Genomic DNA, 57,424 nt, shown 5'->3' on the forward strand with positions numbered 1-57,424 from the left:
ACATTAAACATATAAAGAGGATAAATCAAGTCCTCCTCAAGTCGATCGATACACGTTGTCCTTCATCTTGTCTTTTACGACAAACATACACAAAAACAGGAGGGAAGCTGAAAGGCACAAATTGAATTTTCTCCATCTCAAATAACTCAGCTAATTGTTTCCTCATATGAAGGGAGTACTGGTATAAAACTAACGTGCCTCCAGGTCGGAGCGCTGTATGGATCTGTGACAGGATGTTTTGTCTCATTTCTCTGGAAAAATTAAAAAAGGGCAGTCCACAAATGATATTATCCAATTGATGTATATGTTCTTGATGCATCTTTTTCACTAAATAGGATGCATTCGAATGGTACATGAATTCAGGATATGTTTTCTTCAGATCATTCCTCATTTTCGGGTCTCTTTCAAATAAAAAAACGGTAGCAGATTGGGGTAATTCAGCTCTCATAAGACGTGTGACTGCCCCTGTTCCTGGCCCTAGCTCAGCAATGGTTCTTACCTCATCCCATCGTACAGACTGGACAATTTTCTTAGCCAAAAATTTGGAGCTGGGGAGGAGACTGCCTACTCGTTTAGGGTTCCTCAGAAATCCTTGCAGGAAAAGAAGTGGTTCGGATGTTTTCATAGCGGTATCCTCCATTATCAATGCTATTGATGTTTCACTGGATGTTAGAAGGCAAGCTTAGTTGGAATATAAATACGTTACGCGTATGTTTTAGTGTTAAAGTCCCCTGATGTAAATCCGCAATGTTTCTCGCAATAGAAAGTCCCAGACCAGATCCTGATTGAATACCTTCGCTATTCCTCGAATAATCCACCTTATAAAAGCGATCAAACAGTCTGTTTTTTTGTTCTATCGTTAGTGGTATGCCTTTATTCTCTACTTCAATGGTAACGTGATTATGCTGCACACTCATTCGAACATGAATCGTGCCCGGTTTAAAGGAATACTTTAGTGCATTCATGAGGAGATTGTCGATAGCTCGAGCGATCTTATCACTATCCAGGGAAACCATGATTGGAGCATTACCGAGTGTTTTTTCAATACGAATCCCATGCTCCTGAGCTAAAGGTTCGAATTCAAACAACAATTGGTCCAATAGCTGACAGAGGTCAATATTTTTCAAATCCAATTGGGTGTTCACTTCGTTAAGACGCGTATATTCAAATAAATCATCGAGTAACTTCTTCAAATGTGTTGCTTTGTTATAGGTATTTTGGATGAAACGATCATACTCTGCTTTGTCTTGAAATGATTCTGATTTGAGAAGCTCAATATAGCCAATTATGCTGGTAAGCGGTGTACGCAGGTCATGTGAGATGCCAGTGATCATGTCCATCTTGGATTGCTCCAATTCACGTTCTTTAGCAATCTGTTGCTTTAACTGTTCTGTCATATGATTGATGTTGGAAGCAACGCGTCCAAGTTCATCTTGTCGATTAACGGGCACCCTGTAATTCAGATTTCCTTCAGATATGATTTGAAGCCCTTGCTCTAATGTAATGAGATCTCTCACAATTTTTCGTGTGGAAAACAAAAAAATTAACGTGAAAATTACGATGAAGATTGGTGTTAGAACGTAAGGAAAAATGTAGAGGAGCGAAGGCCAATTAAATCTTTCACTAATTTTTGCGGCAGCTATGATCAACATATTATTTACACCCACAGAGCCAACAAACGAAATCAATAAACTGATCAACATTTGATATAGGATGTTAATCTGTATCTTTTTTTTAAAATGTGGTAATCGTTTAATCAATTTTATATCCCACTCCCCATACCGTTTTAATGTAATGGGGTTCCCGCGGATTTACTTCCAATTTCTCTCGCAGGTTACGAATATGAACCATCACCGTATTATCTGAATACCCGTAAGGTTCTTTCCATACGGTTTCGTAAATTTTCTCGGAGCTAAATACTTGTCCAGGATGGCTGGCAAGCAACACCAGAATGGAGAACTCCAGTGGTGTAAGCGAAATGTCCTTTTCTTTGAGCTTCACGGAATGTTTATTTGTATCAATGATAAGGTCCTTAATTAAAATAAGTGAGTTGGATTCTGGTTTTCCGATCAGTGTTTGACGTCGTAACTGAGCTTTAACGCGAGCAAGTAACTCTAATGGATTAAACGGTTTGACCATGTAATCATCGGCCCCGGTAGTCAGGCCCGTGATTTTATCAATGTCTTCTTCCTTAGCGGATAACATAATAATGGGAGTGGGTGATACTTCTCTTATTTTGAAGCAGGCTTTGATTCCATCCATAATGGGCATCATGACATCCAGTATTACGAGTTGGACCGATGTTGTTTTGATAATATTTAGCGCTTCCTCACCATTGGCTGCTTCAATGACATGATATCCTTCGTTACGTAAATAGACATGAATGACATCCCGGATATCGGGTTCATCATCAACAACGAGAACGGTATTCATAATTCAACACTCCTTAAAAATTAGGATAACATCAGTGTAAACGATAGTCTGGAATGTTTAAATTGTTTCCTTTTTGCGACAGACATAAACGAACGCAGGTGGGATATTCAAAGGCACTAATTCTATTTTTTCGATGATAAAGTGTTCGGATAATGTTTTTTTCATTTGAAGTGAATATTGAAAGGCGATGAATAATCCTCCAGGTTTGAGTGCCTTATAGATCTGGTCTACCAACGTATTTCTTAATTCAGGTTCAAAGTTGAAAAACGGCAATCCGCTAAAAATGTAATCCAGTTGCTGAACGCCCTCTTGATTCATGGATTCTACCAATCGAGCGGCGTCTGGATAACAGGAGAACTCCGGGTATGCCGTCTGAAGAGTATTCCTCATCGTTTCGTTCATCTCAAACAATAGGACTTTGGTGGAATCGTGTACTTGTTGATGAATATAACGAGTGATCGGACCTGTACCCGATCCAAGCTCGGCGACAGCTTTTGCCTCTAGCCAAGAGGCTTGCTTCACCATTTTGCTGGCGAGAAACCGGGAACTGGGTATGATACTGCCGACATGTTTAGGGCTTTGCAGAAAGCTTTTCAAAAATAAAATGGGTTCATTAGAATTCATATTTGTGGTTCCTCCATATATGTGATGGTATGTTATCAAACCAGTTAGAAATGGAATAATTGCAGCGTAGATAGAATGGGACCGCCGAAGTAAGTTCCTGCTGTAAAATAGGTGATGGTCCATAACAAAGCACTGGAATAGGAGATAAGAGCAAATTTTCTATACTGCACGCCACTGAGTCCCATCACCAAAGGGAGAACATATCGCACGATTGGAATGAACAAACCGATGCACATCGCCCAATTGCCACTCTTATTCAGAATCAGTTCAGCCTTGACGAAGTGTTTATGATGCTGGAATCTGTGTTTTATCTTGGGTCCAAATAACTTCCCTGCAAAATAAGCAAAGGTAATGGCCGTTAATAGTCCTGATAAAATACAGAAGTATGTGATCCATGAATTGATAACTCCTGTGTGACTCAAAATGGCACCGCTGATAATCGTGATCTCATTTGGAATTGGAATTCCGAAAGGCCCTAATGAGAAGGCAAAATAAAAAATCAGATAACCATACTGATGAAGTAGCTCTAAGATCGTATTACTGATCATTGTTTTGCCTCCTCTCTTGTTGATATAGCAATCTTAATGAAAAAAACTAAGGAATTAATGAGCATAAATCTGAAGAAAATCTAAAGAATACATAAGCAAAGCCAAACAACTGCGTTCAAGAGAAAAAGCCTTGCCAACTTACTAGCAAGACTTGAACAGGTAGAACTATTCAGGAGCGGTGATCAAGTGATATGAATTTCTGAATATCAAATAAAGTTTGTCTCAAAAAGGAACATATAAGCGAGTTCGAGTTGATTACCTATATCTTTATCTGCAAGGAAGAGGATGATCAAAGAAGAGCCGAGACGTCATAATGACGACTCAGCTCTTTTTTTATGTCCCAGGGGATCAGACTTCTTTGAATCAGCTTATTGTAGGAAGTAGAACCATCTGAATTTGGTACCAGCAACAAAAAACAAAACAATCCATCCCCATAAAAACAACAAACGTAGAGGTCGTGGAATCAGGAGATATTCTGAGTACAATTTGCTGAAAAGTTTCATTACAGTAGTGACCACCCCTGCTAAGTTACTCCCTTATATCCGCTTTCGAAAGAAAAAGAGACGATAAGATAACCAATATCCCAATAAGTCTGTATACCGTGGCGTAGGCCTCGAGTTAGCTTCTGGCGATTATAAATCCGACGATCGATATAGATAATAGCAAAAGACCAAAGGGGATCTTATAACTCAGATGCGGAACCTCCAATTATATCAAAATTAGGTATATTATATCATGATAAACACCAGATCAATAAATAAATCGAACGATATGATGCTGGCATGCCAATATATAGTGTAAGGAGGAGGGGAATGGATAATGAGTGAACAAGATGAGTACATAGAACTTGTAACGTTAATACGGGCGGGGCATGAAGAAGCATATGGAGAATTATATGAGAAAACAGTGACGAGGATATATCAAACTGTGCGATTTCTCATCAAGGACAAGTCTGATGCGGAGGATGTAGTACAGGAGATTTACATTCAGGCGTATCGATCATTGGCGCGATATGATGCGGAGCGTGCTTTTCGTCCCTGGTTGATGGGGGTGACGATGCGACAGGTTCAGAGTTATCGACGCAAAAGATTGATGCAGTTTCGGTTTGGCAAGCGGATCGAGAAATCTGACGTGGGACTAGAATATGATTTTTCCACTGATCTGGTCAACAAACTGGCAAATCGTCCTCTGCTGGAACAGGTGTGCCGTTTACCGTACAAGCTGCAGCAGGTGGTTACACTTCATTATTTAAATGAATACACGCAAGAGGAGATTGCTGGCATATTGGAAATTCCACTTGGAACCGTAAAATCGCGCATACATGCGGCGCTGGCGAAGTTAAGACAGAAAGAGAAGATGAATCCAAGATTGCGGGGAAAGGTGGAGGATCTGCATGAAACTCGATGAACAGTTGCGAACAGCCTACCAGGAAGAGACCAAAGACTGGTCCGTTCCTGCGAGAATTAAACATAAAATGATGGATAGTATTCGAAATGATTCACACATCAGAAGAAATCGAAAAAAATGGCTGATCACTGGACTATTAGCTGTTGTGCTCATTATACCCACCGGAGCCTACGCAGGATACACCTATCTCGCAGACGGAATATATGGTTCACAGGAGAATATCAAAGCTATGGGGGGAACAGCTGAAGATTATATGAGGTTGGAAGCAAAGCTGCAGACGGCCAAGGCCCATTTCAGCGAAGAAGAATTTGTTCAATATATGGACTTGCTGAAGCAATTAGGGCAAATGGCCGTGAAGTATGCCGATTCTCAGGGCAATATGCATCCAGAGCAGTGGAGTACAGTGGAGCAGGAACGATATAACCTTCTTGTAGCCGAGCTGGAACCGTTTTTCGAGAAGCTGGAAGCTGTGAGTACTGCTTCACAAAAGGATCCTATGAATGAGCAACAATTCTGGACGGAGCAGTTGGCGCGGGCGGAGGAGATGTTAACTAAAGAGGAGTTTACCGAGTTCAAATCTGTGTATGAACAAATGAAGGCGTATGAAGTGATGGTGGTAGACAAGGATGGAAGCATTCATGATGAGCGCTTGTCAGTGGAACAGAAGGATGATTTGAGGCAATTAAGAGAGCGACTTATTCCGTATTTGGAGAAGTTGGGGCTTGATGTGCGGTGAAGCAAGTGAAATCGGTTTGTACGAGAAGAAGCGGAGAAGTGAATTCTTTCGCTTCTTTTTTGTTGCTGTGATCCATTACTTCCTCCCCTGCACCTTCAGCCGATATTGATGTGGTGTAGAGCCTGTGGTAGTACGGAATACTTTGCAAAAGTAGGAGGGGCTGGCCATACCGACACGGTGACCGATTTCGGGAACGGTGAGCGAGGAACGGGTGAGCAACACGCAGGCATGACGAATGCGGGTAGCTTGAGCATAAGCAACAATGGTGGTGCCGGTCGCTTTTTTGAATACATGAGATAGATGGTAGGGGGACAGATGAAGTGTATCTGCGATATGCTCCAAACGAAAAGGCTCCTGGTAATGCTGTTCAATCCATTGCATGATGGCTTCGGCATGAGGGTGAAGAACGTTAGCACTGGACGAAAGTACATCTTGGGAGCAGCTTTGCTGCCCGTCCTGCCACAGATAGCGAAGTTGTGCGAGCAGATCCAATAAAAAGAGGCGTGTATCCTCCTCTATTTCGTGAGGAAGCAGACCTGGATACGTATCTGCATATTGTTCCATTCGTTCAACGAGTGGGGATGTGGCAGCAAGTCGGATGGGCTGAATGGGGGATTGCTCTTCCAGCAGATCCTGTATGAAGTCGTGAGTAACGATAAATTGGGGCCAATGTGCCTTCAGTAGATCAAGTTCAACCATGAGTACATTTCGAATGAAAGGCTGCAGTCTGGATACTTGAATCTGGATGTGGTGCAATTGAAAAGGTCGAAAAATCATGAGCATACCGGGTTCAAGGGAGAAAACCTGACCTTCGGTTATCAACTGCCCATATCCTTCGTGAATATAGGTTATCTCCAGCTGCGAATGAGCATGGAACACTTCGCGAGACGTAGTGTTGGATGTACGACGACAGACCAGATTAAATTGTTCTCCCAGAAAAATGGACTTCATAAATGCCTCCCTAATCATGCGCAAGATAGTTTTATTTTAGCACAAGATGAACGCATAAAAGCGCTTTATTATTGTGTATTGTGAAGGGAATAAGGGAGGTATGCAACGATGTTAAAAGTGGCGATTATCGGAGCAGGTGCAATTAGTGGAGCACATATCTCAGCATATATGTCGTTCCCTGAGCGATGTCAGATTGTTGCTGTGGTCGATATCTACGTGGAAAAAGCACAGAAGCGAATTAATGAATATGGTCTGGAAGGTGCACAAGCTGTCACGGATTACACAGAGTTACTTGCCCAAAACATTGATCTGGTATCAGTCTGTACGCCGCCATATACGCATGCTCCCATTGCGTGTGATTTCATGCAAGCAGGTGCACATGTGTTGGTCGAAAAACCGATGGCTTCTTCCCTGGAGGAAGCGGATCTGATGTTGAGAGCATCGCAAGCAAGTGGCAAGTTGTTATCCGTAGTAGCACAGAATCGTTTTACGACACCAATGATGAAGTTAAAAGGTGTGCTGGACAGTAAACGGATGGGACCGATTGTACATGTGCAGGTTGATTCGTTCTGGTGGCGTGGCCACAATTATTATGATCTGTGGTGGCGCGGGACATGGGAAAAAGAAGGCGGAGGCTGTACCCTTAATCATGCGGTGCATCATATTGATGCCATGCTTTGGATGATGGGACCTCCAGTGGAATTACAGGCCATGATGGCAAATTCGGCACATGATAATGCCGAAGTTGAGGATATATCCATGGCGATGCTTCGCTTCCAGGAAGGGGCGCTTGGCATGATTACCAGTTCCGTCGTACATCATGGAGAGGATCAGCAGTTAATTTTTCAGGGCAAAGAAGCCCGGGTATCTGCACCTTGGAAAGTGGTTGCTTCTACCGCGCGGAATAACGGATTTCCGGAACCGAATCGAGAGTTGGAACACCAGATTCAGAAGATCGCTGACGAATTACCGGATGTTACTCATGTCGGTCACGCTGGGCAAGTTGAGAATGTGTTAAATGCTATTGAGACAGGATCACCCCTTCTGGTGGATGGCCAAAGTGGTCGGAATACACTCGAACTGATTGTGGGTATCTATAAGTCGGCAAGTACGGGAGAAAAGGTTGTTTTTCCACTAGGAGCGGAAGACGCGTTTTACACAAGAGAAGGAATTATGCAACATGCCGTACACTTTTATGAAAAAAAGACGACGGTGGACAACTTCGAGGATACGAGTATTACACTCGGGAGCAAGTTGGATTCGTAGTGTTTTACGTGAAAAAGATGCCCCTCACATAAGTGAGAATGGCATCTTTTTTTGTACTAGGTCGATTACACCTACATCACCATAAAAAATCAATACACTTGGTTTTTCCATCCATGTAACTCGTATTCGCTTCAAGATCATAATCTCCATAGTCAGGGATTGGATCAACAGAAAGAGGGTGCAAATATAGCGCTTTTACAGTTAGCGGATTCACGTCATTTTAGACACTTGGAGAAGATGATGCGCTGGATTGAAGAGCATTTCGAATATGAGGTCAGATTGGGCAAGATGGCGGCAGATGTTCACCTGTCCAAATCGTATGCTTCCCGCATTTTTCATCAAGAGACAGGTAGCAGCATTACGGATTACGTCACAGCTCGAAGGTTGAAGCAGGACTACTTATGCCTTGATATAACAACATTTTCAGTGGAGGAGATTGGCAGACGTGCCAGATTTCTGAACGGATGTATTTCATCCAGTTATTTCCCAAATCTGCCTAAAAGAACCCGCTGTAGTATCGACAATAATTTGAACGGTGCAGTAAGCATTATTTTAGTTTGCAAAATAATAGCGTTATTACGTCTCTATATTTAATTAGTATTCACCGTTCCAATTAAAAAAATCCCGGATGCGGATTGCACTAGCCAGTTGCTAAAAGCGATACTCACCTCCGGGATTGCACATCGGTTACCTTCAAGCTAAATAAACATTAAGGATTCCTCAAACTGTTACAACCACTTATCAGCCCAACGTTCCACGGCGCTTAGCGCTCTCCCAAGTTCCGTTCCTTTTCGTGACAACATATATTCAGTCCGAACTGGACGTTCCGTGACCACATGGCGAACCACAAGGCCTTCTTCCTCCAGTTCCTTCATTCGCTCATTTAACACACGTTTGCTCAAGTCAGGGATATAAGCGTGAATCTCACTGAAGCGTTTGGGTTCCTCCATCAACGCATGGATAATGAGGGCTACCCATTTTCGGCCAATGATCTGATAAGATTGTTCCACTTTTGTACATATTTGCTTGGCATTCTCATCATCGCTCATGATTGTACTCCTTTGGTTTAGTATTGCTTGTAATATCATTAGTATACTTATTGTAACCTACTTGTCCACAGGCCATATGTGTAAAATGTCACATACCAATTGTTCTTAATGTTACCACATAAAGCGTTATCATCAAATAAAAACCCTATAAACACTGGAGTTCACAGGTTCGACACGATTATTGACGAATTGTGACGACAGGTGTAATATGGGTAACGTTAATTCAAATGGTTACAATTTATAACCTAAACACAGGTTGTGGAGAGAAGGAATGTTCCATGGTTGAATTCAGGTGCGTTATATAAACGGAGGCAAGGCGGGGAACACACCCACTTATTCCGTCTTTTGTCATGCTTGGATTTGAACATTTTGCAACATCATATACTATACTGCACAGATCACAGGAGGCACTCCAATGGATGCAATGACATTTGTCCTGTTCGGGGCAACAGGCGATTTAGCCAAACGCAAGATTTACCCTGCATTATATAACTTGTACATGGATCAGAAAATGCCGAAATCCTTCTCCGTTATCGGATTGGGACGACGTGAATTGTCGGATACGGACTTCCAGGCGAATGTTGAAAAGTCACTGCATGAATTCTCACGTCAGACGCCGGAAGAAGCATCTCAGGTTCGTGATTTCATTGGCGCTTTCCGTTATTGTTCTTTAAATAATACGAAGCTTGAAGATTACACCAAACTGTTGGAACTGGTTCAACAGCGTGAACAAGAGCTTAACATTCCCGAAAACCGCATGTTCTACATGTCGGTGGCACCGGAATTCTTTGAGCCAATCGCATTAAACATTCAAGAAAGTGGCCTGGGTAACACCAAAGGCTGGAAGAAATTGATTATCGAAAAACCATTCGGACACGACCTGCAATCAGCTCGTGATTTGAACGAAAAACTGAGCAATACCTTTGCGGAAGAAGAAATCTATCGCATTGACCATTTCCTCGGTAAACCGATGGTTCAAAATATTGAGACGCTCACCTATGCAAATCCGGTGATTCAGGCGTTGTGGTCTAACCGTTATATTGCCAATGTACAGATCACGGCTAGTGAGACGGTGGGTGTTGAAGAACGTGCCGCGTATTACGACCAAAGTGGTGCCCTTCGTGACATGTTCCAAAACCATATGCTTCAGTTGCTGATGATGATTGGTTTGCATTTGCCAAAACGTTGCACACCGGAAGAAATTCAATTCAAAAAGCAGAAAATTGCTGAGGCACTTCGTCCGTTGACAAAAGAAAATATCGCTTCTGAAGTTGTTCGTGCGCAATATGCAGCAGGTGAGCTGCAAGGTTCCTCGGTTGTTGGATATTTGGACGAGCCTGGTATTCCAGCCGGATCTCAGAACGAGACCTATGTTGCTGCAAGACTTTGGATCGATGATCCATTCTGGAGTGAGGTTCCATTTTATATCCGTACAGGTAAACGCCTGGCTGAGAAATCCACCCGAATCGTTGTTGAGTTCAAGGCACCACTGAAGACCGGTCATGAATCCGAAAATACAACGGAACCTAACCTGCTGACGATTGAAATTGGTCCGGGAGAAAGCATCTCGCTTCAATTAAATGCGAAGAATCCATTGAACCATGGTGAAGTGGAACCAATGCATATGACCTTCAACTCAGGTAAACGTAACATCCCTGAAGCTTACGAGAATCTGATCTTTGATGCGATGCGTGGGGATTCCACATTTTTCGCACACTGGAACGAAGTGGAGCTGGCATGGCAATGGGTGCAACCGATTCAGGAAGCATTCGAAGCGGGCAGCGTGCCACTGGATACGTACAGTGCAGGTTCGCATGGACCAGAGTCAGCAGATCGCCTGACAGCAGCAGACGGCTACCGTTGGTGGTAAGTGAAACGAAAGAGTGAGCATAAGAGAACACAAATAGTAAAAACAACTTTACAATCCGTTCTGCTCACAAATAATCATTTGCACAAATCCAAACAAACCTTTCCAAGTTAACAGGATATAGAACGAAATGTTTTATTCCCATAGAGCTGCTTGTACTCTTATGCGAGTTTGGATCGAATGATGCAAAATACTGAGATATACAGTAACTATTACGAATCATACCGTTCCAATTTTGCATAAGTCCTTCCGGTTATTGGCCGGAAGGCCGTGAAAATTTTTGAATATAGATTAGCGGACGCACTGAATTTTTTGCCTAAGTAGCGATGTAGTGTAGGGTACGGAATCGATTCTGTAGAAGCAAAGCGTTCGCCTTTGTATCCAAATTTCATCAATTTAAAGGTTGATGAAAAGAAATTTGGATACAACAGCGATCGAAAGAACGAGCCGTAACCGGAACGGTTGCTGCGAAACGGCAATGTAGTCTGGCGCTCTGCAACAAAATGAAATTTAAACATTGTTCATAACAGGAGGATTTTGAAATGAAACTTGGACTTGTAGGATTAGGAAAAATGGGATTGAACCTGGGTAGAAACCTGATTGATCACAAACACGAAGTGGTTGCTTTTGACCTGAACGCTGAAGCAGTAAATGAAATGAAAGAATATGGCGCTGAAGGCGTATCTTCTTACGCAGAGATGGTGGCTTCACTCGAATCCCCACGTGTATTGTGGATCATGGTTCCCCACAATGTAGTAGACGCTGTATTGGCTGAAGTTAGCCCATTGTTGTCCAAAGGTGACATCATTATTGAAGCGGGTAACTCCCACTACAAAGAATCCATTCGTCGTTACGAAGAGATGAAACCTAAAGGCATTCACTACATGGATGCAGGTACATCTGGCGGTATGGAAGGCGCACGTAATGGAGCATGTTATATGATCGGTGGAGACCCGGAAGCTTGGGCAATCGTTGAACCGGCATTTAATGATACTTCCGTAGAGAACGGCTACCTGTATGCAGGTAAAGCGGGCAGCGGTCACTTCCTCAAAATGGTTCACAATGGTATCGAGTACGGTATGATGGCATCCATCGGTGAAGGTTTTGACGTATTGGAGAAAAGTGGATTTGATTTCGACTTCGAACAAGTGGCTCGCGTATGGAACAACGGTTCCGTTATCCGCTCTTGGTTGATGGAGCTGACAGAACGTGCCTTCTCCAAAGATGCAAACCTCGATGAGATTAAAGGCGTAATGCACTCTTCCGGTGAAGGACGTTGGACGGTAGAAACGGCATTTGACCTTCAAACCGCTACACCGGTTATCGCTTTGTCTTTGCTGATGCGTTACCGTTCCCTGGAGACAGACACGTTCACAGGTAAAGTGGTAGCAGCATTGCGTAATGAATTTGGCGGTCACGCTGTAGAGAAAAATTAATTTTATATATAACTGTTAACATATGATGAACATCGGGTAATGACTTATATCGTGTTTACGAATTCATCAAGTGGAGGTAACATATCATGAAATTTTTCTTGGATACAGGGAATGTGGAAGAAATCAAACGGATCGAACGTCTGGGTCTGGTGGATGGAGTCACGACTAACCCGTCTTTGATTGCCAAAGAAGGTCGCGTATTTAAAGAAGTCATTCAGGAGATCTGTGGCGTTGTTAAAGGCCCGGTCAGTGCTGAAGTCATCGGTCTCAAAGCCGAGGATATGTTGAAGGAAGCTTATGAAATTGCAGAATGGGCACCGAATGTAGTCATTAAATTGCCGATGACCGAAGATGGGCTGTACGCTTGTCATGAGTTGACGCAAAAAGGGATCAAAACCAATGTAACGCTGATTTTCTCCGCAGCACAGGGCCTGATGGCGGCGAAAGCCGGTGCAACCTACATCAGTCCATTCGTTGGTCGCTTGGATGATATTGCGGTGGATGGTATGAAATTGATTCGTGATCTGCGTCTTATTCTGGACATGTATGATCTGCCTTCCGAGATTATCGCAGCAAGCATTCGCAATATCAAACATGTAGAGGATGCAGCCCTTTCGGGTGCGCATATTGCCACCATTCCGGGTTCGCTTCTGCCGACACTTTGGAAACACCCACTGACGGACAGCGGAATTGAACGTTTCCTGAAAGACTGGGAATCTGTTCCGAAATAAAAGGATAGACCTGGCCTGAATCTTTGGGTGGTCTGAACATAAAACCTTTCGCCTTGCAGAGTAATTTGCGGGTGAAAGGTTTTTTTATCTCTGTTTATGTAGTTTCCGATTCGAGGTTAGTTTAACCAATGAGGAGTACTTGTCCCTTTCATGTTGTTGTTACTTTCTGTCCAGTGTCCACGTACTGTCCTTCTTTTTCGGGACAACGGTGCATAAGGTTAACATATAGCCTATAGCTCATCCCGTAGGGGAGGGACACTTCGATGATGAGAAGAAAATGGCGAAGCCGGAGACGCCGTAAGCCGCCAAGCGGCAAACGCAAAATGTGGTTGATCATTTTATTGGTCACCGCGTTTTGTTTGATGCAGGGCTTTGCTTATGTGGATAAAAAGATGAAGCCCCCCATCATGCACTTGGCCAAGATCAGAGTGAAACAGATTGCGACTGAAGCAATCAACAAGGCGATTACAGCACAGGTTGCAGATGGCAAAACCAACGAAGGACTGATTGACTGGAAGACGGATACCGCCGGGAAAGTGTCCGGTTTCATGCTGAACTACAATGAGCATATGCGAATCACCGCAAGTACGATGAATATTGTGCAATCCACGCTGCAGAATGTACACATGTTAAAAGAAAAAATCCCGCTGGGGCAGGCGCTGGGCAGTCCGGTGTTGGCTTCATTTGGCCCGAGTATACCGGTTCGTATTGAGCCCCAAGGAGCTGTCAAAGTGGACCTGAACACCCGTCAACAGAATGCGGGTATTAACATGATTTTGGTGGAAGTGTACATTCACATCATTGCTGAGGTCGCGGTCGTGGTGCCCTTCGACATGGAACCCGAAACGGTTGATACGGAAATTCCGATTTCCTACCTTTTGGTTGTCGGGGATGTGCCAATGTATTATTACGATAATCAGGGCAAGCCAGTGGGCAGTAACGGTAGTAATGCCCCAGCTATTGCGCTGCCATCAGGTCATACGGGTGTATCAAGCGGTAATGGAGTAACTACGAATCCCCCTAGCCAGAATCAGCAACAGACGCCGTCAGACCATTTGCAAGGGAATGAACTTGAAGAAATTGAACCGGATGATCTGCCTGATGTGAATGGGGGATTACAGCTCAATAAGGACGCGCACCCATGATACACACAAATTTGAATTGTAAGCAAAGAAAGGGGCCTCTATTAAAGAGGTCCCTTTTTCGAATACTTATCGTGCATATCCTCGTCTCACTTACTTTTCTTGTTCTTTTGTTTGCGTTCATCTTGTTCCCAATGTTTCAGTTGTGGATAAGGGTCGAACGACCATTCGTGCAGTCCGCTGTCGCGATAGATCCCATAGTGCAGATGTGGAGGGAATTTGCCCTGTGTCCCAGGTTTCCCGTAACCCGAACTGCCAACCCAACCTACGACCTGACCGGGGATCACAACTTCACCGATGCGTGCACTTTTGTCAAAACCCGAAAGGTGGGCGTAATAGTGATAATGATTGTTCAAATCACGGATTCCGATGCGCCAGCCACCAAACGGATTCCAGCCTTTGATTTCCACGACCCCGTAACAGGTACTGCGCACAGGCAGGCCATGCGGAGCGAAAATATCTGTTCCCTCATGAATGCGATAACCGCCCCAGCTTCTTTTTGTCCCCCAGGTACTGCGATAGGAGTAGTTGGTTCCGAGCGGGACCGGAAAGGCATGTCCGAATAGATCCAGATTGTTAAAATGCTCATATAACTTCGCGAATTGCTGTATCCGTTGCACAGCACGGGAGTTGTGATAATATTCCCACAAGGCAATGTTGAAGTCCTCTTGTTTGTTCCCGTAACCTTGAATAACAGAAGCCATGCTGTACAGCACATCCTGATCATTGTTGGCATCCGCTATACCGTCTCCTGAACCATCACGTCCATATCCTTTGAAAAAAAGAATGGATTCCGGATGTTGATCCGTCTCATCGGGATTTAGCCATCCTCTCCAGGCCGGAGGGGTCATGAAGATACCCGTAAGCCGCTCCGGATGCTTGCGATCCTTTGGGTGTGCACGAGTAATCGTTCGTTCATACTGATCAATGGCGGCAAGCCTGTACCAGGGAATCTGAGTCATCTGACCGATGGTTTCATATAAATGGCGACGTGCAGCGAAAATTTCTGCGGGTTTTAACTCGGCAACCTGTGGTTTGGGAGCGGCCTGGGCGGGTTCACCGTAAACTTCAACAGGCAAGAATGGGAGAAGCAGAGTACCTGCAAGTAATGTTTTGATCCAAAAGCGGTACGTGTGCCTGAAGGTCAAGCGTTGTTGCACTGGGATGCAGCCCCTTTCCATTAGAATGATACAAGGTACCCGATGAACCAAGCTAAAGGTTAGCGTTCTTCAAAAGTTCTCATTTTATCCATGTAAGCTCTTGGGGGGGAATCCAATTATACAAATTGTCCATATCGGGCATGAATGCACAAGATGTGACAAATGGGGGTTTTTCCAGCGCTTTCATGGTATAATATGTTCCGAGCAACAGCCTAACTTCAGTAGAAAGAAGGTTTATGCATTGGCTAAACGTGTTAAAGAACCGAAGCCGGATTGGATTCGGATCAAATTGACAACCGGCGATAACTATCAGGAAATGAAATCGATGATGCGTTCCAAAACGCTGCATACGGTATGTGAGGAAGCACGGTGTCCGAATATTTATGAATGCTGGGCCAATCGAACGGCCACTTTTATGATTTTGGGCGACATTTGCACAAGGGCATGCCGTTTTTGCGCGGTGAATACAGGCTTGCCAACGGAGCTTGATTTGCAGGAACCAGAACGTGTGGCGGAAGCAGCAGAGCAGATGAATCTGCAACACTGCGTAATTACAAGTGTAGCCCGTGATGACCTGAAAGATGGTGGAGCTACGATTTTTGCAGAGACCGTGAAGGCCGTAAGACGACGGTTGCCATTGTGCAGCGTTGAAGTACTCATTCCAGACTTTCTGGGCGATCGGGAATCTTTGCAGATTGTAATGGATGCCAAACCGGACATTCTGAATCACAATATTGAGACGGTTGAGCGGTTGTCAGACAAAGTGCGTGCCAAGGCGAAATATAAACGTTCACTGGAATTGCTTGCTCGTGCCAAAGAGATGCAACCTAACATCCCTACGAAATCAAGCATTATGCTTGGTGTAGGTGAGGAATATAATGAAATTTTATCAACAATGGATGATCTTCGTGCGGTGAACTGTGATATTATGACGATTGGTCAATATTTGCAGCCATCGGAGAAACATCTGTATGTTGAAAAGTATTATCCGCCAGAGGAGTTTGCTGCATTGAAACAGGAAGGATTAAAACGTGGGTTCAGCCACGTCGAATCCGGCCCGATGGTACGCAGCTCCTACCATGCGCATGAACAGGTGAAATCGGCTACCAAACATGCTGAACAGGCGGCAACACACGCGTGATGGAGGATACCGGATTGGAAGAAGAAAAAATCACAGAACAGATTCAGGACCAACTTCAGGAGCAGATCCAGGAGCCGGTTCAGGAATCAGTTGTTGAATCAGTTGAGGAAAAGCCCAAAGAACCGGTCATTGTACAGATCGGCGGCAAAAATTATGAAATCGTCCAGAACCACAAAGAGGGCTGGAATCCAGAGGTCTTCCGTGATCGTTACAGTGAAGTGCTGGAGCGTTATGATTATATTATCGGAGACTGGGGTTATAGCCAGTTGAGGTTAAAAGGTTTTTACCGTGATAACCATCCAAAAGCAACGAAGGATTCCACGATTGCCAGTATGGTGGATTATATCAATGAATATTGTAACTTTGGCTGTGCGTACTTTGTACTTCAGAAGAGCAAGGATCAACCTCAAGCCAAAGCAAAAAGCGGTTCCTGAGAAGGACCGCTTTTTTGGTGTGTTTATTTTAGTCAAGAAATGCCGTGCGAACCCGGTTCCAGAATGGATAAGGGCGGAAACGTGCGAAACTGACCTTGTGACTGGATACCTGACAACGGACGGAGATCAGATCCTCCACCATCACATTCACATGATCAATCGTCATCAATAACCGCTGATCCTTGCGGGAGAAAATATCACAATGATGATGCTTGGGCAAAATAACCGGTGAACCAAGTGTACGATAGACCCGGTTATTAATCGATGCAATCTCCGCAATCTGAATCGCCTCGATGGTTGGATGAACCATGGCACCGCCAAGGGCCTTGTTGTATGCCGTGCTGCCTGATGGCGTGGATACACAGATGCCATCCCCACGGAACATCTCAAATGTCACATCGTTAATATCGACCTGGGCTACGACGGTACCGTCTACACCTTTTAACGTAAATTCATTAAGGGCGATGTAAGAGGAATTCCCTGACTTTTTACGAATCTCAAGCTCCAAGAGTGGGTATTGTACAATGCGTGGTTTGAGACGCTCCGGATCTCCCTTGCCACTCATCAGCCTGACTAACTCCGGTAATTCTTCCTTCTTCCAATCGGCGTAAAAGCCGAGATGGCCTGTATGAACCCCAACAAAAGCAATATCCGGAATACGGTCGATGAAATTGTGAAATGCCTGTAGCATCGTACCATCGCCCCCGATGGAGATAACAATCTCCGGCGATTCTGCATCCAGCTTGAACCCTTCTTCCTTCGCCAGCGCATGAAACTGCTGACTGAGATCAATCGATAACTGGTCTCCGCGGTCTTGAACATAGTATCTCAAGATGAAAGCTCCTTTGTGGTCATTATACTACCGATGATAATCAATTCCGCTGAAGAACACAACGTTTGGGCGCATATTCAGTTAAATATAGATGAATCGTTCACTTATTTTTTGGCATGTCGTCTAGGTTTGAGAATGGAACTTAATATCGCAAGAAATAATAACAACACGATGAGGCTTACAAAAACAATCATTCCGGATAAAAAAATCAGTCCCCAGTCCGGTGTATACGTTGATAACGATGGGATGAAACCGGGCTCCATGAGAACGGGTGAAGAGGAACGTCCCATCATGGGTGTCCACAACAGCAGGACCAGCATAGGTGCGATTAGCGCATGGATTGCTCTGGCAAATAGAAATGGACCGTATCTCATGGGTGTGTTGCTAAGAACACTCATAATCTGTGCATGGACGGATAATCCACCCCAGGAGAGAACAAAGGCTGCTGCTGCTACTTTATAGACGAGTGGGATGGATGCCCCGGCACTCCCAGCCTCTTTGTTCCCCAGCGTTACTTCAAACAGCCCACCGACCAAGCTAGGAGATAAGGATGGAGGCAGTCCGCTATGTCGTAACAATTGCTCGGTTATCCCGTATAATCCGCCAAGCCAACCGGTCTGGACAAGTAGCTCCATCATGACCGAGAAGAATACAACCAGCCCTCCTACGATAATAATAAGGCGAAGGGATGAGGAGACTGCCTGGCGCAGCAGTTCACCAAATGCCCGCCCGTCAGCTTTTCTTGCTTCATGCATCGCATAGATGGCCCGGACCAGTCTGTTTCTAGGTATCCCCTCCGTTGGAGATCCAGAAGAACTGTCTGGGTGTGAGCCTTTTGCTGTACCCCCGTGAAAACGCATGAGCATACCCACCAGAAAAGCTGCAGCGTAATGGCTCGCAACCAATACTGGAGCAATGGCGACATTATGGAAGAACCCAACCGATACCGCTCCAATCATGAAGATCGGATCGGATGATGTAGTGAAGGCAACGAGCCGTTCTCCTTCTTCCCGGGTAACCAGCTTTTGTTCCCATAACTGAGCGGTCAGTTTCGCCCCTGTAGGATAACCTGATGCACAGCTCACGGCAAATACAAAACCACCGCTTCCGGGAACACGAAACAATGGACGCATCAGTGGATTCAGCAAGGTACCTAGAAAATGAACAATGCCAAAGCCGAGCAGCAGCTCGGACAGCACCAAAAAAGGAAAAAGGGAGGGAAACAATACGTCCCACCAGATGGACAGTCCGCGTACACCTGCATGCCAGGTTTCCGCTGGATACAAGACCATTAACACACAAAGGGTCAGGAGAGCGAGTGTGACCAGGACATGGGTGAGTCGTTGTGAAGCAGCCATGAATTCTTCTCCTTTATTTTTGGAATGGTCGGTGTGCGGAAGTCTGTGGTGTTATTGCCATCAATATATGAAAAAAAGTGGACAAACAGTACAAAATTATACGTAGAAAGCGTTTGCAAAAGTGGCTGTGTTTTTGAGTGATGTGTGCTAAAATGAGAAAAACGCCTGAACGTCACCTAATTGTCTCCAAGGTGGAATTCAATTCGGATGGAGTGATGATCATGAGTCTTGTCACCGGAATCCTGGTCTGTGCTTTTGTATATGTGATACGTGCCTCGCTGGTACGCTCTGAGGAAGAGGACTGGCGGAGTTATTAATGAAATATCTAGTGCGCCAACCCAAGCGGTTGGCGCTTTTTTTGTGTTACATTTTGAATAAGGTCCTATACACAGATGGCAGGTTACATGTCCTGATGATTTCATGTTATATAGGACTTTTTGGTTTTTTTTGATAGAATGGAGATAAAGGCTTTTGTGGCCTGGATATTGTTACTGTTTTCACAATGTTCACGGAACGTGTAATATATGGCAAAATTCGACATCAGAAAGGGGAATCAGACGAATGAATCCCAGTTTGAGTATTTATGACAATCTTGGCGGTGAGAAAGGTGTTCGCGCATTGGTCGAGGCTTTCTATCCGATCGTTCAGCAGAATGAGCAGCTGGCTCCGCTTTTCCCGGAAGATATTCAGCCGGTCATCGACAAGCAGTATATGTTTTTGTCTCAGTTTTTTGGAGGACCAGGGCTGTTTTCCGAGGCGTTTGGACATCCGATGATGCGTGCCCGTCATATGCATTTTGAAGTGACGGTTGAACGGGCTGAGGCTTGGCTTGCATGTATGGATCAAGCCTTAACACAGATTGGTGTGGAGGAGCCCTTGCATTCGTTTATCCTGCAGCGTTTATCCGGGCCTGCACATCATTTTGTGAATACACCGTAGATCCGAATATGATTACAAGCGTACGGGAGAGGGATGGAAGAGATTGGAATTAGAGCCGCTGTATAAGGTGAAAGTGACCTGCCATTATTGCGAAACCGAGTATGAAACCTCACGGGTAAGACCGAGTTTGAAAAGGCCCTACCGGACGGATTCGGATTTTTGTGCTTACTACAAGCTGGAGAATCCAGATTTTTATGTGGTTCGCATCTGTCCGCAGTGCGGGTTTGCCACGACGGAGAACGCAACGGAGCATCTAAATGATGCTCAGCGCAAGGCTTTTAAGGAACAGATCGGTAACCGCTGGGTTAAACGTGATTATAGCGGAGCACGAACACTGGAACAGGCGCTGGCAACGTACAAGCTTGCCTTGCTGTGCGCACAGGTTATCCGGGAGAAAGATCGTGTCGTCGCTGGTCTGTTGCATCATATAGCTTGGTTGTATCGTTATATGGAGGACCATGCACAGGAACATCGTTTTCTTGAATTTAGCCTGGAAGCCTATGTGAAGGTGTTCGAACGTGAAGGAACGGGTGGCAATGAAGCCAAACTGTTGTATTTGCTCGGGGAATTGAACCGCAGGGTAGGACGGTTTAATGAAGCAGTGCAATGGTTCAGCAAGGTCATTCATGACAAGCGGATCACAGATGCGGCCATGATTCGTGCTTCAAGGGAACAGTGGGCCGTGCTGCGTGAGCAGATGATTTCAAGTAAGTTGGAACTCCCTGAAGAGATGCTGGAAACAGACAAAGAGGCTGCAAAGCGCAGCCCCCTCTAGGTTGATCTTACATTAGTTACGGACAGGATGGCTGGATAACAAATAGTCACTGTCGTTGTCGATCACAGTCATGCTTGTATTACAGCAGGGAAAGACCAGTAATTTCTTTTTGCCTTCGCGAATGAGCACAAGCTCTTTGGGTTTGAGGGGGAGCAGCACGTTGCTTGCATGACAGTAGGGACATTGCTGTACATAGATGTCTCCCATCACAATATCGTAAGGCCAGCTGTTCTCAAACGGAATCATTCTTGTTCGCCTTCTGGTGCGGAAGGTTTGGAGGCTTCTTGTTTGGCGAGTTCCGCAATCTTCTGCATCAGGATATGTTGGGGCATGTGCATCAGGTGCTCCAAAGGTACGCCCAGGGATTCTGCTAATTTGACGGCTGTATCAGCCGATACTTGTAAAGGTTTCATACGTTTACCTCCTGAAGGTTGCTATAAGTATTTCTCTAGTATAGAGATATGGCTGACAGAAAACCAGTTTTTAATTCAATCCTAACCATCCAATTTATAGAGAGAGGTGCCTTATTAAATGAAAACGCCATTACACCCCGTATGGGATCTGGAGTCCATTTTTAGTGGAGGTTCTTCCTCCGAGACATTTGCTGCGTATCTGATTGAACTGGAAGAGGATGTACGTAAACTGCAACATCTGTTGAACGAAACAGCTGCACCGACTTCATTAGAAGAGACGGCTGCATTCGATCCGATTTTGGAACTGCTGCAAAGCTGTTATATCCGCATATCGGAAGGATCTGCGTTTGTATCCTGCCTCTCATCGCAAAACCAGACGGACAAAAAGGCAACGCAGCTTCAGGGCGCCATCAGTTCCCTTGGTGCGATGCTGAACGGCAGCAAATCGAAGTTTGATAATACACTCAGTCAGACATCGGATTCGGTGTGGGACGCTTGGATTGCTCGGGAAGATATTCAGCCGCTGGCATTTGTACTGAACGAGAGTCGTACGCTGGCTCGTGAGAAGCTGTCGCCTGAACTGGAAGGCCTTGCACTGGATCTGGGTGTGGATGGTTACCATGGTTGGGGCAAATTCTATAACACGATTGTCAGCAAGGTGAACATTCCATTTGAGCAAGATGGGGAAACGGTGATGCTCTCCGCAGGACAGGCTGCCAACAAGCTGAGTGATAGTGATCGGAATGTACGCGAGACGGTATTCGCAAACTGGGAGCAAGCTTGGACCGATGTCGAAGATTTCTGTGCTGACACGCTGAATCACCTCGCGGGATTCCGTCTGAAGTTATATGAGAAACGTGGCTGGGATGATATCCTCAAAGAACCTCTGGCCATCAACCGGATGTCACGTCAGACATTGGATACGATGTGGGATGTAATTAACGGTGCCAAGCCTGCACTTGTTCAATATCTGGAGCGCAAGGCAGAATTGCTGGGGGTAGACAAGCTCAGCTGGAGCGACGTAGATGCACCTGTAGGTAAATCGAGTGGCAAAATCACTTACGATGAGGCAGCCATCAATATTGTTGAACAGTTTGCCAAGTTCAGTCCTAAACTTTCCTCGTTTGCAGAGATGGCTTTTGAGAAACGCTGGATCGAAGCAGAAGACCGTCCTGGCAAGCGTCCAGGCGGATTCTGTACGTCTTTGCCACTTAGCAAAGCAACCCGGATTTTCATGACCTTCTCCGGGACACCATCTAATGTGTCGACTCTTGCGCATGAACTTGGTCATGGATATCATCAACACATTATGGAAGAGCTGCCTGCCTTGAATCAGCGTTATGCGATGAATGTGGCTGAGACAGCGTCCACATTTGCTGAACTGATTGTAGCAGATGCCCTGGTGCAGGCGGCAACAGATGAGCAAGAGAAGCTGGCTTTGCTGGAAGACAAGATACAGCGAAGTGTGGCTTTCTTTATGAACATCCATGCCCGTTTCCTGTTTGAGAATCGTTTCTATGAACAACGCAAAAAAGGCTTGGTCAACGCGGATGAATTATCCAAATTAATGGTGGAGGCCCAGCAGGAAGCATTCTGCGGTGTACTTGCATCAGATCATCCTCATTTCTGGGCATCCAAACTGCATTTCTATCTGACTGGTGTGCCATTCTATAATTTCCCATACACGTTCGGTTATATGTTCAGTGCGGGAATCTATGCGAGAGCACAGCAAGAAGGAACGGCATTTGCAGATAAATACGATGATTTGTTGCGGGATACAGGGCGTATGACGGTTGAAGAACTTGCTCAGAAACATCTGGGTACGGACCTGACACAACCGGAATTCTGGCAAAATGCTGCGGACTTGGTTATTGCCGATATTGAGCAGTTTCTGCAGATGACAGCAACCGAAAAATAGGTTGAATAGAATAGGTTGAATATACATGAAAAGGCTGCAATTCCGTGTTAACAGACACAGGATTGCAGCCTTTTTTTGTACAGAATCCTCATTTTTGATTCTCGAATATTTTGTCGTAATTAAGTGAAAAAGCTCAGTTTAAGGAAGTGAAATGGCAATTAATTGTGCAACTCATAGTTAGAAATACCCAACTTTGCCGTTCTTTGTTGAATGAGCACATATGATGTCATATAATGAGTCGTAAGTCCTTGCCGTATAGGACTATAAGCATATAAGGAGAGTGTTAATATGAAAATTGATGAGCTTTCATTAGCGAGACAGTTGGATCTGGTATTCAAAGAACTTGATCATGAGTTATCAGGGTTAGATTCAGGGGTAGTTTTTGTGCAAATACGAAACAACGTAATTGGGAAATTCGGTATTCGACATAATCCGATAGCTGGACGAGATGGGCAGATGGATGTGGAGGAAGGGGGGCTAAACGAAACCCAGAGAACTTCTTTCCGGGCAATGGCACTGGAGACGTTGAAATTCAAACGCAATTGGACACATGGCGAAATATCGTACGACTTCACAGTAAGACAAGGTATGATTTTGGTAGATGCAACGATGGAGTCTAATTACAATATGGCGAGCCTGATGATTCGTTACCCTAGAACCAATACATACAAGGATTCAGATATGGAGTCGACCTCCTAATTAGTTGCACAAGAGAAAGCGGCACTTCCGAAGAAGGCCGCTTTTACTTTTGGATTCTGCTTAGGCTCAAGCAATAATTACGAGCTTACGAACGACCCGATAATTGCTGCTCAGCGATTTGCACCAGACGTTTAGTGATGTATCCACCCAGAGAACCTGTCTCACGGGAAGTATAGTTACCGTAGTAACCATCTTGTGGAATAGTTACACCCAGCTCTTGAGCAGCTTCAATTTTCAATTGTTGCAATGCTGCTGTTGCTTGGGGAACGACCAGGTTGTTGGAGCGGCTACCGCTACCTTGGTTTTGACTTCCGTACATATGTGTCACCTCCTTATGGGTTGGTGATGTTAGTATGGTTAGAGAATACGGAAATATACATGATATGGCGTAAGGGAAAATATGGATAACTATCAGTGCACAGGACACATAAAAAAGCCGACCCAATGCGGGTCGGCAAGTTGTATTTGGATATCAAAATATAGGGTGATATGCGTAAAAGCAAAATAGAGCATGATCAGCTCGCTTAGTCTGTAGGAGGTATAACCTCAATACGTGTAAATAACTCAACAGGCTGTTCCGGTTCCAAGCGAATCAACCCGGTTTGTTCATCTGATAAAGCCAAATTAGGTGCATCCGGGAGCCAAGTGTACGGTTCAATGCACAAGAACTGATCGGATTCACCTTTGGTGAAGAGAACCCAATGTTTGAAAAATGTTTCATCTGCTGAATATTTCAATGTATATCCATCTTGCCTGCGTAAGTAAGCCGTAGCCGGTTCACCTTCGGTAGCTTTCAACAGGGTATCCCAGTTACGTCCCTGCAAATTGATACCTTCGTTCAGAGCAGACCATTCACCCAGGGATTCCAGTTCACCTGTCGGTAGTTGTTCTTCATTCTGTCCGTATATTCCGGAAACAGGCAGTTGCAGTGTCCAGTCGGCAGGTTTGCCGTCTAACAAAAACCATGTATGATATCCCATCCCAAAAGGAGCAGGTGTTGAGCTCAGATTGGTGACTCTCAGACGCTGGCTAAATACAGCGTTTTGCAGACTGAACGTCATCTCAAGTTTTAGGGGAATCGGGAATTGGGCCATCCAATGCTCTTCATTTTCGGTTAGTAATTCAGTCGTAATTGCACAGCCTTCTTCATCTTCCTCAATGTCACTGACACACCAGGATTGGGTACGGTGGAGACCGTGAATATGGTTGTCATTCGCCGTGTTCTGATCGAACTGGTAACGAACGCCTTCATATTCGAATTGTCCACGATGAATGCGCCCTGGTGGAATCAGGAGAGGAACGCCAAAATGGTACGGCTTCTGCAGATAAAAGGCAAGATCGTCTTCATCCGGACGGCGGACGACATCTCTGTCCTGCACTAAATCGCGAATAGAAATAATATTATTTCCAAGACGCGGCAGCAGGGTGATTTCCAATTCACGGCTATGTAGGATATACGTGTCGTAACCATTCCATTGGCCTTTGGTCACTTGTTTCATATCGATGCTCCTTTTCCCACTTGAAATCTGTCTGCAAGCAGTTGTGATGAAGCTACTGCTGCAGGCGTGTCGTTGTGTACATGCCAGCTATTTCCTGCGCTATTTCGTGTGAAGCAGGCAACAGGATAAGCAATTCCATCATAACAGATTTTGATGTCTCGGGTAAAAAAGTTCAACTCATTTTGACATTCACGCCTGTGCGCATTAAGATGGAACTCTGAAAGCATTTATTAGAATTAAATGACATGAAATCGATGACAGGGATAAGTAGGCCAAGAGAATCCTCTCCAGAAAGCCGGTGGTTGATGTGAACCGGTGTGAGCTCTTTACCGAATGGACCCTTGAGTGTAGGTTTGAACAGGTTAAGCCAGAGATGGGCTTGCCCCACTAGAGTCTGCCGTATAATCCACGTTACGGAACAATGAAGGCATTTCTTCAGCTTGACTTGATTTCAGGGTCAGGAGCAATCGAAGAAAAGCGAATAAGGGTGGCACCACGGTCTCACGTCCCTTGCGGATGTGGGGCCTTTTTGCGTTCGCAGAGAATGGCAGGAGTTTTTTATATACAATCAGGGAGGCGTTATGTTATGAAAACAGTACTTTCAGGTATTCAGCCAAGTGGTAAGCTCACATTGGGCAACTATATTGGTGCAATCAAAAATTTTGTAAAACTCCAGCATGACTATCAATGTCATTTCATGGTGGTTGATCTTCATGCCATCACCGTGGCTCAGGAGCCAGCAGCATTGCGTGAACAGTCTGAAGCGGTAGCTGCGCTGTTTATTGCAGCAGGCATTGATCCTTCGAAATCTAACGTATTTCTGCAATCCCATGTACCGCAGCACGCCGAATTGGGCTGGTTGATGACAACGCTGACCTCCATGGGTGAGCTTGAACGTATGACTCAGTTTAAGGATAAATCATCCGGTAAAGATTCGGTTGGTGCCGGACTGTTTGTGTATCCATCATTAATGGCGGCTGATATTTTGTTATACAATGCTGACCTTGTACCAGTAGGTGAGGACCAGAAGCAGCATCTGGAACTGACACGTGATCTGGCAGGACGTTTTAACCACCGTTATGGGGAGTACTTCACCATTCCAGATCCGTATATTCCGCAGGTGGGTGCACGGGTAATGTCACTTGATGATGCCTCTTCGAAAATGAGCAAAAGTAACCCTAACGCTGGCAGCTATATTGCCCTGCTGGATCCGCCGGATGTGATTCGCAAAAAAATCAGCCGTGCCACTACAGATTCGGGACGTGAAGTCGTATATGATCCGGCAAACAAACCGGAAGTCAGCAATCTGATGAGTATTTATGCTGAATGTGCAGGTATGACGCTTAAGGAAGTAGCTGAGCGTTATGAAGGCAAGATGTATGGTCCGTTCAAAAAGGAACTGGCTGAAGTGGTTGTATCTGTGATTGAACCGCTGCAACAACGATATAATGAGATTCGTGAGTCTGGCGAATTGGCGGATGTTCTGGATACGTCAGCCCGTCGTGCAGAAGAAGTTGCTGCTCAAACGTTGGATGCAGTTAAAGAACGTATGGGATTTGTTCCGAGACGTAAACAGTAGTCCTGAACAAAGATCTTCATTTCATGCAATGAATAGTTAACATAAATAAAGAGGAGCCCTATTGAAGGACTCCTCTTTATTCATGCGTTCATTATTGAACTATCAAATGACCTAATCAAGAAGTGGGCTCTGAAGCAGCCGAGTGAACTTCCTGACGTTCTTTTTTGGCACGAATCACAAATCCCCAGCCAATGTTGGCAATGGACAGGACAAACAGTAGTGCAGCAAACCAACCGGAGTAGGAGATCATAATTGCTGAAACCGTTAACAAGATAATCGAAGAGAATGCGAACCATAAAGACAAGCCTTTACTCATTGGGAAAAACCTCCATCTACAAATTTAGTAAAACTCCGTATAACCTGTAGCCTACGAGCCATAATAATCTTGCAAGCTTGCAATTACATTACAGACACAGATTGAAGGGAGATTATAAATATGGCTCAAGGATCTCGTTCTAACAACTTGGTGGTACCTCAGGCAAATTCAGCACTGCAACAATTGAAAATCGAGGCTGCACAGGAACTGGGTGTAACTATCCCACAAGACGGTTACTATGGTAACTACACTTCCCGTGAAACAGGATCTTTGGGTGGATATATCACCAAACGTCTGGTACAAATCGCTGAGCAGTCTCTGGCTGGGTCTGGCAAATAATTTATTTTAACCAACAGCAACAAAACAGGATAAACAGAAAGCCCGGAGCGGAAACGCTCCGGGCTTTCTCGCGTATCAGTTCCTATGTCTGATTGTGCCTTGCCATGCTCACTTCGTCAAGGGCGTGCAGATAAAAGTTTTTTATCCATTTTCTCATCGCTTAACCAGCCTACATAGGTATCAATCGTTTCGAAATTCCGATCCATCACAATCACAGCGACAAATGGATATTGTTTCCGGTGTCGATAACGTACATCTGCCCAACGGACCTTGTAACCGGCAGGCAGTTCTTCAACCTCTGCCACCGCATAGGAGGTGAAATAGAGGAAGGCACTGACTTCCGGTGATTTGCGTGAAGCAGCAACGGCCGCATGAGTAGAAGACGAGGCGTGCAGACTCCATACCAGATTAGAACCATCCATTTTACCGATCACATAACTGCCGTCCTCAACCCGTTTAACCACATGCCAGCGGTTCCAGGATATCGTTGGAATAACGATGTATCTTGCCTGCTCTGGGCTGTTGTCGAGACGTCTGACTTTTCTGACTGCTTGTGCACGAGCAATCGTTCGCCATATATAATATAAACCGGTCAAACTATACAACGTAACGAAGAGTGGTGCAGGGGCGATCAGATCAAAGGCCCATAACAGGATAGCTATGACATGTGTAGTGAATAGAAACGGATCAAAAATATGAATGATGTTCCAGGCGATCCAGCGTTCCGTAAAAGGCCGGGCGGCTTGGGTTCCATAGGTGTTGAACAGATCGGTGAATACGTGAAAGCCTACGGCCACAGCGGTCCAGGTGGCAACGTGTCCAATAGGGACACCAGGGAATATCAGTGCAATGACGCCGGTGATGAGCAAAACCCATAACAGGAGAAATGGCAGAGAGTGTGACAAACCCCGATGATTCCGAATGTAAAGCGAGTTGCTTTTGAGACGTAACGCAGTATCAATGTCAGGGGCCTGGGAACCGGCGATCGTGCCAACCATTACTGCAGCTGCAAGCATGGGACTAGCCGCGACGACAGGATCGACATAAGCCAGACCGGCTAGACCAATCCCCATGACAAAATGTGTAGAGGTATCCATAAACGTCTCCTTTGTGTGGTATATCGTTCTAAGGCATATTACTTCTCTATCTAGGTGATACCCATATATAGTGTATAATATCCGTTTGTCAGGATGCAAAACATCCCTAATTTCAAAGTTATGACAATTTCCTGTGCCATACCCAATAAATGTACGTAGTTTGTCAAACTATTTTGGCAGTTCCTATGATAAACTTTATATCGGATACTGAGAAAAAATGCGGCAGAGAACGTACGATACTATTCGAATGATATACAATGCTAAAATAATTTATGGGCATTGTTCCTTTAAACCGTTACAATAATATAGAATCTCATAAAAAGTAGGTTTCTTTGAATACATATGTCACAGTAGATGGATAAAGCGAAACAAACGTGATTTTGGATTCACATATGTATGCGTATTCATAAGAGGAGATATAGAAGGGACGAGGAAGATGCTGAAAAAGTACAAATGGACATGGATGCTGCTCGGGCTCGCACTTATTATGGCTGTGTATCTGATGTGGGGCACTGTATTTGCCAGTAAGGAAAAATTACCCGAGATTCGTGAAATCCAATCCTTTTCTATGGAAAATGTAGATGGCAGTACAGTATCACTGGAGGATACGCAAGGGAAAGTCCGATTGTTCTACTTTTATTTCACCAGTTGTCCGGATGTCTGCCCTATTACGACGTTTACGTTATCCCAGGTGCAGGATCTGTTGAAAGAGGACGACACCTTTGGTAAAGATGTCTCATTTGTATCTATTTCATTCGACCCGAAAGTCGATACAAGAGAGAAGATTAAGACGTTTGCGGACCGCTTCCACGCGGATTATTCCGGATGGTACTTCTTGCGAGGGGATATGGACAAAACCAAACAGTTTGCCAGGGAATCATTCCAGATCCTGATCGATGGGGAGAGTAAGGACGATTTTGCCCATATGAATATGATTGGTCTGGTGGATGAGAACAACCAGCTGCGCAAGGTATATAATGCATTTAATACAGAGGACGTTGTGCCTGCTGTCATTGCCGAGGATATTCGCAATCTGATTAAGGAATAATCATCTGATCATCATACTGTAAAGGCTGCCTTCAAGTTGGATATCAATCCAAAGGCAGCCTTTTGGTATTTCATTTTAATAGGAAGGATGTTCAGGGTATTGGATGTATGTCTCTAACCCGGCCTTTTCCAGCTGGGCAATGATATACTCATCAGGTGTTCCTTCTACACCCGCATATCCTCGTCGTGTATACATCTGTACTGCATCCGGGAAAGCATCCCGAAGTACACCTCTAATTTTTTTGCCGGAACTGTCATTATCCATAAATAAAAAGACTTCATCGTAACCGACTTGCTTGCGCAGGGTCTCCAGCTTAAGGGAATTAAGTGTTCCAAACGTACATAGAATGTTGATTTCGGGTCCAACCAGACGTTTCAGTTTGCTTCGGTCATTCTTACCTTCCACAATGACATGAATAGGCATGATATTCACCTCTTGTTCGAGAGCTTATGTCGACATTCCCCGGGAAATGTTGCAGCGAAAATCGACTGATTATATAAAATGGACTCCTTTCTTTACACTGTTCACCACGCGGACAGGAGCACCTCTGATTTCTAAATTCTTTTTCACATACATCAGGAATTAATTCTGATCAGTAGTGACCGTTACGGTTACGGATCGTTCCTTCGATCGCTGTTGTCTCCAAATTTCTGATTGATTTTATTTTTTATAGGTTGAAATATGGAGACAAAGGCGAACGCTATCGCTTCTTCAAAATCGATTCCGTACCCTTCACTACTTCCAATGATCGTCCATACCTAATGATGGTATTCAAGAAAAAGATGAAATCTTAAAGACGGCGCTGATGATCCCTAGGCCGCTCCGTTCGAGTGTAAAACGTTAGTCCATTTTATATAGTTTAGCTGTAAATGGGGGAATGATGCAAAGCTAATGAAAATACAGACCTAATTACTGTCATAACGGTAGGGAAGAAAAAGCTTGATACAGGCCTAATTCAATATACTTTTCGGATCGGACAGGGAAGCTTCGCGTCTGGATGTATAGTATGGAAGCAGTAGCATACCAATCATTAACAAAAGAAACGCGATGAAATAGGGTGATAACCCGACACGAAGTTGCCCGGCTGTGATGGGGCCGATGAAAGAGCCGATGGAGGTGGCAATGGATTGCAGCGAGAAAATGCGGCCCAACTTGCTTCCTCCGCTCAGACGGATAAATAGAGTAGCCATAGCTGGAAAGATGATGCCTTTGGACATCCCAAGTACAAACAATACGGTGGTCAACGGAACTTGCGGAATGGCTGCCATCACAAAAAAACACAAGGACATTAACAGCACGCCCGCAACCAGACGCAGCTTGGGGGAATACCGATTGAGAAATAACATGCTGAGGGTGAAGAGTGCCCCAATACTGATAATAGAGAACAGCAGTCCGGTAGACATGATGGACGATTGTCCTCCTCCCCGCAGGGGTAATTCGAAGAAGAGAATCCCTTGGGCACAGGCAATCACCAGAGGCAAGGCAAAGTATCGCCAGGACACCGGCAGGAATGCACTTGTGGCATCTGCTGGTGAAGCGTCAGGTTTAGCAGGTACCGTTACTCTCTCCTGCTGTTTGACGATACCACGGGGCATCGTCATGAAAGCAATGACACCTGTGAGAATAAGCAGATAACCCAAGCCTGAGAATGTAGCAGAGAATCCCATGGAACCCACAATGATCGCACCGGCTGCTGGCGATACAACAGAAGCGAGGGTATGTACTACCCCGTGACCCGACATATACTTCCCCTGTTTCACCGGATCGCTGGATAACTGTGCAAGCAGGGCGAGACATGCAGGAGACAGGAAGGCCAGTACAAACCCGCTGATGGAACGCAACGCCAGCAGTTGCCATGGTGTCTGGACATAGGCTTGTAAGAGCAGGATGAATCCTGCTCCGAGCAGACTGAATACAATGTAGCGGCGACTCCCATGTTTATCGATTTGTGTTCCAGCAATCAGATTGCCAGGAAGATGCGTTAAGGAATAGATGCCCATCATCCAGCCAATGAAAGTAGGGGCGGCTCCCAGCGAGATGGCAAAAGGGGTCAGAATGGGATACTGGGCGTGCAAATCAAATACAGCAAGGAACAAAAACAGGTATAGCCAGATGGCCGTTTTCACATAAGCCCCTCCTTGTTAAGCGATGCATGTTCAAACTACAGGTCTTGAACGTGTTCCCCGTTCGCCCGGCAGAACCTCATGGTACTACTTGTACGCCCGGCGGGACGAACTTAGACCGTTTATTTTTAAGGGAGAGGGCTTAGCTGACAGCAGCTTCGGAAATCATGTATAATATTCGGGAGTGTTACGAATGAATTCTAATACGGAAGGTGTAGTCATGAACATAGAAGTAATCAAAGAGTTTGTGATGCAGAACTGGCTGGTGATCGTGGTTGCATTGATCATATTGTTCTTTGTTCTGAATGTGGTCAAAACCGTATTGAAATGGGCGATTGCCATCATCATTATTGCGGCTCTACTGATATACAGCGGCATCTCCATTGATCAGATCAAACAGACAGTGACAGACGTACAATCCAGCACGATGGACACATTGAAGAAGGAAGCAACCAGCATGATGCTGAAGGAGGCTTCCAAAGCGAAATACGTCAAAGGACAGGATGGAGCGTTCACCATCACAAGTCCCAATGTGGAGATTAAGGGCAGAACTCAATCGGATAAAGTTGATGTGACCTTCCGCGGAATTTCACTTGGCGAATGGAAACTCGACAATGAAACTATACGTACGTTTGTCGAACAGGCACAGGAGAACAAAACAGCACCAGCATCGTAGTAAAGGGGGAATCGGTACGTGCTGCAGAATTGGCTGGACAGCCTGAAGGAATTGAATGGCATCACGATTATGCTGTTGCTGATTGTGGCTGCTTCATTATTGCAGGGTTGGTCCAGAGGGGCTTCGCGTTCAGCAGGCAGACTCTTTGGGTTCCTGATGGATGGCATTATGGCGGTCATCGGTATTCTGTTGTCGATCGGTTTAACGTTGTGGCTTGCGCCATATGTACAGCAGTGGCTGTCTGAGTATGCTTCAGCCATGCCTAACCGTGAGTTGAACCGGTGGGAACAGATGTATTATACGTTGGTTACGGCGATTGCAGATTTTCCGCTGATGCGGTTCGCTGTATTATTTGTACTTAGCTATGGACTCATCCGACTGATTCTCGGGTTTCTCTCTTCATTTATTTTTAGCAGCAGGCAGAGGTCAGCCGAGGAAAGTGCGCCTAAAGGTATGTTTAGTCGCTTGACGGGTGCATTCATTGGCACGATCATAGGCTCCGTCCGCGGAATGATTGTCATCGCAGTTTTGTTCATGATTGTCAGTCTTTACCCTGGAAGCATGTTCAGCCGATATGTGGAAGCATCCCCGATCTATATGCAAGGGGCCAAATCGGTTATCGAACCGTTGTCTGGCACGTTTATTAAGGACAAGCTACCCGTCTTTACGCAGGCTGTGCAGAAGGAACTGGGCGGCATCCTGCAACGCAAATATGAAGTCATCGACCACAATATTCCGACGGACATTGAATCAGCAGCGAGTGAGATTGTCAAAGGCCAATCGACAGATGAAGCCAAAGCAAGAGCGCTATACGACTGGGTAGGTTCACGTATTCAGTATGACTATGGTAAAGTGGATGACTATGAGCAAAAGGGCATATGGCATGAACAAAATCCACAGAATACATTTGATACACGCAAAGGCGTATGTATTGATTATGCCCGTCTTTATGCCGTGATGGCCCGTTCACAAGGACTTGAAGTCAAAGTTGTTACAGGACTTGGTTATAACGGCCAGGGAGGGTACGGTCCGCATGCGTGGAATGAGGTGTATTTGAGTGGTTCCGAGAGCTGGGTTCCGCTTGACCCGACATGGGCGATCAGTGGAGACTGGTTTAATCCTCCGAATTTTGCCGACACCCATCTAAAGGATCAATCAGCTTAACATTACAACGGACATGGGTCCGGAATATGACGACGTTGCCAGGTTATCATGCCGCGGAGAATCAGTTTGAGCGGTATGCATCAAGTCATGAAAGAGGTAGGATGGATGAAAAAACATTCCAATGAGAAGGATGAACTTACGGACAAACGGCGCTTCAGTTACCGAATGAACGTATTTTTCTTCGCTTCCTTTGTTATTTTTAGCGTTATTATTGTACGCTTGGCCTTTTTACAATTTGTCGAAGGGCCTGAGCTTAGTCAGGAAGAAGCAAGTAACATTACCAAGGATGTACCACTTCCTCCTGTGAGAGGCACGATCTATGATTCTACAGGTGAAGTGAAGCTGGCTTATTCTAAGCCCATTCAGTCGCTATACTTGACGCTGTATAAAAACTATGGGGATGTTGATGGGAAACCGAGTCCTAATATAGGGGAAGTGCAAGATATTGCAACCCGGTTGCATGATGTGTTTGAACAGTACAAGCTGAAGGATTCAGAGTCACTTACAGTGGAGAAAATTATAGAAGAGATGGACTTGAACTCCCGCAAAGCGAACGGTTTTATGCCACGTCTGATCAAGAGTGATCTGTCCGAGGAAGAAGTTGCTTATTTCCTACAGCACAAGGACGAGTTCAAAGGTATTCAGATCGTCGAGGAGAGTGTGCGATTCTACGATCCGGATACGGTAGCGGTTCAGACCATCGGTTATCTGAAGAAGTTCAGAAGTTCGAAGTCCTTGAACAAATACAAAGAGGTGGATGAGGCCAATAAAACGCAAACGGATCCGGGCCTGGTGTATACAGAGAATGAATTTGTAGGCTTTGATGGACTGGAACTGCAATATCAGGATGCTCTCCGCGGCAAAAGCGGATATACATCCGTTGATGTTGATTTGCGTAACTTGCCTGAAGGTGTAGCGGGTTCTACCCCGCCGCAGAAAGGGTACGACCTGATTTCCAGCATTAACAAAAACGTTCAGGTGAAAACAGAACAGGCCATTCTGGATCAGTTGAGTTGGCTTCATCGGAATCCGGTTTCCGGTAAATTGCATCCGAATGCAAAGACCGGATTTGCAGTTGCAATGGAAGTGGATACCGGGAAAATCGTATCTGCTGCGAGTATGCCGGATTATGATACCAACGTATGGAGAACTGGCGGTATAAGTTCTGAAGATTACGACAACATAAAATATATTTATCAAAATGGTACAATTCGTGGATTCCCGCCAGACGATTCAGGTAAACGGGCGGAATCTGTTGTATTGCTTGGTTCTACAATTAAACCGCTCAGTGTATTGATCGGTTTGAAAGAAGGTTTCTTTACTACAAATACCGTATATTCAGATAGAGGTTCAACGACCTTTGGTGGAGACAATCGCAGAGTGCAGAACTCATCAGGGCATGTCTATGGTGCAATGTATCCTCGTGATGCGATTCGTCATTCCTCGAACGTATTCATGATTGACGAAATTGGTAAAAAGCTTTACTCCAAGTATGGTGCAAAGGGTGTCGACGTGTGGGACGAATACATGGAGAAATTTGGGTTAGGTATCTCCACAGGTGTTGACCTGCCTAATGAATATCTTGGGCGCAAAGAATATGGTAAGGACAGCATCGAGAGTTCTTTGACCAAGCTGGTGTATGCCTCCTTTGGTCAACAAGGAAAATATACAACCATGCAGCTTGCTCAGTACACGACAATGCTGGCGAACAAAGGAAAACGGATGGAGCCACAACTGGTTAGAGAGTTCCGTGATTCGGAAGGCAACGTGGTCGAGAAAGTAAAACCGAAGGTACTCAGTACGGTGGAGTTTAACGATGCCTACTGGAATGAAGTACAACGAGGCATGGCAACTGAGGTATCTGCATTTAGCGGATTCCCTTATGACTTTGCCAGAAAAACAGGAACATCGACACAGGTAGTAGGTGGCAAACCCGTTGATAATGGGGTGTTCATTGCCTATGCACCACGTAATAATCCAAAGCTTGCTGTCGCTGTGGTTATCCCCGAAGGGGGCTTTGGTTCCAGTAGTGCGGCTCCGGTTGCACGTGCGATCTTCGATGCCTATGACGAGGAATTCGGTCTCGACGGTGTACCGAAGAAAGACAAAAATAAAGATTCAGAATCGGAATCAGGCACACAGTGATGTGAGGCATTGGTTACAGAGGGGACCCTTCATGGGTCCTCTTTTTTGTTTTTACGTGAAGAATGAATCGAAAGAGTGAACTATTTAATTGCATTAATATGTAACCATATGAGCTGTACCACGTTTATATAAGGGAAGGGTAAACGCGATCTGGAGAGCGGGACAACGTTGATATGTCAGTGTTTACATTGAAATCGGTAGATGGGGTAGTGTAAAAGTTCTGTTTACGAAAATGTAACCAAATATTGAAAGACGTGACAGCTAACCTTTGGTAGACTTGGTTGAGAAAGGATTAAAAATCGGATTGAACGCGTTCACAAGACGGATTAAATATTTTATTTTTATAGAGGAACGGGAGAGGCTTAAAACATGTTTAACCGATTGAGGAAGAAACCCATGACTGAGGAAGATACACCCGTCAACAAGCCTTCCACCGCAAGGCTGAATCTGTTTTTTTTCGCGGCATTTGTCATATTCAGTATCCTTATTTTCAGATTAGCCTTTGTGCAATTTGTGGAGGGTCCTGAACTGACGTATATGGAAACGAGTCGTAATACCAAAGACATTCCACTCGCACCTGTTCGTGGTCCCATCTATGATGCGACAGGGGAAGTCGCGCTGGCTTATTCCGAACCTGTACAGTCCCTGTATGTGCTGTTATATGAGGATTATCGGAATGATGAACGTAGACAGGAAGCAGAGGAACTGGCTCATGATCTGGCGGCTGTGTTTAAACAGTTTAATCCAGGGGATAAAGAGCAGCCGGACGGGGAAGAGATCATCAAACGATTGGATCTGGATTACCAGAAAACGTTTGGGTATGTGCCGAGACTTGTGAAGTCGGATCTATCGACCAAAGAAATTGCCTTTTTCATGGAGAAAAAAGCGGATTATCCGGGCGTTATGGTACTGGAAGAAAACATAAGAAAATATGACCCGGATGGTGTAGCCGTTCAGGTTGTGGGTTACACAAGAGAGTTCAAGCGAGCACCAGATTCCATTGCCAAATATAAGGCCATCCGTGAGGGGGCAAGTACCCAGCGTGATCCTGGTCTTGTGTACCATGAAGAAGAAAAGGTTGGCTTCGATGGGCTGGAGCTTCAATACCAGGAAGAACTCCGTGGACGAAGCGGTTACCAATCCATTGATATTGACGCACGTAATCTGCCAGATGGAACGATGTTACAAACTCCACCTGAGAAAGGCTACAGTCTGGTCTCCACCATTAACAAGGAAATTCAGATGGCCGCACAAGAGGCGATAACGGACGAATTGCGCAGACTTCCGAAGGCAATTACCGGATACGCAGTAGCCATGGAAGTGGATACAGGTAATGTGGTGGCTATGGCAAGTATGCCGGACTATGATCCGAACGATTGGGATTATGACAAAATCAAATATGTGTTCCGGAATGGAACCACCGAGTCGTTCCCACCGAATGATGCCAAGCCTAGTCGGGCGGAATCCGTTGTACTTCTTGGATCAGTAATCAAGCCGCTAAGTGTGCTGATTGGATTGAAAGAGGGATTATTTACAGCAGGAGAGACCTATCATGATCAGGGATATGCGGTTTTGGGAAAAGACGGACGACAAGTGAAGAACTCGCATTCTGCATATAATGGTTCTATTACGGCGAGAAGAGCGATTGAGAAATCCTCCAATGCCTTCATGATTGATATGGTGGGTAAACGTTTGTTACGTAATTATGGCTCAGAGAAAGGCATCGATGTCTGGCACAAACACATGCAGGAATTCGGATTGGGTGTGTCCACTGGTGTAGATCTGCCTAATGAATTTTTGGGTAGGCTAGAATATAATAATGATGACGAATCAGCTCTAACACGTTTGGCATTTGCCTCCTTTGGACAGCAAGCCAAGTACACTACAATGCAACTCGCACAATACACGACGATGCTTGCCAATAAGGGCAAACGGATGGAACCACATCTGGTGAAGGAAATCCGTGACGCGGACGGCAATGTGGTGAAAGAGATCAAACCTAAGGTGCTTAATGAAGTTGATTTTGCCGAGGCGCACTGGAATGAAGTGCACAAAGGAATGGTTACCAAAGTAAGTTCATTTGACGGTTTCCCATACGATTATGCACGGAAAACAGGAACATCAGAGCAGGGGACCGGACCGAACAAAAAAGAGAACGGTGTGTTTATTGCCTTTGCACCACGAGATAATCCGAAGCTTGCTGTAGCTGTTGTTGTACCAGAAGGTGGATTCGGGTCAGTCAGTGCTTCACCAATAGCACGAAAAATTTTCGATGCATATGATGAAGTGTATGGTCTCGATGGAACGCCGAAAGGTAAGAAAGACGAAGGGAAAGACAAAGAGTAATGCAAAAGAAACGCGGCAGATGTAGCCCTTTTACCATCATATCTAACAGGTTAATGAAGTGAACAATATATGAATTTGGACAGGCAGGGGAAATAATCCCTTGCCTTTTTTTTTGGCTTCGGATAAAATTTGCACAAGGGAAACATTATTAGTCTTGATTAAAACTTAATACCTTGTACAACAAAATTAGATGTAGACAAGTATTTTAGGAGAGGGAAAGGGGACGGTTGAATTGTTAATGGTGAAAATGAGGAGTATTCAGAGGGGGTTCATTACGCTAGCCGCTCTGGTTCTGATTGTTGTACTTACGGCATGCTCCAGTGATGCAGAGACAAGCAGTGATGGCAAGCTACAAGTAACCGCTACAACAGGAATGATCGCTGACGTAGCACGTGAGGTAGGCGGGGCATATGTTGATGTTACCGGGCTAATGGGCCCGGGCGTTGATCCCCACTTGTACAAGGCATCCCAAGGTGATATTCGCAAGCTGGAACAAGCAAAAGTCATTTTCTATAATGGACTGCATCTTGAAGGCAAAATGACAGACATTTTGGAGAAAATGTCCTCAAGCAAGCTGGTTACTGCTGTTACAGAGACTATTCCAGTCGAGGAGTTACACTCAGGCAAAGATACAGGCGGCACCGAATATGATCCACACGTCTGGTTTAACGTCAGCCACTGGATGCATGCGGCAGAAGCCGTACGCGATACGCTCGTGGAGGCGGACCCGGACCATGCAGAAGAGTACAAGGCTCAGGCAGAGGCGTATCTGGCGAAGCTCGAAGCACTGGATGCAGAGGTGCGTGAGAAGATTCTGGAGATTCCGGAAGCAAGCCGGGTATTGGTTACGGCGCATGATGCATTTGGATATTTCGGTCAGGCTTATGGCATGAAAGTGATGGGGCTTCAGGGCATCAGTACTGCAGCCGAATACGGAGCAAAAGATGTTAGCGAACTGCGGGATTATCTCGTAGATAACCATATCAAAGCAGTATTTGTTGAATCGAGTGTACCTGCAAAAGCGATGGAAGCCATCATTGCCGGAGCAGCTCAAAAAGGACATACAGTCAGCATTGGTGGAGAACTGTTCTCGGATGCCATGGGGGCTGAGGGGACGGAAGAAGGCACATACATCGGTATGATTCGCCACAATGTTGAGACGATTGTAGAAGCACTGAAATAATGAATCACAAGAAGAGAGGAGTTACAGGATTATGGAAGATACAACTTTATTGAAACAAACTCCTACGAAACTGAACAATAGTCACTTGCAGGGAACGCAGCCAACATCGGCTCCTCTTAGTGTGAGGGATCTGGCTGTTGCGTATCACAAAAAGCCGGTGCTTAGCAGCGTATCCTTCGACATCCCTGAAGGACAACTCATCGGAATACTCGGACCGAATGGTGCAGGGAAATCGACCCTGATCAAAGCCGTTCTGGGACTTGTACCGAAGATGCATGGAGAGGTACGGATCTTCGGACAATCGTACAGGGAACAACGTCGCCGCATCGGTTATGTGCCCCAACGGGAATCGGTGGACTGGGATTTTCCAACGCATGCACTCGATGTGGTGATGATGGGACGGTATGGTCATCTAGGATGGTTCCGTCGTCCGGGGAAAAAGGAGCGAGACCTGGCGGCACACTGCCTGGAGCAAGTCGGCATGGGTGATTACATGTACCGCCAGATCAGTCAGTTGTCCGGTGGACAGCAGCAACGTGTCTTTCTGGCGCGGGCACTCGTGCAAGACGCAGATCTGTATTTCATGGATGAGCCATTTGCAGGTGTGGATGCCACCACAGAGAAAGCGATCATTTCGCTTTTGGAACAGTTGAAGAAACAAGGCAAGACGGTACTGGTCGTTCACCATGATCTAGCGACAGTCGAGGAATACTTCGACCATGTGTTACTACTCAATGGACGACTGGTGGCAGGTGGACCGACAAGTGAAGTATTTGTACCGGATACACTGCAAGAGACGTACGGAGGCCGGATTGCGATGATCGGAAGCCGGACGGAGAAAGGCCAGGTGTAGTGCATGTGGAACTGGATCGTTGCCATCTTATCTGACCCCAATACACGTTGGATATTGCTTGGCTGTCTGTTGTTAGGATTCAGTAGCGGAATTATTGGCTCCTTCACCTTTCTTCGTAAACAGAGCTTGATGGGGGATACCCTTGCTCATGCTGCTCTGCCAGGGATCTGTATTGCATTTATGTTGACGGAAACGAAGTCGGTCGGATTATTCCTGTTCGGTGCTCTGGTGGCTGGCATTGTTGCTACCTTCGGAATCTCGTGGATTACGCGCTACTCCCGAATCAAGCAGGATGCGGCGATGGGAATTGTGCTGACCGTCTTTTTCGGGGTTGGTGTAGTGATGCTGACGCGCATCCAGCATGGGGCGAGCGGAAGTCAAAGTGGACTCGATAAATATTTGTTTGGGCAGGCGGCATCCATGGTCATGACGGATGTGTATGTCATGGGTGGCGTATGTCTCGTATTACTGATTGCCTGTCTTGCCTGGTTCAAGGAATTCAAACTGGTGAGTTTTGACCCGGGATTTGCACGTGGTATGGGACTGCCAGTTGCGATGTTGGAGCAGCTCATCCTGCTCTTGACGGTAATCGCAGTGGTGGCCGGGATTCAAGCCGTTGGTGTGGTGCTTGTTGCAGCCTTGCTGGTAACCCCAGCAGCAGCGGCACGTTGCTGGACCGACTCACTCGCACTGATGGTGGTATTGGCTGGCATATTTGGTGCATTGAGTGGTGCAACAGGGACTATCTTCAGTACGCTTGTACCTAATCTGCCGACAGGACCTGTAACCGTTCTTGCGGCTACGGTGTTGTTTGCCGGGTCAGCCTTACTGGCTCCGCGTCGTGGATTATTAGCTCGACGTTTGCGTAGTATTCAGGCAAAATCGGCGTATATGCGTGAAGAGCGGGCTACACTCCAGACTCTCGCCACACAACGAAATCAGCAGGAACGGGGGGAGATGTAATGGCAACGTTTTGGATTATCTTAACGGCCGTATTGGTTTCTTCCGCCTGCGCCATCCTCGGTTGTTTTCTGATTCTGCGGCGAATGGCTCTGGTCGGTGATGCGATCAGCCATGCGGTCCTCCCTGGTATTGCGATTGCTTTCCTGTGGAGTGGTTCCAGAGATTCGTTATGGATGCTACTTGGTGCAACGGTGTTTGGACTACTGACGGTGTTCTTCATACAGAGTTTGCAGGCGGGTGGACTGTCGTCTGATGCCTCGATCGGAATTGTGTTCACAGCACTCTTCGCAGTAGGGGTCATTCTGATTAGTCTGAACGCCCAGCATATTGATCTGGATCTGGACTGTGTTTTGTTCGGTGAGATCGCTTATGTACAGTGGGATACGCTAACCCTTGGAGGTACGGATGTCGGGCCGAGGGCGGTCTGGATGCTGGGTATTACTTTGCTAGTCATCCTCGTCGTTATTGGGCTGTTCTACAAACAGTTCAAGTTATGTGCCTTCGATCCGGCGCTGGCTGCGGCCTGCGGCATTCCAGTAGTGCTGTTCCACTATCTGCTCATGGGACTCGTTTCGATGACGTCCGTAGCTTCATTTGAAAGTGTTGGTTCGATTCTCGTTGTGGGCATGCTGATTGTACCTGCGGCGGCGGCTTACCTTCTCACTGATCGTCTGGGCAAAATGATTCTGTATGCCGTTCTGATCGGAGCAGCATCTTCGGTTGGAGGTTACATCATGGCATACGCCTTGGATGCTTCCATCGCGGGCTGCATGGTAGCTGTTGCTGGAATTTTGTTTGTTCTTGCACTGCTGCTGTCACCGAAACATGGCATCGTATTCCGTTACGCTCGTCGCAAAGCGGCACGTTAATTGGATTTCAAGTAGATAACAGGTGAATAAACAAAATTATATTAAGCCGTCTGCATCGCAGGCGGTTTTTTGCTTATCTGGTCGTATTACTTTTACAAGGGCAACCGGACATAACATATGCAATATAAATTGATAATCTGGCGTCATCCTGCCGATTACGGGTTATTTTGTTGCATACAGATGATCTGTGGTAAAATGTCGTTAGCTGTGACGTCCGGAGCGTCCGTTGTTACGGGTGCCGGGCGATCTTGTTGTGAAAGAATTTTTAAAATTAGATAAAGAGAACCTTTAAGTTGAACTGGAGAACCATTGTGGAACGGAGAGGGCAGAAAACCTAGAGAAGGGAAATTTGTTTATGAATTTCCTTCTTGATGTTAGGTGTTATGAGCTCTAAATACAAAGGTGATGTAGTGAAGGGGACGGAATCGATCTGAAGAAGCGATAGCGTTCGCCTTTGTCTCCGAATTTCTAACCTTTAAGAAGAGAGAATCTAGAAAATTCGGAGACAACAGCGATCGGAAGACGATCCGTACACGTAACGATTACCTCGTATAATCTCAATACACTAAAGAAAAAGGTAATTCTAAAACAAAGATACTACGACTCGAAAGGTTTTCTGCCCGCGTAGTGCCTGAATGGATATCCATGAGTTCAACTTGGAGAGAGACAACTTAGGAGGAACTACTGTATGAGTGAACTGAAATACAAATTGCTTGCATTGGATATGGATGGAACATTACTTAACGATAATCATGAAATTACACAGGAGACCGCCAAGTGGATTCAAATTGCCATTCGTCGGGGTGTACATGTGTGCCTTTCCACAGGAAGAGCCGTATTCCACGCGATGCCTTATGCAGTCCAGCTTGGACTGGAGACACCGATGGTTACTGTTAATGGTAGTGAGGTCTGGAAAGCCCCGCATGACCTGCATATGCGTCATCTGATGGACCCGGCATTGATTCGCAGAATGCAGGAAATCGGTGAAAAATATAATAGCTGGTACTGGGCATACTCCGTGGAAGAACTGTTCAATCGTGACCGCTGGACGGACAACATTGAAGGTCTGGAATGGTTGAAATTCGGCTTCAATACGGAAGTGGATGAAGTGCGTCACCAGATCATGATGGAACTGCAACAAATGGGCGGTCTGCAAATGACCAACTCCTCACCCGTTAATATTGAGATCAACCCTGCCGGCGTATCCAAAGCCAGTGGTGTAGCCGAAGTCTGCAAGCTGCTGGGCATCGAGATGTCCGAAGTTGTTGCTGTTGGAGACAGTTTGAATGATCTGGCTGTCATTGAGGCCGTGGGTCTTGGTGTAGCGATGGGTAATGCGCAGGAGCAGGTGAAGGAAGCGGCTGATCTGATCGTAGCGAGTAACAATGAAGACGGCATCGTCGAAGTGATCCGTGAACATATTTTGAAGGGGGAGTAACCTTTGCTCGCAACCGTTGCCTGGATTTTAATTGTGCTGTTGTTTGCAGTGGGGATGGCTGGAACGGTATATCCCATACTGCCTGGTGCTGTAGCGATTTTCTTCGCGTTTCTGGTCTACGGCTGGTTCTTCAGTTTTGATCCGTTTGGTGTGTGGTTCTGGATCATTCAGATTCTGATTGTTGTTGTGTTGTTTGTGGCTGATTATGTCGTCAGTGCATGGGGCGTGAAGAAGTTCGGTGGCTCCAAGTTATCAACAACGCTGAGTACCATTGGTGTTATCATTGGCCCATTTGTCATTCCGGCATTTGGACTGGTGCTGGGACCATTTATCGGTGCATTTATCGGGGAACTGATCGGAGGGTCTTCACCTTCCAAAGCGTCGAAAGTTGGATTTGGTTCCGTTGTGGGGCTATTTACGAGTACTGTGATGAAAATTATTTTGCAAATCGTCATGATTGTTTTCTTTATTATCTGGGTGGTAAGATTCGCCTAAACGTTCAGGATTAGCTTCAACGGGATGCACGTCCGGTGTGGAGGAAAGAAGGGGAATTCGTTTGTCTAAGAAAGAAACATTCATTAGGGGTACGCTCATACTGGCGGCCGCTGCACTGATCGCAAGAGTACTCGGATTGGTTCAACGGGTGCCGCTGGAGCATATCCTCGGCGATATCGGTAACGCATCGTTTACCATCTCCAATACGGTATATTTAATGCTGTTAACTGTAGCAACGGCGGGCATACCGAGTACACTTAGTAAGATGGTATCGGAACGCTATGCGCTCGGACGCGCGAGTGAAGCCCAACAGATCTACCGTGCAGCCCTGATCTTTGCCGCTGTGGCCGGGGTAGTCATGTCTGCTTTGTTGTGGTTCGCGGCACCTTATTATGCTACGTATGTGTCCAAAGTACCGGAGTCGGTCAGCGCCATTCGCGCCTTGGCTCCAGCGTTACTACTTTTCCCGGCTATTGCGATGATGCGTGGATATTTCCAAGGACGCGGCAACATGACAGCGGGTGGTATTTCACAGATTGTTGAACAGTTCGCCCGTGTAGGTACAGCCATTATCGTGGCTTATGTCATGCTGCAATGGAATTATGATGACCAGACGATTGCGGCAGGTGCTTCATTTGGTGGGGTATTAGGAAGTGTGGGTGCCTTCGGTGTCATGCTGTACTTCACCTTGAAGCTACGTCGTAGCGACCGTGCGGCCCAATTGAATTACGAGCGTGCAGAGCAGTTACCGATGCGAGGTATCTACAGTGATATCTTTAAGCTGTCTATTCCAATTGTGCTGTCTTCACTTGCGGTTCCAGCCATTAACTTCATCGATTCATCCCTTGTGGTACCACTGCTTAGTGGCCAGATCGGACTCGAAGAAGCGACTGGTGTACTTGCGATCCTGGGTGCGAAAGCCCAAAGTATTGCGGGTATTCCTCCGATTCTGGCTATCGCTTTGAGTCAATCATTGGTGCCTGTCATATCGGCAGCATTTGCCCGCAAGGATGAAGCGCATCTGAAAAGTCAGGTTACACTTGCCTTGCGCATTTCGATTCTGACTGGTATGCCGATTGTCATTGCACTTTGTGCGGCAGCGTATTCGGTCAACGGATTGCTGTTTACCAATCTGGATGGAACGCCGATCATTGCCTTGTTAACATTCGGTACCATTTTCCAGATTACGATGATGACCACCAACTCTATTTTACTAGGGGTAGGGAAACCGCGGATTACGATGATCAGTGTCGCAGCAGGTGTTGTGATCAAACTGATCGCAAGTCTGATTCTGGCGCCGATCTTCGGCATTTACGGCATCATTATTGCAACGGCCCTCTGCTTCTTGGTCATCACGTACCTGAATCTGCGGGTCCTTCGCAAAATCGTTGATTTCTCCATCATGGGAGATCGTTGGAAAGGATTTATCATTACAGTGTTGCTTGCAGCAGGTGTAGGATTTGCAACGAACTGGATTGGCAATACGATCTTTGGACTGTTCCTGCCAGTGCGTGTATCCTTCTTGCTTACCTGCCTTGTGGTTGGTTTGCTTGTTGTGGTGGTGTATCTGGTTCTCATGGTTGTGCTGCGTGTACTGCGCAAGGACGAGCTGGGCAGTTACCCTCGCATTCTGCAAAAAATTCTTCGTCCACTTATGCGTCTTCAACGTGGAGCTGGGCAAAGAGGTTAAACATGCAAGGAGCATCATCCATGCTCCAATATTTTGTGAAAATAGGATACAAGCTCTGTCTGCTATTGAAGCGGACAGGGCTTTTTGTTTAGCTAAGGAGAGCTGAGCGACTGAACTCGACATTAGCCCAGCAAGCGAGGATTAGCGGTACATCGGATATCACATCATCCGTCTTTGCCTGCTCTATATAGTCTTCAACATTAGTGTGTGATAGCTTTAGCATCATGAGCCAGTGCTGTTTTCAGCATGCCATACCGGTGTTCGTGACTCATCTCAAACAGCCATGGGCGACGCGGTGCCGTCAGATAACCGAGACAATCCCGAGTCTGAAGCCAGTCCTGTCTGGTGATCGGTTCATAAGGCGTGTCCCCCCATACGGAGAGCAGTTCCGGACTATATAATCGTTGCCCTTCTGGAAGCCATTCTTCATCCATTAGCTCCTGAGCGTATAATGTATGTTCACCCGCCTCGTCTTCACGATCAGTAAACAGGCCAGGCCAATATTCAGCGCGCGAGCCACGATGGGGAACCGAACGTGCGAACTCCAACACTTGTGTGTGTACTTGCTCCACGCCAAACAATAGAGCATATAGGCCTTTACCAAACATGATTCGCTCATCCAGTTTGCCAAAATGTTCAATGACGCGTCCTGCGAGTCCTGCTCCCCGTCCAAGAGGAAAGACGATATGATTCAGACCGGCCAGATTATGCAGATGGAATGCGGGTTTGGATAGTACTTCTTTTTGAAAATAAGGATGATGCACCACCCGGCTCTCGATATAGTTCTGCTCATTAATAATTAATGCCACACTTAGCAGTGAACTGCATCGTTCCAGCCAAAAGCGTTCCCAAAACGGCGTCATAAACGCCGATACGTGAAAGTGCGACAAGAGATGGAAACAGCTACGTCCGATCCGGCGACTGTTCATATACAGCAGAAGCTGTGGATATGCATCCTGGAAAATGAGTGCATTGCACCGCTCCAGCAGCCGATACATATGCTCGCGATCGCTTTGATTCTGTAGATTATGCATTAAGTCACTCTGAAGATCTGTCATGTGATATCCGCCGTTGCGAGAGACCATATGGGCCAGTAGTGCCCAATGCAGTTCGGGATATTGCTCATAACATTCCAGATAGGCTGCCGTGCGGGTGATATTACTCCGATTGTGCTCCTGAGTCAGTGTCTTAATCTCTTCCAGAATGATGCAATCTTCTTCGCAGACGAGTGCGCGTTGAACCTGGTCCGTGCGTGTAAAAGATTTGTTGCTGGTAGGTAACAAACGTTCCACCTCAGACTGTAAGGCAGCTGCCGTATCGGTATCCCACTCGATGTCACGCAATGGGTGACGAAGCTGTGCTGAAGCTTGCCATGCAGCCTGTTTGCCACGCCAGATTTCACGGGCAGCACCCGGAATGGAACGGACCATCTGCAGAAGGGACCCGTGATGTTGTTCGCTGGAAGAATCGGTTCTGGTGGAAGTCATGATGTGACATCCTTTCATGATGTTCTGGGTTTATTTTCACAGACCATGTGGTTATTCTAAGTATGCGCTGATTATTTGACTTCCACTCGCCAATTTGCTTCACTTAGGGTAAGACAAGGTACAGAAAGGGAGATGAACTGAATGGAACAGATTACTTCCAAACCGGCTTTTGATGTAGCCATCCAATCCCCACGTTTGACGATTGCCGTATTCAAGGCAGACTGGTGTGGTGACTGCAAATACATCGATCCGTTTATGCCTGAGGTTGAAGAGAAATATTCACGTGAACTGACCTTGATTGAGGTCGACGTGGATCAGGTTGGAACCGTTAGTGAAGAGCAGAATATTCTTGGCATTCCAAGCTTTGTGGCGTATACAGATGGCCGCGAACTCGTACGGTATGTGAACAAGCTGCGCAAGTCGAGAGAAGAGATTGAGCAGTTCCTGGATCGCGCAGTTGAGGTGTACAACACGATTCATAAATAATGTTATACAAGCTCAACTTTTACACAGGCACTCCGATGACAGAATAACCTTCCGATCGCTGTTATCCCCAGATTTCTTTGATCCCTTTTATAAAGGGGAGAAATCCGGGGATAAAGGCGAAGCATATGCTTCCGATGCAGCTTTCTTCCAGAAAGCTTTTAGCTTCGCTTCTTCTGGTTATTTCTGTCCTCTCCGTTATTGTGTAAATGTTTCATTGAACTTATATAAAAGTATGACAGGTTCATGTTGTAAAAGGGTATACTAGATGAAACGCCATTTCTCTTGAAATAGGGAAATGGCGTTTGCGTTTGTGTGTTCAGGATTCTGTTTAAGACACAATTGAACTGGCATATCCCTCAATTACATAACTCCAATGACCTGCGGGTCATTATTTCACCAGACGTTAACATTTTGTCACAAAGCGCGACGTCAATGAACATTTTATCCGGTATAATGAATTTAGTTGTGAAATAAGTGTCAAAGTACCGAAACAAGCGGAGAATATTCTTCGCCATCTTAAACCAACAGCGGGTGAGAAAAAATTGAAACACTTAACTTTGTTTAAATGGTTAACCGTATTAACCTGTCTTGTCATGTTTCTGGCTACTTTTGGTGGAGGCATCGTAACCAAAACGGAATCAGGCCTTGGCTGCGGAACAGAATGGCCTTTATGTAACGGAAAACTCGTTCCCGCACATACTGTGGCTTCACTCATTGAATATTCCCATCGCGCTGTAAGTGCACTGGCTGGACTGTTGTCCATTGCCTCGTTTGTTGCTTTTCTGCGGTTTGGCAAATCACGCCGTGACCTGCAATTGTTTTCTTTCTTAACTCTGGTATTTGTTATCGTCCAGGGAATCATGGGGGCTTTTGCCGTTGTCTTCTCCCAATCTTCAGCAGTCATGGCACTGCATTTTGGTTTTGCACTGATCGCTTTTGCGAGTTCTCTAATGATGGCGCTGGGCATAAGGCAGGAGGCAAAAGATGGCGGATTGGAGCGCCTGAATAAATACCCTCGGGTTAGCAAAAAATTCAGGAATCTGGTCTGGTTCTCCACCATTTACACATATCTCGTGGTATACACAGGTGCATTTGTGAGTCACACGGATTCTGCCGGCGGATGTTCTGGATTTCCGCTTTGTAACGGTCAGATTATTCCTGAGCTTTCGGGTGGGGTAGCGGTTGCTTTTGCTCACCGTGCAGCAGCTGCGTCGCTCGTGATTGTTATCGCGATCCTGGGTCACTTCGCTTACCGTAATCATCCGGACAACAAGGAAATGCGTACTCTGGGTGTGGTATCCGTTGTTCTTATTCTGATGCAAGTAGTCATTGGTATTTTCATGATGGTGACAATGAACCGTCCGGAAGTATACATGTTCGTAGCTCTTGCTCATATGCTGGATATCGCCATATTGTTCGGAGTCTTAACGTATATGAGTTTCCTGGTGTACAAGCTACATCGCCCGGCTAATCGTTTTTAAATATGAAAGTCCACCATCCAGTGATGTACATCATTGGACAGGTGGACTTTGTTTGATGTCAGAGGGATCAGGGCAACCTATGGCAAGCAGCAATTACACGGAATGAATGATGCTTCGTTTACGGTGATGAATTCTTGTTGATTTGGAAAAGAGGAGGTTAGATATGCTGCGAACGTTGTTGGGGGAAAAGCCACGTATAAACGAAGGTAAATTGAAAGCAGCGATGGACGCAATGGCGCATACGCTTGAGCTATTTCAACGACAAATGCATGTGGACCATGATCCCACGCATGACTATCGGAAACTGTATGTGTGGACTCAGGGACTCATCTCCTCACTGGATGAACTGGAGCAAAGCTGTTTCGCTGCTGCTCATTTTCGTAAAAAGGTCGTTGCAGGTTCAACGGATGATATGACGCCGACTGAAAAAGCCGAGTATGCACGTTATGTGTATTTCTACAAAGATGGCTTTATCCGCTGCTTTGCCATTCTGGATAAAGTCGGCACAGTATTAAATGAAATATTCCAGCTGAATACTTCCAATACCAAAGCGCATTTTTCTTATTTTACTGTGTTAAGGCAGTTCGACTATGCACGGGAGCATCATGATCTTGCATTGCAATTAATACAGATCAAGGACTCTTATCGTGAACCGATGAGCAAGCTGCGCAAGCGACGTAATATGGAAATTCACTACATGAACTCAGAAATGCACGATGACCTGTGGCAGTTACACCAGACCTTGCAAGGTAAAGTGAAATTGGAGGATCTGAATCAGCATGTGCAGGAAATGCGTCAGGGCGTGGATATGGTCTGTGAAACGTTAACAGCCTCTTATAGTTATATCAATAAAATATGGAAAAGAAATAATTCCCTTTGACAAATCGGAATACTTGGAATATACTGAGTTTCAATCGAATGTTACATGGATATAACTGATATTTCGGAAGTTACGTTCACATTATAAAGCATAAACTACATGAACTTATAAAATCCTACAACAACATATTTCTTATCGAGAGCGGCGGAGGGACAGGCCCGATGAAGCCCGGCAACCGATTTGTAATGACATGATACATGTATCATTCGTTATAGATGTTAGGTGCTAATTCCTACAAAATGGTGCAAGACACGATTTTGGCAGATGAGAAGGTATATTCTTTCACGTGAAGAGCCCTCTTTGTATCTGCAAAGGGCTCTTTTTTTGTACTTTAGGGGGAGTTTTCCTTTAGATCGGGTAAAGATACATGTAGGTGGTTGGAAAGGGGCAAGTGCGATTGATTGAATTAAAAGGTTTAACGAAAACGTACGGCAAAGGAACAAAATCTACAACAGCGTTATCCGAGTTGAATTTGAGCATCCAAAAGGGCGAAATCTACGGAGTGATTGGCCATTCCGGAGCGGGCAAAAGCACATTGATTCGCTGTATTAATTTGCTGGAACGGCCTACGGAGGGTGAGGTATGGGTTGACGGAATTAACCTGACTGAACTGAGCAAAACCGAATTGCAGCAACAGAGACGCAAGATCGGAATGATTTTTCAACACTTTAATCTGTTATCCTCGGCAACGGTATATGACAATGTAGCTTTTCCACTAAAACTTGTGAATACACCCAAGGAAGTCATTGATCGCAAAGTGAAGGAAATGCTCGCACTGGTTGGTCTGGAGCACCATAGCAGCAAATATCCGGCTCAATTATCGGGTGGCCAAAAACAACGTGTAGGGATTGCGAGAGCACTTGCAAGTGACCCAAATGTTCTTCTCTGTGATGAGGCTACTTCGGCACTTGATCCGCAGACGACAAATTCAATCCTTAAGTTATTACTCGACATTAATGAAAAGTACAACCTTACGATTGTGCTGATCACACATGAGATGCATGTCATTCAGAACATCTGTGACAAGGTGGCTGTCATTCATCAAGGTGGCATTGTGGAACAAGGACCTGTTACAGACGTGTTCCTGAAGCCGCAGCATGCGATTACGCGGGACTTCATGATGCGTGACCATGAAGCTGGACTTGCTCTGGAAGAGACCGCTCTGGCAAATGCAGGCGTTGAATTGCAGGCAGGTGCTGCTTCCAAACTTGTGAAGATATCCTTTCTGGGTAACAAAACGTATGAAGCGATTTTGTCTAGAACGGTACGTAAAACAGGCGTGGATTTTGCCATCCTGCAAGGTACAATCTCTACGATCAAACAGGTTCCTTATGGGCAGCTGACCGTTCGGTTCGAGGGTGATTCAAATGCGATTGATCGGACGATATCAGAATTAACCGCTGAGGGACTTGATGTGGAGGTGCTTCGTTAGATGGATTTTTCAACCGTACGTTGGGAAGAGGTTGGTAAAGCTTCCATAGAGACACTGCAAATTTTGGGTGTATCAGGCTTGTTTACCGTTATCTTAGGTTTACCGCTCGGAGTACTGCTGTTCATGACAGCCCGATCTGCTTCGATTAAGTCACGGGCAGTGTACACTATACTATCCCTGATTGTGAATATTTTGCGCTCAGTCCCATTTATCATATTGATTGTTGCTCTTATTCCATTCACTCGTATACTCGTCGGTACAGCTACGGGGGTGCTCGGCGTTATACCTCCTTTGGTGATTTCAGCAGCTCCTTATTTTGCTCGTTTGGTGGAGACGACGTTGCGAGAAGTTGATCGTGGTGTCATTGAAGCGGCACAGGCGATGGGTGCATCGACCGGACAGATTGTAAGACGGGTGTTACTGCCTGAGGCACTGCCTGGACTGCTTGCTGGTATAACGATCACCATTGTTACGCTCGTCTCCTATACGGCGATGGCGGGCATGGTTGGCGGTGGAGGTCTGGGAACACTGGCAATCAACTATGGATACTTCCGTTATCAAAATGAAATTATGATCATATCCGTAGTGTCGATGATCATTCTAGTGCAAATTCTCCAGATGGCTGGAGATCGCTTGGTTACATTTTTCACCAGGAAATAACACATAGATAACATGATGGATATGCATTAATGCAGATGCCACATGACAAAATGATTAGAGAAGGGGTTTTACACATGAAAAAATGGTCTTTTGCTCTACTTAGTCTTATGTTGATTGCGGTTCTCGCAGCTTGCGGAAACAACAAGGACGCCGATAGCGGCGCAGACAATTCAGCAGGTGCACCTCGTACAGTTGAATTGAAAGTTGGAGCTTCACCTACACCACACGCAGAGATTCTGGAGAGCATCAAGCCTGAACTGGAAGCACAAGGTATCCGTCTGCAAGTCGTTACGTTCAATGACTATGTACAACCCAATCAGCAACTTGCTGATAAAAAATTGGATGCGAACTTCTTCCAGCACCAGCCTTATCTGGACACAGAGAATAAAGAACGTGGATTCAACCTCGTTTCTGTAACACCTGTTCATGTTGAACCTTTTGGTGGATACTCCAAGAAGATTAAGTCTTTGGATGAATTGGCTGATGGCGCAAAAGTAGCAATTCCAAATGACCCATCCAATGGTGGACGTGCACTGTTGTTGCTTGCGAAGGAAGGTATCATTACGCTGAAAGACAACACGAATATTACATCTACGATTCAAGACATCACAGCCAATCCGAAGAACCTGGATATCATCGAGCTGGATGCAGCCATGATGCCTCGTCAATTGGATGAAGCAGATCTGGTATTTATCAACGCTAACTATGCGCTTGAAGCGAACCTGAATCCGGCGAATGATGCTTTGCTGATCGAAGATCTGCAAGGTAACCCATACGCAAACATCCTCGTTTCCCGTGAGGACAACAAGGATGCAGATGCAATCCAAAAACTGGCTGCTGCTTTGCACTCCGAAGAAGTGAAAACATTCATCAAAGAACGTTATAAAGGTGCAGTTGAACCTGCAACTGAATAATTCACGATATGTATGATATGATGTGAAGCTATTAAGAACAAGCCGTATATCTCTTCTAAAGAGATATACGGCTTATTTTATGTTTCCTAATCTGTGCTGACGTGGGGATCAACATAAGTCAAAGTTTTTCCGGTTTATCAGCGTTGGATGGATGCCCAGATTGGCGGTAGTAGGATAATTCATTCTGATCAGCATACTGCTGTTCATCGGCTTCTTGCAGGTACGTCCTCTCGGAGGGAGAGAGTTTCTCTTCTTCTCCGTGTGAGCTTTTGATTTTGTATCTGATCCAACCGATCAGCCCAAGGAGGACAACCAAGATCAAGGCCCATCCTTTTTTGAGCAAAAGAAGAGCACTGAATTTCTGGGAAGCTGTGTATCCGATCCCGCCCATCAGAAGACTGTTGAGCCCTATGGTGGATGTTTTGTCAGTCGAAGCATTGTACTCCTCGTAGGTATATCCTGCATTGATGCTAAGTTGATTAAGGACAGTTTCCTCGAATTCCTGGCGGCTTTGTTGAAAGTTGGCCGTATCTGTAACCAGAATGGCTGTGATGTACCCTTCGCGTGTCAGGAGTTTTACATTGTAATTGACCATGGCTTGCTGATCAGCATTCTTGAAACCAAGGGAGTAAACCAACTGATGTTTGGTACTGTCATATGCCGGTTCGATTTCCCACCCCGTTATGTACGTTCTATATTCAGGATCAAGTTCTCTGTTATCTTCTTCTGTGCCTCGGATATAACTGCTTAACAGCTCTTCGGCATTCAAATTTTGATCGTCATCATGGATATGACCTGTCTTCACGTACTCGAACACAACATACCACGAGCCGAATTCGCTATTGCTGGTTAGGCTTCCGATTTCGTTCCCGTTAGGCTTCCCATCACTGTTAAGTATCGAGCGTTGGGTATTGGGCTTATCCAGATAGGAATGGCTTTCAGGGACTTCCAGGGTGGCCTTACCATCCAGAGAGACAGATGCTGGTCCAATAATCCAATCGTACTCATCAGGTGCTTGCTCATTCTCACTTGCCGCCGCTGATACCTGTAAGGCACTAAAGACTGTGAATAAACTCAACATTAAAAGTGTAAGAAATGATATCCATCTTTTGTTATTCATATTCATGTAGAGGTCCTTTCGGGTTATATCCTCGACAGTACCATAGGTGCTTGATTCCTATCAAGATATATTTGGAATTAAAGGTGGATAATCCCTTGTGGATAAGCGAGTTGTAGGAGGACGATAAATCTTTTATACTGGATAGTGACTGCTCTTTGAAGAGGGGGATGAACGTGAAGGGAAAGATTGCCCTCATAACGGGAAGTGCCAAAGGTCTTGGTAAAATGACGGCCCTCAGTCTGGCAGATCAAGGGTGTCATATTGCCCTCAACTATGTACACAGCAGAACAGAAGCTGAGGCTTTAAAGGCTCAGATTATAGCCAAGGGTGTGCGGTGCATTGCCATCCAGGCTGATATATCCAAGGTGGAAGATATCTCTTCATTGGTTGAGCAGGTGGAAGGTAAGCTGGGCAACATTGATATTTTGGTGAATAACGCAGGTCCATTTGTCCGTGAACGACGATTATTTGCGGATTATTCTGAAGCTGAGGTCCAGATGCTTGTGCAGGGAAATCTGTTGGGACCGATGTTACTGGATCAGCGTGTATTGCCAGAGATGAGACGCAAGCAATGGGGACGCATTATCCATTTTGGCTTCAGTCATGCTGGAGAAGCGAGATCTTGGCCTCATCGCGCCGTATATGCGGCTGCCAAGGTGGGTCTGGTTTCGTTCACAAAGACACTCGCGGTTGAAGAAGCCCCGTATGGAATTACGGTTAACATGGTATGTCCAGGTGACATTCGTGGTGCGAACAAAGAGAAAACGATTGATGAAATGGCAGGCATCATCGACGAGGAAACACCAAGAGGGCGCCCAGGCAGCGGTGAAGATATTGCACGAGTGATTACGTATCTGTGTCTTGATCATTCCGATTTTATAACAGGTAACATTATGGATGTATCTGGAGGACTTGATCCGATTCGTCCGACCATACAGCGCGAGGATACTTAAAAGGTGAATTGAAGGATTGTACGTGGAGACGGGTCAACGTGACTGTGAACATGGACTCTCTGCATATGCACACAAAAAAAGAGCCCTCCGCTTCATGCGAAGCGAAAGGCTCTTGAGGTTTATTTCGTGAAGGATTGATTAGAATACTTGTACGACTTCTTGTACACCCTCAACTTCTTCGAGAAGGGCACGTTCAATCCCGGCTTTTAAGGTAATGGTGGAGCTTGGGCAACTGCCGCAGGCACCGACCAGTTTCAGCTTAATAATGCCGTCTTCCACGTCGACCAGTTCCACGTCACCGCCATCGCGTTGCAGAAACGGACGAAGTTTGTCAAGCACATCAATTACTTCATCATACATGGTGCTTTGTGCGTTTTCGCTCATTTTTTTCAACTCCTTTCCCCTATATTATATTACAAATGGCCACAAATTAAAATGGTCAAACAAAGCAGGTGAAACTATATGAGACCGATTATTGAATTTTGTGCCAATAATATGCATTTTGGCACAGATGAAGTCATGGATCAACTGGAAGAAAATCCAGACTATGATGTGATTGAATACGGCTGCCTCACCAACTGCGGCCAATGTTCTATGACTCCATTTGCACTGGTGAATGGTGAAGTTGTCATCACGGACAAAGTGGAAGATCTATATAACGCCATTCTGGCCAAAATTGCCGAAGCCGATGTCTGGGACGAGCTGGATCTCGACTAACCGAGATGACGCTTGGACATCCAGAGCACACCACTTTTCAAAATACGAGGTACACGTCCCATCATGGACGTTTTGCCCATCAGCCCAAACCCAGACTTCTTGCCGAGTGCACCCAGTGTGCCACGAAGCTTGAGTGGATGTGGATTGGGCTTTTCGCCTTTCCAGAGGGCATGCTGAATATGGGCGATCTGCTCACCCTGTACTTCCGCAGCTTGACCGCTAGGTGCATAAGGTACACTGGCACAGTCACCAACGACATACACATCGGTATATTCCGGGATTTGGTAGTATTCATTCAAGACGACACGTCCTTGAGGATCTTTGGTTACGTCCAGATCCTGTACCACTTTTACTGGCTGAATGCCTGCAGTCCATACGACAGCATCTGTTAGAATCTGTTCATCCCGGTTATAGATGGCATTAGGTTCAACGCGTGAAATGGCGATATGCCCGCGTGTCTCTACCTGATGTTCGTTGAACCATTCATGCACATATACGGATAGACGTTGCGGGAAAGCGGATAATACACGTTCACCACGATCCAAAATGCTGATGTTCAGATCCGGTCTGCTCTCACGAAGTTCGGCTGCTATCTCGACACCACTTAATCCGCCACCTACGATATGCACATTGCCATAGGCTTTGACTTCATTAAGGCGCAGGTAGGTCTCGCGTGTTTTGCTAAAGCTCTGAATGGTACAGCTGTAGTCTTCGGCGCCTGGCGTGTTGTGGAAACGGTCTGTACAACCAAGTCCAATGACAAGTTTGTCGTACACGAGCGGGTCTTGGCCTTCAAATTCAATCTGACGCTGTTCCAGGTCAATCGAAGTAACTTCTCCATAACGGTAAGTGACTTTATCGCTCACTGGAAATTGGATACGCAGGTCATAATCAGATACGGTTCCTGCTGCGAGTGCGTAATATTCTGTCTTTAATCCCTGAAAGGGGCTGCGGTCCACCAAAATAATTTGTGTATCGGATGGAATTTTACCCTCCAGAAGTTCCTTGATGATGGTGAGGCCGCCATAGCCGCCTCCAAGAATGACGAAATTTTTCATGACTCGGCTTCCTTTCTGCATCAGTCCCACTGAAATGGGGCTGTAAACTGTGGAGCAGCTATGCAATAACATAGCTGCTCCTTTTGTTATGATTTGAATAATTGAAAAGTAGATATTGAAAATTGAAGATATTAATCAGCAGTTTGCACCACTCGAATTCAAACGTCTCCCTATAATGAAAGCTGCGTTCTGGAGTGGTGCTGGTGCAATATTGGTTGTGGATGGAGTTATATCCTATTCGTACACTTGAATTTCATTGTAGAACGTATCACGTTCTACCGGAATACGTCCTGCACCTTTAATGAGCCATATGAGCTCTTTACGTGTAAGGCCTTCAGGTGTGAGTGCACCTGCCGCATGACTAATCCGTTCGCGAACGATTGTACCGTGTGCATCCGAAGCACCAAATCCAAGGGCAACTTGAGCTAGCTGTGGACCGATGTTAATGAAGTATGCTTTGATATGATCGATGTTATCCAGCATCAGACGGCTGATCGCAATTGTTTTGAGATCCTCATAAGCCGAGTTACGACGCATAATGCTCGCGTTTTTAC

The 57,424-nt window shown here is 45.7% G+C and carries 61 protein-coding genes, 1 riboswitch and 1 other annotated feature (2 of these 63 only partly in view); of the genes, 38 read left to right on the plus strand and 23 right to left on the minus strand.

The annotated features are described in order from the left end of the window. Positions 1-7: the 3' end of an SDR family NAD(P)-dependent oxidoreductase gene (locus C170_RS00235; RefSeq protein ID WP_036605704.1), read on the plus strand. It extends 776 nt beyond the left edge of the window; the window shows 7 of its 783 coding nt (coding positions 777-783); its start codon lies off the left edge, out of view; the stop codon is at positions 5-7. An 18-nt stretch (positions 8-25) separates the two neighbouring features. On the opposite strand, the gene C170_RS00240 is transcribed toward C170_RS00235, so the two are convergent. The 5 genes from C170_RS00240 to C170_RS00260 are packed head-to-tail and all read right to left on the minus strand — an operon-like array spanning position 26 to position 3,605. Then, positions 26-640 carry a class I SAM-dependent methyltransferase gene (locus tag C170_RS00240; RefSeq protein WP_081745815.1) on the minus strand — a complete coding sequence of 205 codons (615 nt, stop codon included), beginning with the start codon at positions 638-640 and terminating at the stop codon, positions 26-28. A 19-nt stretch (positions 641-659) separates the two neighbouring features. Continuing rightward, a complete protein-coding gene (locus C170_RS00245) occupies positions 660-1,703 on the minus strand; it encodes a sensor histidine kinase (protein ID WP_081745816.1) in 1,044 nt (347 codons plus the stop codon). Positions 1,704-1,752: 49 nt separating this feature from the next. Then, entirely contained in the window at positions 1,753-2,433 is a 681-nt protein-coding gene (locus C170_RS00250; RefSeq protein ID WP_036605707.1) for a response regulator transcription factor, read from the minus strand. A gap of 57 nt (positions 2,434-2,490) precedes the next feature. After that, positions 2,491-3,057: a class I SAM-dependent methyltransferase gene (locus C170_RS00255; protein ID WP_036605708.1), complete on the minus strand. Its 567-nt coding sequence runs from the start codon at positions 3,055-3,057 to the stop codon at positions 2,491-2,493. Between the two features lie 44 nt (positions 3,058-3,101). Beyond that, the gene (locus C170_RS00260; protein WP_036605709.1) at positions 3,102-3,605 is read right to left on the minus strand and encodes a DedA family protein; all 504 of its coding nucleotides are present in this window, start codon (positions 3,603-3,605) and stop codon (positions 3,102-3,104) included. 819 nt (positions 3,606-4,424) lie between these two features. Here C170_RS00260 and C170_RS00265 point away from each other — a divergent pair. Beyond that, positions 4,425-5,012 carry a sigma-70 family RNA polymerase sigma factor gene (locus tag C170_RS00265; protein ID WP_036605710.1) on the plus strand — a complete coding sequence of 196 codons (588 nt, stop codon included), beginning with the start codon at positions 4,425-4,427 and terminating at the stop codon, positions 5,010-5,012. Further along, a complete protein-coding gene (locus tag C170_RS00270; protein WP_036605711.1) occupies positions 4,999-5,748 on the plus strand; it encodes a DUF3600 domain-containing protein in 750 nt (249 codons plus the stop codon). Before C170_RS00265 ends, C170_RS00270 begins: the two co-directional genes overlap by 14 nt. Positions 5,749-5,823: 75 nt before the next feature. Here C170_RS00270 and C170_RS00275 read toward each other — a convergent pair whose 3' ends face one another. Next, complete coding sequence (locus C170_RS00275) at positions 5,824-6,699, minus strand: AraC family transcriptional regulator (protein ID WP_036605712.1); 876 nt, start codon at positions 6,697-6,699, stop codon at positions 5,824-5,826. Between the two features lie 108 nt (positions 6,700-6,807). On the opposite strand from C170_RS00275, the gene C170_RS00280 reads away from it, so the two are divergent. Together C170_RS00280 and C170_RS00285 are read left to right on the plus strand one after the other, a co-directional pair. Beyond that, the gene (locus C170_RS00280; RefSeq protein ID WP_036605713.1) at positions 6,808-7,965 is read left to right on the plus strand and encodes a Gfo/Idh/MocA family protein; all 1,158 of its coding nucleotides are present in this window, start codon (positions 6,808-6,810) and stop codon (positions 7,963-7,965) included. 237 nt (positions 7,966-8,202) lie between these two features. Continuing rightward, entirely contained in the window at positions 8,203-8,559 is a 357-nt protein-coding gene (locus C170_RS00285) for an AraC family transcriptional regulator (RefSeq protein ID WP_162158943.1), read from the plus strand. A 134-nt stretch (positions 8,560-8,693) separates the two neighbouring features. Here C170_RS00285 and C170_RS00290 read toward each other — a convergent pair whose 3' ends face one another. After that, positions 8,694-9,014: a winged helix-turn-helix transcriptional regulator gene (locus C170_RS00290; protein ID WP_036605715.1), complete on the minus strand. Its 321-nt coding sequence runs from the start codon at positions 9,012-9,014 to the stop codon at positions 8,694-8,696. 415 nt (positions 9,015-9,429) lie between these two features. On the opposite strand from C170_RS00290, the gene zwf reads away from it, so the two are divergent. The 4 genes from zwf to yunB all read left to right on the plus strand — a co-directional run bounded on the left by zwf (position 9,430) and on the right by yunB (position 14,193). Then, entirely contained in the window at positions 9,430-10,884 is a 1,455-nt protein-coding gene (gene zwf, locus C170_RS00295; RefSeq protein WP_036605716.1) for a glucose-6-phosphate dehydrogenase, read from the plus strand. Between the two features lie 539 nt (positions 10,885-11,423). Further along, on the plus strand, positions 11,424-12,317 hold the full coding sequence (gnd, locus tag C170_RS00300; protein ID WP_036605717.1) for a phosphogluconate dehydrogenase (NAD(+)-dependent, decarboxylating): 894 nt from the start codon (positions 11,424-11,426) through the stop codon (positions 12,315-12,317). Between the two features lie 86 nt (positions 12,318-12,403). Next, on the plus strand, positions 12,404-13,048 hold the full coding sequence (gene fsa, locus C170_RS00305; protein ID WP_036605718.1) for a fructose-6-phosphate aldolase: 645 nt from the start codon (positions 12,404-12,406) through the stop codon (positions 13,046-13,048). A 263-nt stretch (positions 13,049-13,311) separates the two neighbouring features. Next, positions 13,312-14,193: a sporulation protein YunB gene (yunB, locus tag C170_RS00310; protein ID WP_051446910.1), complete on the plus strand. Its 882-nt coding sequence runs from the start codon at positions 13,312-13,314 to the stop codon at positions 14,191-14,193. 86 nt (positions 14,194-14,279) lie between these two features. Here the strand turns inward: yunB and C170_RS00315 are convergent, their stop codons facing one another. Beyond that, entirely contained in the window at positions 14,280-15,350 is a 1,071-nt protein-coding gene (locus C170_RS00315) for a M23 family metallopeptidase (RefSeq protein ID WP_036605719.1), read from the minus strand. 241 nt (positions 15,351-15,591) lie between these two features. Between C170_RS00315 and lipA the strand changes: the two genes are divergently transcribed. Together lipA and C170_RS00325 are read left to right on the plus strand one after the other, a co-directional pair. Continuing rightward, positions 15,592-16,491: a lipoyl synthase gene (gene lipA / locus C170_RS00320; protein ID WP_036605720.1), complete on the plus strand. Its 900-nt coding sequence runs from the start codon at positions 15,592-15,594 to the stop codon at positions 16,489-16,491. 14 nt (positions 16,492-16,505) lie between these two features. Beyond that, positions 16,506-16,925 carry a YutD family protein gene (locus tag C170_RS00325; RefSeq protein WP_235200693.1) on the plus strand — a complete coding sequence of 140 codons (420 nt, stop codon included), beginning with the start codon at positions 16,506-16,508 and terminating at the stop codon, positions 16,923-16,925. A gap of 28 nt (positions 16,926-16,953) precedes the next feature. Here C170_RS00325 and C170_RS00330 read toward each other — a convergent pair whose 3' ends face one another. Both C170_RS00330 and ylbJ read right to left on the minus strand, forming a co-directional pair. Continuing rightward, positions 16,954-17,757, minus strand: coding sequence for an NAD kinase (locus tag C170_RS00330; RefSeq protein ID WP_036605721.1), 804 nt, complete (start codon positions 17,755-17,757; stop codon positions 16,954-16,956). Positions 17,758-17,861: 104 nt separating this feature from the next. Then, on the minus strand, positions 17,862-19,115 hold the full coding sequence (gene ylbJ / locus C170_RS00335; RefSeq protein ID WP_036605722.1) for a sporulation integral membrane protein YlbJ: 1,254 nt from the start codon (positions 19,113-19,115) through the stop codon (positions 17,862-17,864). 152 nt (positions 19,116-19,267) lie between these two features. Between ylbJ and C170_RS30620 the strand changes: the two genes are divergently transcribed. From C170_RS30620 to C170_RS00345, 3 genes are all read left to right on the plus strand, one after another. Next, positions 19,268-19,432: a hypothetical protein gene (locus C170_RS30620; RefSeq protein WP_155984997.1), complete on the plus strand. Its 165-nt coding sequence runs from the start codon at positions 19,268-19,270 to the stop codon at positions 19,430-19,432. A 244-nt stretch (positions 19,433-19,676) separates the two neighbouring features. Continuing rightward, positions 19,677-20,054: a globin domain-containing protein gene (locus tag C170_RS00340; protein WP_036605723.1), complete on the plus strand. Its 378-nt coding sequence runs from the start codon at positions 19,677-19,679 to the stop codon at positions 20,052-20,054. Positions 20,055-20,097: 43 nt separating this feature from the next. Next, on the plus strand, positions 20,098-20,829 hold the full coding sequence (locus tag C170_RS00345; RefSeq protein WP_036605724.1) for a DUF2225 domain-containing protein: 732 nt from the start codon (positions 20,098-20,100) through the stop codon (positions 20,827-20,829). A gap of 12 nt (positions 20,830-20,841) precedes the next feature. Here the strand turns inward: C170_RS00345 and C170_RS00350 are convergent, their stop codons facing one another. Further along, positions 20,842-21,075, minus strand: coding sequence for a hypothetical protein (locus tag C170_RS00350; RefSeq protein WP_036605725.1), 234 nt, complete (start codon positions 21,073-21,075; stop codon positions 20,842-20,844). Continuing rightward, a complete protein-coding gene (locus tag C170_RS30320; RefSeq protein ID WP_017692379.1) occupies positions 21,072-21,242 on the minus strand; it encodes a YycC family protein in 171 nt (56 codons plus the stop codon). Before C170_RS30320 ends, C170_RS00350 begins: the two co-directional genes overlap by 4 nt. Positions 21,243-21,360: 118 nt before the next feature. On the opposite strand from C170_RS30320, the gene C170_RS00355 reads away from it, so the two are divergent. Both C170_RS00355 and C170_RS00360 read left to right on the plus strand, forming a co-directional pair. Beyond that, positions 21,361-23,160 (plus strand): M3 family oligoendopeptidase, encoded by a 1,800-nt coding sequence (locus C170_RS00355; RefSeq protein ID WP_036605726.1) that lies wholly within the window; start codon positions 21,361-21,363, stop codon positions 23,158-23,160. A gap of 288 nt (positions 23,161-23,448) precedes the next feature. Then, positions 23,449-23,859 carry a hypothetical protein gene (locus C170_RS00360; protein ID WP_036605727.1) on the plus strand — a complete coding sequence of 137 codons (411 nt, stop codon included), beginning with the start codon at positions 23,449-23,451 and terminating at the stop codon, positions 23,857-23,859. A gap of 85 nt (positions 23,860-23,944) precedes the next feature. Here C170_RS00360 and C170_RS00365 read toward each other — a convergent pair whose 3' ends face one another. Then, positions 23,945-24,178, minus strand: coding sequence for an alpha/beta-type small acid-soluble spore protein (locus C170_RS00365; RefSeq protein WP_047841310.1), 234 nt, complete (start codon positions 24,176-24,178; stop codon positions 23,945-23,947). Positions 24,179-24,383: 205 nt separating this feature from the next. Continuing rightward, entirely contained in the window at positions 24,384-25,358 is a 975-nt protein-coding gene (locus C170_RS00370; RefSeq protein WP_036605728.1) for an aldose 1-epimerase, read from the minus strand. A 245-nt stretch (positions 25,359-25,603) separates the two neighbouring features. Beyond that, positions 25,604-25,872, plus strand: a binding site (T-box leader). Positions 25,873-25,944: 72 nt separating this feature from the next. On the opposite strand from C170_RS00370, the gene trpS reads away from it, so the two are divergent. After that, positions 25,945-26,937, plus strand: coding sequence for a tryptophan--tRNA ligase (gene trpS / locus C170_RS00375; RefSeq protein WP_036605729.1), 993 nt, complete (start codon positions 25,945-25,947; stop codon positions 26,935-26,937). 115 nt (positions 26,938-27,052) lie between these two features. On the opposite strand, the gene C170_RS00380 is transcribed toward trpS, so the two are convergent. Further along, positions 27,053-27,253, minus strand: a complete 201-nt coding sequence (locus C170_RS00380; protein ID WP_036605730.1) for a hypothetical protein — start codon at positions 27,251-27,253, stop codon at positions 27,053-27,055. Between the two features lie 120 nt (positions 27,254-27,373). Here C170_RS00380 and C170_RS00385 point away from each other — a divergent pair, with 120 nt between their 5' ends. Continuing rightward, the gene (locus C170_RS00385) at positions 27,374-27,592 is read left to right on the plus strand and encodes an alpha/beta-type small acid-soluble spore protein (RefSeq protein ID WP_017692386.1); all 219 of its coding nucleotides are present in this window, start codon (positions 27,374-27,376) and stop codon (positions 27,590-27,592) included. A gap of 116 nt (positions 27,593-27,708) precedes the next feature. Here the strand turns inward: C170_RS00385 and C170_RS00390 are convergent, their stop codons facing one another. After that, positions 27,709-28,689 carry a metal-dependent hydrolase gene (locus C170_RS00390; RefSeq protein WP_036605731.1) on the minus strand — a complete coding sequence of 327 codons (981 nt, stop codon included), beginning with the start codon at positions 28,687-28,689 and terminating at the stop codon, positions 27,709-27,711. A 436-nt stretch (positions 28,690-29,125) separates the two neighbouring features. Between C170_RS00390 and C170_RS00395 the strand changes: the two genes are divergently transcribed. Further along, a complete protein-coding gene (locus C170_RS00395; RefSeq protein WP_036605732.1) occupies positions 29,126-29,737 on the plus strand; it encodes an SCO family protein in 612 nt (203 codons plus the stop codon). 75 nt (positions 29,738-29,812) lie between these two features. Here C170_RS00395 and C170_RS00400 read toward each other — a convergent pair whose 3' ends face one another. Next, a complete protein-coding gene (locus C170_RS00400) occupies positions 29,813-30,160 on the minus strand; it encodes a toprim domain-containing protein (protein ID WP_036605733.1) in 348 nt (115 codons plus the stop codon). A gap of 527 nt (positions 30,161-30,687) precedes the next feature. Then, complete coding sequence (locus C170_RS00405) at positions 30,688-31,863, minus strand: MFS transporter (protein WP_036605734.1); 1,176 nt, start codon at positions 31,861-31,863, stop codon at positions 30,688-30,690. Positions 31,864-32,053: 190 nt separating this feature from the next. On the opposite strand from C170_RS00405, the gene C170_RS00410 reads away from it, so the two are divergent. The 11 genes from C170_RS00410 (at position 32,054) to C170_RS00460 (ending at position 45,682) form a co-directional block, all read left to right on the plus strand. After that, positions 32,054-32,536, plus strand: coding sequence for an ATPase (locus C170_RS00410; protein ID WP_174806458.1), 483 nt, complete (start codon positions 32,054-32,056; stop codon positions 32,534-32,536). An 18-nt stretch (positions 32,537-32,554) separates the two neighbouring features. After that, positions 32,555-33,700, plus strand: a complete 1,146-nt coding sequence (locus C170_RS00415; protein WP_036605735.1) for a transglutaminase domain-containing protein — start codon at positions 32,555-32,557, stop codon at positions 33,698-33,700. A gap of 105 nt (positions 33,701-33,805) precedes the next feature. Further along, positions 33,806-35,845 carry a peptidoglycan D,D-transpeptidase FtsI family protein gene (locus C170_RS00420; RefSeq protein ID WP_036605736.1) on the plus strand — a complete coding sequence of 680 codons (2,040 nt, stop codon included), beginning with the start codon at positions 33,806-33,808 and terminating at the stop codon, positions 35,843-35,845. Between the two features lie 396 nt (positions 35,846-36,241). Further along, positions 36,242-38,191, plus strand: coding sequence for a peptidoglycan D,D-transpeptidase FtsI family protein (locus C170_RS00425; RefSeq protein ID WP_200868481.1), 1,950 nt, complete (start codon positions 36,242-36,244; stop codon positions 38,189-38,191). 238 nt (positions 38,192-38,429) lie between these two features. Further along, on the plus strand, positions 38,430-39,374 hold the full coding sequence (locus tag C170_RS00430) for a metal ABC transporter solute-binding protein, Zn/Mn family (RefSeq protein ID WP_051446911.1): 945 nt from the start codon (positions 38,430-38,432) through the stop codon (positions 39,372-39,374). 31 nt (positions 39,375-39,405) lie between these two features. Beyond that, positions 39,406-40,227 (plus strand): metal ABC transporter ATP-binding protein, encoded by an 822-nt coding sequence (locus C170_RS00435; RefSeq protein ID WP_235193917.1) that lies wholly within the window; start codon positions 39,406-39,408, stop codon positions 40,225-40,227. A 3-nt stretch (positions 40,228-40,230) separates the two neighbouring features. Next, positions 40,231-41,190, plus strand: a complete 960-nt coding sequence (locus C170_RS00440) for a metal ABC transporter permease (RefSeq protein ID WP_017692397.1) — start codon at positions 40,231-40,233, stop codon at positions 41,188-41,190. Beyond that, the gene (locus tag C170_RS00445; protein WP_036605739.1) at positions 41,190-42,059 is read left to right on the plus strand and encodes a metal ABC transporter permease; all 870 of its coding nucleotides are present in this window, start codon (positions 41,190-41,192) and stop codon (positions 42,057-42,059) included. Before C170_RS00440 ends, C170_RS00445 begins: the two co-directional genes overlap by 1 nt. Positions 42,060-42,747: 688 nt before the next feature. Then, the gene (locus C170_RS00450) at positions 42,748-43,497 is read left to right on the plus strand and encodes a Cof-type HAD-IIB family hydrolase (protein WP_036605740.1); all 750 of its coding nucleotides are present in this window, start codon (positions 42,748-42,750) and stop codon (positions 43,495-43,497) included. Positions 43,498-43,551: 54 nt separating this feature from the next. After that, positions 43,552-43,992, plus strand: coding sequence for a DUF456 domain-containing protein (locus C170_RS00455; protein ID WP_051446930.1), 441 nt, complete (start codon positions 43,552-43,554; stop codon positions 43,990-43,992). Positions 43,993-44,053: 61 nt separating this feature from the next. After that, positions 44,054-45,682 carry a putative polysaccharide biosynthesis protein gene (locus C170_RS00460; RefSeq protein WP_036605742.1) on the plus strand — a complete coding sequence of 543 codons (1,629 nt, stop codon included), beginning with the start codon at positions 44,054-44,056 and terminating at the stop codon, positions 45,680-45,682. Positions 45,683-45,882: 200 nt separating this feature from the next. Here the strand turns inward: C170_RS00460 and C170_RS00465 are convergent, their stop codons facing one another. Then, on the minus strand, positions 45,883-47,169 hold the full coding sequence (locus C170_RS00465) for a DUF2515 family protein (RefSeq protein ID WP_036605743.1): 1,287 nt from the start codon (positions 47,167-47,169) through the stop codon (positions 45,883-45,885). Positions 47,170-47,310: 141 nt separating this feature from the next. Between C170_RS00465 and C170_RS00470 the strand changes: the two genes are divergently transcribed. The 6 genes from C170_RS00470 (at position 47,311) to C170_RS00495 (ending at position 53,022) form a co-directional block, all read left to right on the plus strand. Further along, entirely contained in the window at positions 47,311-47,655 is a 345-nt protein-coding gene (locus C170_RS00470) for a thioredoxin family protein (protein ID WP_036605744.1), read from the plus strand. Positions 47,656-48,197: 542 nt separating this feature from the next. Then, positions 48,198-49,136 (plus strand): COX15/CtaA family protein, encoded by a 939-nt coding sequence (locus C170_RS00475; RefSeq protein WP_036605745.1) that lies wholly within the window; start codon positions 48,198-48,200, stop codon positions 49,134-49,136. A gap of 163 nt (positions 49,137-49,299) precedes the next feature. After that, positions 49,300-50,016: a Cthe_2314 family HEPN domain-containing protein gene (locus C170_RS00480; RefSeq protein WP_017692405.1), complete on the plus strand. Its 717-nt coding sequence runs from the start codon at positions 49,300-49,302 to the stop codon at positions 50,014-50,016. 129 nt (positions 50,017-50,145) lie between these two features. Next, positions 50,146-50,287: riboswitch (SAM riboswitch) on the plus strand. Between the two features lie 126 nt (positions 50,288-50,413). Further along, on the plus strand, positions 50,414-51,448 hold the full coding sequence (locus C170_RS00485; RefSeq protein WP_036605746.1) for a methionine ABC transporter ATP-binding protein: 1,035 nt from the start codon (positions 50,414-50,416) through the stop codon (positions 51,446-51,448). Then, complete coding sequence (locus C170_RS00490; RefSeq protein WP_036605747.1) at positions 51,449-52,108, plus strand: methionine ABC transporter permease; 660 nt, start codon at positions 51,449-51,451, stop codon at positions 52,106-52,108. It begins immediately after the preceding gene. Positions 52,109-52,182: 74 nt separating this feature from the next. Next, positions 52,183-53,022, plus strand: coding sequence for a MetQ/NlpA family ABC transporter substrate-binding protein (locus tag C170_RS00495; RefSeq protein ID WP_036605748.1), 840 nt, complete (start codon positions 52,183-52,185; stop codon positions 53,020-53,022). Positions 53,023-53,140: 118 nt separating this feature from the next. Here the strand turns inward: C170_RS00495 and C170_RS00500 are convergent, their stop codons facing one another. Then, positions 53,141-54,142, minus strand: a complete 1,002-nt coding sequence (locus tag C170_RS00500) for a DUF2167 domain-containing protein (protein ID WP_162158944.1) — start codon at positions 54,140-54,142, stop codon at positions 53,141-53,143. Between the two features lie 173 nt (positions 54,143-54,315). Here C170_RS00500 and C170_RS00505 point away from each other — a divergent pair, with 173 nt between their 5' ends. Continuing rightward, positions 54,316-55,095, plus strand: a complete 780-nt coding sequence (locus C170_RS00505) for an SDR family oxidoreductase (RefSeq protein ID WP_036605749.1) — start codon at positions 54,316-54,318, stop codon at positions 55,093-55,095. A gap of 138 nt (positions 55,096-55,233) precedes the next feature. Here C170_RS00505 and C170_RS00510 read toward each other — a convergent pair whose 3' ends face one another. Continuing rightward, on the minus strand, positions 55,234-55,479 hold the full coding sequence (locus tag C170_RS00510; protein WP_017692412.1) for a NifU family protein: 246 nt from the start codon (positions 55,477-55,479) through the stop codon (positions 55,234-55,236). A gap of 78 nt (positions 55,480-55,557) precedes the next feature. On the opposite strand from C170_RS00510, the gene C170_RS00515 reads away from it, so the two are divergent. Beyond that, positions 55,558-55,812, plus strand: coding sequence for a YuzB family protein (locus C170_RS00515; protein WP_036605750.1), 255 nt, complete (start codon positions 55,558-55,560; stop codon positions 55,810-55,812). Here the strand turns inward: C170_RS00515 and C170_RS00520 are convergent. Then, complete coding sequence (locus C170_RS00520) at positions 55,809-56,870, minus strand: NAD(P)/FAD-dependent oxidoreductase (protein WP_036605751.1); 1,062 nt, start codon at positions 56,868-56,870, stop codon at positions 55,809-55,811. The genes C170_RS00515 and C170_RS00520 overlap by 4 nt on opposite strands. Positions 56,871-57,104: 234 nt before the next feature. Continuing rightward, positions 57,105-57,424, minus strand: the end of a protein-coding gene (gene mqnE, locus C170_RS00525) for an aminofutalosine synthase MqnE (RefSeq protein ID WP_036605752.1). Its footprint extends 787 nt past the window's final position; 320 of the gene's 1,107 nt are visible here — the last part of the coding sequence; its start codon lies beyond the right edge, outside the window; the stop codon is at positions 57,105-57,107.

The organism is Paenibacillus sp. FSL H7-689, from assembly GCF_000517905.1.
GTDB classification, from domain to species: Bacteria; Bacillota; Bacilli; order Paenibacillales; family Paenibacillaceae; genus Paenibacillus; species Paenibacillus amylolyticus.

What these genes read in the sequence shown, in the direction of transcription:
- C170_RS00370 (WP_036605728.1), bottom strand. Translation starts at nt 25,358, where the DNA reads ATGAAACAAGTGACCAAAGGCCAATGGAATGGTTACGACACGTATATC.
- C170_RS00440 (WP_017692397.1), top strand. Translation starts at nt 40,231, where the DNA reads ATGTGGAACTGGATCGTTGCCATCTTATCTGACCCCAATACACGTTGG.
- zwf (WP_036605716.1), top strand. Translation starts at nt 9,430, where the DNA reads ATGGATGCAATGACATTTGTCCTGTTCGGGGCAACAGGCGATTTAGCC.
- C170_RS00470 (WP_036605744.1), top strand. Translation starts at nt 47,311, where the DNA reads ATGGAACAGATTACTTCCAAACCGGCTTTTGATGTAGCCATCCAATCC.
- C170_RS00410 (WP_174806458.1), top strand. Translation starts at nt 32,054, where the DNA reads ATGAATTCTAATACGGAAGGTGTAGTCATGAACATAGAAGTAATCAAA.
- C170_RS00450 (WP_036605740.1), top strand. Translation starts at nt 42,748, where the DNA reads ATGAGTGAACTGAAATACAAATTGCTTGCATTGGATATGGATGGAACA.
- C170_RS00385 (WP_017692386.1), top strand. Translation starts at nt 27,374, where the DNA reads ATGGCTCAAGGATCTCGTTCTAACAACTTGGTGGTACCTCAGGCAAAT.
- C170_RS00495 (WP_036605748.1), top strand. Translation starts at nt 52,183, where the DNA reads ATGAAAAAATGGTCTTTTGCTCTACTTAGTCTTATGTTGATTGCGGTT.
- C170_RS00515 (WP_036605750.1), top strand. Translation starts at nt 55,558, where the DNA reads ATGAGACCGATTATTGAATTTTGTGCCAATAATATGCATTTTGGCACA.
- C170_RS30620 (WP_155984997.1), top strand. Translation starts at nt 19,268, where the DNA reads ATGAGAAAAACGCCTGAACGTCACCTAATTGTCTCCAAGGTGGAATTC.
- C170_RS00425 (WP_200868481.1), top strand. Translation starts at nt 36,242, where the DNA reads ATGACTGAGGAAGATACACCCGTCAACAAGCCTTCCACCGCAAGGCTG.
- C170_RS00275 (WP_036605712.1), bottom strand. Translation starts at nt 6,699, where the DNA reads ATGAAGTCCATTTTTCTGGGAGAACAATTTAATCTGGTCTGTCGTCGT.
- C170_RS00500 (WP_162158944.1), bottom strand. Translation starts at nt 54,142, where the DNA reads ATGAATAACAAAAGATGGATATCATTTCTTACACTTTTAATGTTGAGT.
- C170_RS00380 (WP_036605730.1), bottom strand. Translation starts at nt 27,253, where the DNA reads ATGAGTAAAGGCTTGTCTTTATGGTTCGCATTCTCTTCGATTATCTTG.
- C170_RS00455 (WP_051446930.1), top strand. Translation starts at nt 43,552, where the DNA reads ATGGCTGGAACGGTATATCCCATACTGCCTGGTGCTGTAGCGATTTTC.
- C170_RS00480 (WP_017692405.1), top strand. Translation starts at nt 49,300, where the DNA reads ATGCTGCGAACGTTGTTGGGGGAAAAGCCACGTATAAACGAAGGTAAA.
- C170_RS00435 (WP_235193917.1), top strand. Translation starts at nt 39,406, where the DNA reads ATGGAAGATACAACTTTATTGAAACAAACTCCTACGAAACTGAACAAT.
- ylbJ (WP_036605722.1), bottom strand. Translation starts at nt 19,115, where the DNA reads ATGGCTGCTTCACAACGACTCACCCATGTCCTGGTCACACTCGCTCTC.
- C170_RS00445 (WP_036605739.1), top strand. Translation starts at nt 41,190, where the DNA reads ATGGCAACGTTTTGGATTATCTTAACGGCCGTATTGGTTTCTTCCGCC.
- yunB (WP_051446910.1), top strand. Translation starts at nt 13,312, where the DNA reads ATGATGAGAAGAAAATGGCGAAGCCGGAGACGCCGTAAGCCGCCAAGC.
- C170_RS00430 (WP_051446911.1), top strand. Translation starts at nt 38,430, where the DNA reads ATGGTGAAAATGAGGAGTATTCAGAGGGGGTTCATTACGCTAGCCGCT.
- C170_RS00285 (WP_162158943.1), top strand. Translation starts at nt 8,203, where the DNA reads ATGATGCGCTGGATTGAAGAGCATTTCGAATATGAGGTCAGATTGGGC.
- C170_RS00520 (WP_036605751.1), bottom strand. Translation starts at nt 56,870, where the DNA reads ATGAAAAATTTCGTCATTCTTGGAGGCGGCTATGGCGGCCTCACCATC.
- C170_RS00280 (WP_036605713.1), top strand. Translation starts at nt 6,808, where the DNA reads ATGTTAAAAGTGGCGATTATCGGAGCAGGTGCAATTAGTGGAGCACAT.
- C170_RS00360 (WP_036605727.1), top strand. Translation starts at nt 23,449, where the DNA reads ATGAAAATTGATGAGCTTTCATTAGCGAGACAGTTGGATCTGGTATTC.
- C170_RS00240 (WP_081745815.1), bottom strand. Translation starts at nt 640, where the DNA reads ATGGAGGATACCGCTATGAAAACATCCGAACCACTTCTTTTCCTGCAA.
- C170_RS00510 (WP_017692412.1), bottom strand. Translation starts at nt 55,479, where the DNA reads ATGAGCGAAAACGCACAAAGCACCATGTATGATGAAGTAATTGATGTG.
- C170_RS00355 (WP_036605726.1), top strand. Translation starts at nt 21,361, where the DNA reads ATGAAAACGCCATTACACCCCGTATGGGATCTGGAGTCCATTTTTAGT.
- C170_RS00265 (WP_036605710.1), top strand. Translation starts at nt 4,425, where the DNA reads ATGAGTGAACAAGATGAGTACATAGAACTTGTAACGTTAATACGGGCG.
- C170_RS00395 (WP_036605732.1), top strand. Translation starts at nt 29,126, where the DNA reads ATGCTGAAAAAGTACAAATGGACATGGATGCTGCTCGGGCTCGCACTT.
- C170_RS00255 (WP_036605708.1), bottom strand. Translation starts at nt 3,057, where the DNA reads ATGAATTCTAATGAACCCATTTTATTTTTGAAAAGCTTTCTGCAAAGC.
- C170_RS00250 (WP_036605707.1), bottom strand. Translation starts at nt 2,433, where the DNA reads ATGAATACCGTTCTCGTTGTTGATGATGAACCCGATATCCGGGATGTC.
- C170_RS00290 (WP_036605715.1), bottom strand. Translation starts at nt 9,014, where the DNA reads ATGAGCGATGATGAGAATGCCAAGCAAATATGTACAAAAGTGGAACAA.
- C170_RS00340 (WP_036605723.1), top strand. Translation starts at nt 19,677, where the DNA reads ATGAATCCCAGTTTGAGTATTTATGACAATCTTGGCGGTGAGAAAGGT.
- C170_RS00245 (WP_081745816.1), bottom strand. Translation starts at nt 1,703, where the DNA reads ATGTTGATCAGTTTATTGATTTCGTTTGTTGGCTCTGTGGGTGTAAAT.
- C170_RS00390 (WP_036605731.1), bottom strand. Translation starts at nt 28,689, where the DNA reads ATGGATACCTCTACACATTTTGTCATGGGGATTGGTCTAGCCGGTCTG.
- C170_RS00420 (WP_036605736.1), top strand. Translation starts at nt 33,806, where the DNA reads ATGAAAAAACATTCCAATGAGAAGGATGAACTTACGGACAAACGGCGC.
- trpS (WP_036605729.1), top strand. Translation starts at nt 25,945, where the DNA reads ATGAAAACAGTACTTTCAGGTATTCAGCCAAGTGGTAAGCTCACATTG.
- C170_RS00400 (WP_036605733.1), bottom strand. Translation starts at nt 30,160, where the DNA reads ATGCCTATTCATGTCATTGTGGAAGGTAAGAATGACCGAAGCAAACTG.
- C170_RS00465 (WP_036605743.1), bottom strand. Translation starts at nt 47,169, where the DNA reads ATGACTTCCACCAGAACCGATTCTTCCAGCGAACAACATCACGGGTCC.
- C170_RS00365 (WP_047841310.1), bottom strand. Translation starts at nt 24,178, where the DNA reads ATGTACGGAAGTCAAAACCAAGGTAGCGGTAGCCGCTCCAACAACCTG.
- C170_RS00260 (WP_036605709.1), bottom strand. Translation starts at nt 3,605, where the DNA reads ATGATCAGTAATACGATCTTAGAGCTACTTCATCAGTATGGTTATCTG.
- fsa (WP_036605718.1), top strand. Translation starts at nt 12,404, where the DNA reads ATGAAATTTTTCTTGGATACAGGGAATGTGGAAGAAATCAAACGGATC.
- C170_RS00270 (WP_036605711.1), top strand. Translation starts at nt 4,999, where the DNA reads ATGAAACTCGATGAACAGTTGCGAACAGCCTACCAGGAAGAGACCAAA.
- gnd (WP_036605717.1), top strand. Translation starts at nt 11,424, where the DNA reads ATGAAACTTGGACTTGTAGGATTAGGAAAAATGGGATTGAACCTGGGT.
- C170_RS00350 (WP_036605725.1), bottom strand. Translation starts at nt 21,075, where the DNA reads ATGATTCCGTTTGAGAACAGCTGGCCTTACGATATTGTGATGGGAGAC.
- C170_RS30320 (WP_017692379.1), bottom strand. Translation starts at nt 21,242, where the DNA reads ATGAAACCTTTACAAGTATCGGCTGATACAGCCGTCAAATTAGCAGAA.
- C170_RS00490 (WP_036605747.1), top strand. Translation starts at nt 51,449, where the DNA reads ATGGATTTTTCAACCGTACGTTGGGAAGAGGTTGGTAAAGCTTCCATA.